This is a genomic window from Sporofaciens sp. St.21A7 (genome assembly GCF_059728535.1).
The window spans coordinates 3,794,107-3,851,777 of sequence record NZ_BAAGFN010000001.1 but is presented as its reverse complement, the minus strand read 5'-3'; the positions used below and the strand labels follow the sequence as shown (position 1 = coordinate 3,851,777).

Here is a 57,671-nt window from a genome sequence, read left to right as displayed (position 1 = left end):
ATAAGGAGATAAGAAATTGCCAATCATATTTCACAAAAAGACAAAGGAATTTCACCTTTACAACGAAAAAATCAGCTACATATTCAAAATTCTGGCAAACGGACACCCAGGACATATCTATTATGGAAGAAGGCTCACAGACCGGGACAGCTTTGGCGGCATGATCGAGTATGCATTGCGGGACATGGCGCCTTGTGCCTTCGAGGGGAACAGCACGTTTTCCCTTGAGCATCTGCAGCAAGAATATCCATCCTTCGGCTCTGGCGACATGCGTTTCCCAGCATTTGAACTGGAGCGGCAGGACGGAAGCCGCGTGGTGGATTTCAAATACCAGAAGCACGAAATCTACGCCGGAAAGAAGAAGCTTCCGGGACTTCCCGCCGTATACGTGGAAAAAGAAACAGAGGCACAAACCCTTGAGGTCACACTGGAAGACGCCCAGTTAGGGGCAAGGATCGTCCTGTCCTACACCATATTCGAGGCGTTTCCGGTCATCGCCAGAAATACCTGCTTCTACTGCGGCAGGGAGGGCATTACACTTCTGAACGCAATGAGCGGTTCCTTAGATTTGCCTGACAAGGATTATGAGATGGTAGAACTGGCAGGAGCATGGTCGCGGGAGCGGCACGTACATATAAGGCCTCTGGCATATGGAATCCAAAGCATTTACAGCCTCCGGGGATGCAGCAGCCATCAGTTCAACCCCTTTCTGGCGCTCAAGAGGAAGAATGCGGATGAACATTCCGGTGAAGTGATTGGGGCAAGTCTCATATACAGCGGAGATTTCCTTGCACAGGTGGAAGTAGATAATTTTGACGTGACACGCCTTATCATGGGAATCCATCCCAATGAATTCCGGTGGGAGCTGCGTCCGGGAGAGTATTTCCAGACTCCGGAGATGATTCTTGCCTACTCGGAAAATGGACTGAACGGCATGAGCCAGACATTCCACAAGCTGTACCGCACAAGGCTTGCCCGTGGAAAATGGCGTGACAAGGCGCGCCCAATCCTGATTAACAACTGGGAGGCGACCTACTTTGACTTCAATGAGGAGAAGATTCTGGCGCTTGCCCAAAAAGCCGCAGAAATCGGCATTGAATTGTTCGTGCTGGACGACGGCTGGTTTGGGAAACGCAATGACGCCACCTCTTCCCTGGGGGACTGGCAGGTGAACAGAGAGAAACTTCCGTCTGGCATGAAAAGCCTTGCAGAGCGGATAAACCAAATGGGCATGGGATTTGGCCTGTGGATTGAGCCGGAGATGGTCAATAAGGACAGCAATCTTTTCCGAGAGCACCCGGACTGGGTGCTGGCAGACAGCCGTAGGAATTACTGCCACAGCAGGAACCAGTATGTGCTGGATTTTTCCAAATCAGAAGTGGTAGACCATATTCACGGGCAGATTCGGAAAGTGTTGGGCGAAGCAAATATTTCCTATGTAAAATGGGACATGAACCGTTCTTTTTCAGAGGTATTTTCTAACGGCAAAGATAGAAGCTGGCAGGGAAAGGCGCGTCATCAGTATATCCTAGGGGTCTATAGCCTGTATGAACGGCTGACTCAGGAATTCCCGGATATTCTGTTTGAGTCCTGCGCAAGCGGCGGGGCGCGGTTCGACCCGGGGATACTCTATTATGCGCCCCAGGGATGGACGTCGGATGATACGGACGCCGTAGAACGAATCAAGATACAGTATGGCACTTCCTATGTCTACCCCCTGAGCAGCATGGGCAGCCATGTAAGCGCATCGCCCAATCATCAGTTGTACCGGCATACGTCCCTTGAGACGAGGGCGAATGTGGCGTATTTCGGGACTTTCGGATACGAGCTGGATCTGACGGAGCTTTCAGAGGAGGAGCTTTTGACGATGAAGGGGCAGATTTCGTTTATGAAAAGATACCGGGAGCTGATTCAGGGAGGAGTGTTCTATCGAATCAAGAATCCCTTTGAGCATAATTCTTCGGCATGGATGGTGGTGTCCAAGGATCAGACGGAAGCGTTGGCGGCGTATTTCCGTGTGTTACAGCCGACGCAGGCGGGATTCGAGCGGATACGGCTTGCAGGCCTGCGGGCAGATTGGGAGTATGCTGTGACGGAAGAAATGGGAGGAGAACTGCCAGAAGGGACGGAACAATGCTTAGGGGAGGACAGACACTTCGGGGATGAGCTGATGTATGGGGGACTGAGCGTTTCTGATGTGTCCTCCGGCCTTAGGGGTGTTGCGAGAGAAAAACAGGGCGATTTTCTGTCAAGGCTCTTCCATTTGAAGAAAATTTGATAAAGGAAAGAGATAAGCGATGAAAAGATTATTAGTTACAGGCGCATCCGGTTTTCTAGGAAGGAGAATTGCAGAATTTTACGGCAGAAACTATGAGGTCGTAACGCCGGGGCATCAGGAGATGGATATTACCGACAAAGAAAAAGTTTCTGCGGTATTCCATGATTTCAAGCCACATTTTGTGATACACAGCGCGGCAGTCTCCGATGTGGGAATGTGTGAGAAAGAGCCGGAAAGGTCTTGGAAGATGAATGTAGAAGGAAGCAGGAATATCGCCCTGGCATCGGCAGAACTCCATGCAAAATGCCTGATGTGCAGTTCTGATCAGATTTACTTCGGAAGCCGGATACCAGGACCCCACCGAGAAGATGAGAGTGTGAATCCGCTCAATGTCTACGGAAGGCAGAAGAAACAGGCCGAGGAGGAATGTCTGGCAGAAAATCCTAAGTGTGTGATGCTTCGGCTGTCATGGATGTATGACACCGTAACAAAAAGCAAATATGAGCATGGAGATTTTTTCCGGACACTGGCTTTGGGGCTTAAAAAGAAGGAGATTCTGCGTTACCCGGTACATGATGTGAGGGGGATTACGGATGTGGATGAAGTCGTCCGTAATCTTGAGTATGCGTGGGAACTAGAAGGCGGAGTCTATAACTTTGGCTCTCCCAATGACAGGAATACATATGAGACGGTAATTGCCATGTTTACAAAGCTTGGATGGGATGCGAAAGTTGTACAGAGAAACGAGGAAGCTTTTGCGCCTGCTCCCAGAGATATCAGTATGAATACAGACAAGATAAATAAAAACGGAATTGTATTTTCATCCACATTGGATGGACTTATAAGAAATGGATGCTTGCTTAAACTGACAAAAGAGAGCAAGTAAAGTCGGGACAATGCAGAGGATGACAGCTATACTGTAACTACAGCGGCAGGATATTGCGTTGAGATGTATGATGCGCCAGGTAAGTACCCGAATGGGACAAATGACGTAAATTATTACACAGAGATATGGATTCCGGTCAGAAAGAAATAATTTCAGAGAGACTTGGAAAATGTAGATAAAAGTCAATCCTTTATTGACAATCCTGCCGAAAAGTGTTATAAATGCACTATGTGAATAACCAACTTGATAGAGGCGCGGTTTTCATGAGTATTCCGTAACGATAGTTTGGGAAGCTGTTACGATAGAAAGGGAATGCCGCCGAAGGAGTGAGGAATCAGGAACCTGGTTCCAAGGGTATCCCAACCCGCATTTCTGGGACGCAGTCAGAAGATGCTGCGGACTGTCACATCAGTGGAGCGCTATCATAGGTATAAGATTGTGAAGATTGACAGATATGAAGAGAGATTATGCCATGAGCGCGCCCGGAGTAAAGCGTTGTTCATGGCATTTTTGTATTTACTATAAGAAGGGAAAGAGAGGAAATCTTTACAATGAGAGAAAAGAAAAGAGTATTTATGGGCATATTCACATTCCTGTGTGTTCTGGTATGTGGTTCCATGGCTGTATTCGCCGCAGACGAAGCGGCAGAGTACATACCTAAGATGTACGCATCCTTCTGGTCGCTGATACCGCCAATCGTTGCCATCGCATTAGCGCTGATTACGAAGGAAGTATACAGCTCCCTATTCGTCGGAATCCTGATAGGAGGAATCTTCTATTCTGGGTTCACATTTGAAACTACGATTACCCATGTGTTCCAGGACGGTATCGTGGGCGTATTGTCCGACAGCTATAACGTCGGAATCCTGGTGTTTCTGGTCGTTCTTGGAATCATGGTCTGCCTGATGAACAAGGCGGGAGGCTCCGCCGCATTCGGGCGGTGGGCCAGCGAACACATCAAGAGCCGGGTAGGCGCACAGCTTGCAACCATCCTGCTTGGCGTATTGATTTTCATCGACGATTATTTTAACTGTTTGACCGTAGGAAGCGTCATGCGTCCCGTAACGGATAAGCACAACGTATCCCGGGCGAAGCTGGCATACCTGATTGACGCCACGGCGGCTCCGGTATGTATTATTGCGCCGATTTCTTCCTGGGCTGCTGCCGTTACCGGCTTCGTAGAAGGAGAAGATGGATTCTCCATCTTTATCCGTGCGATTCCATACAACTATTATGCAATCCTGACGGTGGTGATGATGGTCACGATTGTCATCCTGAATATTGATTACGGCCCGATGAAGCTCCACGAGAAGAATGCGTTGAATGGAGACCTTTACACCACCCCGGACAGGCCATATGCCAATGCGGAGGAAGACGTGGATGAAAGCAAGGGAACCGTTATCGATTTGGTGGTTCCAATCGTCGTATTGATTATTTCCTGTGTCATTGGGATGATTTACACAGGCGGCTTCTTTGAAGGGGCAGGGTTCGTGGAGGCATTTTCTAACAGCGATGCTTCCGTAGGTCTGATGCTGGGAAGTTTCTTTGCCCTGGTAATCACCATTGCATTCTACGCAGCCAGAAAGGTGCTGAAATTCAGTGAGTCTATGGCGTGCGTTCCGGACGGTTTTAAGGCAATGGTTCCTGCAATCCTGATTCTTACGTTTGCATGGACTTTGAAGGCAATGACGGACAGCCTTGGCGCGGCAGAGTATGTTGCGGGCATCATGGGTTCCGCGTCTGAAGGGCTTGTGAACCTGCTCCCGGCAATTATATTCTTAGTAGGATGTTTCCTTGCATTCGCCACAGGGACATCATGGGGAACCTTTGGAATCCTGATTCCGATTGTGGTAAACGTGTTTGCCGGAACCAATGAGACGATGATGATTATCTCCATCTCTGCATGTATGGCAGGCGCGGTCTGCGGCGACCACTGTTCGCCAATCTCCGATACGACCATCATGGCTTCGGCAGGAGCGCAGAGCAACCACGTTAACCATGTGACTACACAGCTGCCCTATGCGGTTACGGTAGCAGCCGTATCCTTTGTGACCTATGCCATAGCCGGGTTCGTCAAGAATGCGTTTATCTGCCTCCCCATCGGAATCTTGCTGATGGTGGGAGCCCTGGTTGTAATCAGGAAAATGAAAGCAGAATAAGCGGGAAAGTTTTTCGGATTCCTCTTGTAGAGTCGGGAAAAATTGGATAGAATGTATGGTACAACCACAAGACTGAAAGGAGAATAAAAATAGCAGATGAGTATCACAGATTTGAAGGCATATGAATTAGTGAAGGAAGAGGAACTGGTTGGAATCCAGGCAAAAGGTTATCTGCTCCGGCACAAGAAGAGCAAGGCAAGGATTCTTTTGATAGAGAAGGACGACAACAACAAGGTATTTTCTATCAGTTTCCGGACACCGCCGGGCAACAGCACGGGAGTCCCGCATATCATGGAGCATTCTGTCCTGTGCGGCTCGAAGAATTTCCCGGCGAAGGATCCCTTCGTGGAACTGGTGAAAGGCTCCCTGAATACCTTCCTGAATGCCGTGACCTATCCGGACAAGACCATTTATCCGGTGGCAAGCTGCAACGACAAGGATTTTCAGAATTTGATGCACGTCTACATGGATGCCGTGTTCTACCCTAACATCTATGAGCATGAGGAAATCTTCCGGCAGGAAGGCTGGAGTTATAAGCTTAACTCCCCGGAAGACAAGCTGGAATACAACGGCGTCGTATACAACGAGATGAAAGGAGCATTTTCCTCCCCGGAGGGTGTACTGGATCGGGTGATTCTGAACACGCTGTTCCCGGACACTTCCTATGCGAATGAATCCGGAGGCGACCCGGAGTTTATTACGGATTTGACCTATGAGCAATTCCTTGATTTTCACAGGAGATACTACCATCCGTCCAACAGTTACATTTATCTGTACGGGGATATGGACATGGAAGAGAAGCTTACCTGGCTGGATGAGGAATATCTGAGCCATTTTGATGCAAAAGAAATCGATTCCCGGATTCGTTATCAGGAGCCTTTTACGGAAATGCGCGAGAAGACCATTCCCTACTCCATAGCAAGCGAAGAATCGGAGGAAGATAACACCTTCCTTTCTTATAATAAAGTAATCGGCACCAGCCTTGACCGCGAGCTGTATCTTGCATTCGAGATTTTAGACTATGCGTTGCTCTCTGCGCCGGGCGCGCCGCTGAAAAAAGCGCTCACAGACGCAGGGATCGGGAAAGACATTATGGGTGATTTTGACAATGGAATCTACCAGCCCATCTTCTCGGTGATTGCAAAAAATGCCAATGAAGATCAGAAACAGGCGTTCGTTGACTTGATTGAGCAGGTGCTTACCGAGCTTGCAGACAAGGGGATAGACAAGAAGGCCTTAGAGGCTGGGCTTAACTACCACGAGTTCCGCTACCGGGAGGCTGATTTCGGCAATTACCCTAAGGGATTAATGTATAACCTACAGATGATGGAAAGCTGGCTCTACGACGAAGAGGAACCGTTCCTCCATGTGGAGGCGCTGGATACCTTTGAATTCCTGAAAAAACAGGTAGGAACCGGATATTATGAAGGGCTGATACGCAAATACATCCTCGATAACCCCCACGGGGCCGTAGTCGTCGTGAAGCCGGAAAAAGGGCGTACCGCAAGGATGGACGCTGAACTTGACCGGAAGCTTCAGGAATATAAGGCGGGGCTTACGGCGAAAGAGGTAGAAGCGCTGGTGGAGAAGACCGAGGCTCTTGCGGCTTACCAGTCTGAGCCGGAGAAAGAAGAGGATTTAGAGCGTATCCCGGTTCTGAGAAGGGAAGACATTTCCCGGGAAATCGAGCCGATTGTAAACGAAGAGATGAATCTGGCAGGTATCCCTGTCATTTTCCACGAAATCGAGACAAATGGAATCGGATATCTGGATGTACTGTTTGACATTTCCGGTATCCGGGAAGAGCTGATTCCCTATGTCGGAATCCTACAGTCCGTACTGGGCATCATTGATACAGAGAATTACGGATACGGGGAGTTATTTAACGAAATCAACATGCATACCGGCGGAATCGGCACATCCTTAGAGATCTATTCTGACGTGACCAATATTCAGGAGAAAGCATTCAGGGCAACCTTTGAGATAAAAGGGAAAGCGCTGTATGAGAAACTCCCGGTGGTATTTTCTATGATGAGCGAGATTCTGACGGCATCTAGGCTTACGGATACAAAACGAATCAAGGAGATTCTTGCCATGTCAAAATCAAGGCTTCTGATGCGGTTTCAGTCCTCCGGCCACACGACGGCGGCGCTGCGGGCCATGTCCTATGCATCGCCTTCTGCGAAACTAAAGGACATGACCAATGGAATTGAGTTCTATCAGACGGTGGCGCACATCGAAGAGCATTTTGAGGAAGAAAAGGACCAGTTGGCAGAGACGTTAAATAGCCTTGCCAAGCAGCTTTTCCGTCCGGAAAATATGATGATTAGCTATACGGCTTCCAAAGAAGGGCTTACGGGAATCGAGGCGCTGATAGAAGGAATGAAAAAGAGCCTGTACCACGGTACGCCTAAAGAAGAAAACTGCGTCATTCACTGTGAGAAGAAGAATGAAGGATTCAAGACGGCGTCTAAGGTGCAGTATGTGGCAAGGACGGGGAACTTTATCGAGGGAGGCGCGCCATATACGGGCGCTTTGCAGATTTTGAAAGTCATCCTGAGCTACGATTACCTGTGGCAGAACATCCGCGTCAAAGGCGGAGCGTATGGCTGCATGAGTAATTTCAACCGGATTGGCGAGGGATACTTCGTATCTTACCGTGACCCGAACCTGAAACGGACGGTGGAAGTCTACGAAGGAGTCGTGGATTATCTCAAGAATTTTACCGTCAGCGAGCGGGACATGACCAAGTATATTATCGGTACAATGAGTAATATCGACCATCCTATGACTCCGGCGACCAAGGGAGACCGTTCTATGAACCTTTATATGAATAAGGTAAGCGCCGAGATGATTCAGGAAGAACGGAACCAGATTTTAGACGCGGGGCAGGAAGACATCCGGGCGCTTGCCAAGGTGGCTGAGGCGGTGCTTGCGGCGGATCAGCTCTGCGTCATCGGAAGCGAAGAGAAGATAGAAGAGAGCCGGGAGATGTTTGGCACGGTGACGGGATTCTGACAGAGGGGAAAAAGCATGAAAAAAGACTATAAATCCGGTTTTGTGACCTTAATCGGACGTCCAAACGTAGGAAAATCTACCCTGATGAACCATCTCATCGGCCAGAAAATAGCCATTACGTCTAATAAGCCCCAGACTACTCGAAACCGCATCCAGACGGTGCTGACGATGGAGGAAGGGCAGATCGTGTTCGTGGACACGCCGGGAATCCACAAGGCGAAGAACAAGCTGGGCGAATACATGGTGAATGTTGCCGAGAAGACGCTGAACGAGGTGGACGTGGTGTTATGGCTGGTGGAGCCCACCACGTTCATCGGGGCGGGAGAGCAGCATATTGCGAAGCAGCTTCAAAAAGTCAGGACCCCGGTGGTGCTGGTCATCAACAAGATTGACAGCGTTAAGAAGGAGGAGGTATTTCCGGCAATCGACGCATATAAGGATATCTATGATTTTGCGGAGATTGTGCCTGTGTCGGCGAGGAACGGGAACAATACGGATGAATTGCTCCGGGTGGTGATGCGCTATCTGCCTTACGGCCCGCAATTCTATGACGAGGACACCGTGACAGACCAGCCGGAGCGCCAGATTGTTGCAGAGCTGATTCGGGAGAAGGCGCTTCATTGCCTGCAGGACGAGATTCCCCATGGAATCGCCGTGGCAATCGACCGTATGAAAGCAAACCGCAGCGTCATGCACATCGACGCCACCATTATCTGCGAGCGGGACTCCCACAAGGGGATAATTATTGGCAAACAAGGAAATATGTTGAAGAAGATTGGCAGCACGGCGCGTTTTGAGATTGAAAAAATGCTGGAAATGCAGGTAAACCTGAAACTTTGGGTAAAAGTTAAGAAGGATTGGCGGGACAGTGAATTCCTGATGAAAAATTTTGGATATCGGGAAGAAGAATAAATTCATATAGATGTGGGACAACCTAACCGTAGAAAACGCAAGGAATAAATACACGGTACAAAAGGACGAGGTGAGAACACATGGAGGAAGAATACTGGAAGCAATTCTTTAAGTCTGGAAAAATCAAGGATTATCTTTATTATAAGGGAATAGCAATCTGCCGGCAAGTAATGGACAGGTATGCCTTCGGGCATACCTTGCCGCAGGAAGACGGGCGGAAGCTATCCAATCAGGAATGAAAGCGAGGCGGCAGGTGAATCAGATTACTGTGACAGGCATGGTGCTTGCGGCGTCACCAATTGGCGAATACGACAGACGAATCGTAATCCTCACGAAAGAACGGGGGAAGATATCGGCGTTTGCCAGGGGGGCGAGAAAGCCTAACAGCGCATTGGTAGGCGTCACAAGCCCGTTTTCTTTCGGAGAATTTACCGTATACGAGGGGCGGACATCTTATACATTGATGTCGGCCTCTATTTCCAATTACTTCCAGGAACTCAGGATGGATGTGGAGGGCGCGTACTATGGGTTTTATTTTCTGGAAATCGCAGGATACTATGCCCGTGAGGCCAATGACGAGACTGCGCTTTTGAAACTGCTCTATCAGACCTTTCGCGCCCTTGTGAACCCTCATATTCCGAACCGCCTCATCCGCCGGATTTACGAGCTTAGGGCGGTGTCGGTCAACGGCGAGGGACCTCAGGTGTTCGAGTGTATTTGCTGCGGGGGCGGCAGCGGTGAGATGTCCTTCAGCGTGAAGCGGGGCGGGCTGGTATGCAGCCGCTGTATGGAAGGCGGGCGTTTCCCGGATGCCAGGCGCTTACATCCGTCCACCCTGTATACGCTTCAATATATCATTTCCTCCCCTATCGAGAAGCTCTATACTTTTGTGGTAAAGGAGGATGTGATGGAAGAATTAGAGGGGACCGTGACGGATTATCTTGCCGAATATCTGGGAAAATCTTTCAAATCACTGGAAATACTGGAAACAATTCTGTAATTACTACTTGAAATGAAGAGAGGTTAAATGTATAATAATTAACAATTATTTATAGAAGGTGAGGAAGAGGATATGGCAGAAAAGACGATGGAGAAGATTGTAGCGTTGGCGAAATCCAGGGGGTTTGTATACCCGGGTTCCGAGATCTACGGCGGGCTTGCCAATACATGGGATTATGGGAATCTGGGAGTGGAATTGAAGAACAACGTAAAAAAGGCATGGTGGCAGAAGTTCGTACAGGAGTCCCCCTATAATGTGGGCGTGGACTGTGCAATCTTGATGAATCCCCAGACATGGGTGGCAAGCGGGCACCTTGGCGGATTCAGCGATCCTCTTATGGATTGTAAGGAATGTCATGAGCGTTTTCGCGCAGATAAGATGATTGAAGATTATGCGCATGAGAATGGAATAGATTTGGGCGACAGTATCGACGGCTGGAGCCATGAAAAGATGGAGGCTTACATCAAGGAGAAGGAGATTCCCTGTCCGACCTGTGGAAAACATAATTTCACAGAGATCCGGGAGTTCAACCTGATGTTCAAGACCTTCCAGGGCGTTACAGAGGACGCCAAGAGTATCGTATATCTGCGCCCGGAGACGGCACAGGGAATCTTCGTGAATTTTAAGAACGTACAGCGTACATCAAGGAAGAAGATTCCGTTCGGTATCTGTCAGATCGGTAAGTCCTTCCGTAACGAGATTACGCCGGGCAACTTTACGTTCCGTACCAGAGAGTTCGAGCAGATGGAGCTGGAATTCTTCTGCGAGCCGGATACAGACCTTGAGTGGTTCGCATACTGGAAACAGTTCTGCCTTGATTGGCTGAAGGCCCTGGGGCTGAAAGAGGAAGAGGTTCGTTACCGTGACCACTCTCCGGAGGAATTGAGCCATTACAGCAAGGCGACCACAGACGTAGAGTTCTTGTTCCCATTCGGGTGGGGCGAGCTGTGGGGCATTGCCGACAGGACAGATTTTGACCTGACTCAGCACCAGAATACCTCCAAGCAGGATATGAGTTATTTTGACGATGAGAAGAAGATCAAATACATTCCTTACGTCATCGAGCCGTCACTGGGAGCAGACCGTATGGTACTTGCTTTCCTGTGCAGCGCATACGATGAGGAGGAGTTAGAAGGCGGGGATATGAGGACAGTCCTTCGTTTCCATCCGGCGCTGGCTCCGGTGAAGATCGGCGTGCTGCCCCTTTCCAAAAAGCTGAACGAGGGCGCCGAGAAGGTATATGCTAAGCTTTCTAAGAAGTACAACTGCGAGTATGACGAGCGCGGCAATATCGGGAAGCGTTACCGTCGGCAGGATGAGATTGGTACGCCGTTCTGCGTGACTTACGATTTCGAGTCCGAGGAAGACGGAGCCGTGACTGTGCGCGAGCGAGATTCCATGGAGCAGGAGAGAGTCAAGATTGATGAGCTTGACGCATATTTTGCAAAGAAATTCGAGTGGTAGGCATAGAGAAACCTGAATGACAGACATGAGAATGGCGGGGGAATGAATCCCCCGCCATCTTTGCAGCCAGATTTTCATGTGAGGAATTCCCGGCTGCGGTGCATATGACACTTTATTTTACTAGGAAAGAGTTATCAGTTTTATTTTGCGTAATTCTCCGGATGTAATCTTCTGTCCCTGTACTCCGCACAGGCGGTAAACAAAACGTCTGTAGAAGAGTTGAGTCCTGTCTCGCAGGAATCCTGAATAACCCCGACAATAAAGCCAACGCCGACAACCTGCATTGCGATATCGTTAGAAATACCGAACAGGCTGCATGCCATAGGAATCAGGAGAAGAGAACCGCCTGCAACTCCGGATGCTCCGGCAGCACTCGCCGCGGATAATACACAGAGGATGAATGCGGTCGGGAAATCTACGGAAACGCCCATGGTATGGGCTGCTGCCAGTGCCATTGTTGAAATCGTAATCGCCGCGCCCGCCATATTAATGGTAGCGCCCAGCGGAATGGATACAGAGTAGGTATTCTCATCTAACCCAAGGTTCTCGCACAGTTCCATGTTGACCGGAATATTCGCCGCAGAGCTTCGTGTGAAGAAAGCAGTGATAAAACTGTCTTTCAGACACCGGAACACCAGCGGGAACGGATTCGAGCGTATGCACAGGAATGCAACCAGCGGGTTTAATACCAGCGCTACGAACGCCATAGTGCCTACCAGCACAAGAATCAGGCGGCCATAGCTTAACAGTACGCTGAGTCCCTGTTCGGAAATGGTGGTGAAAATCAATCCCATAATACCGAAAGGTGCGCAGCTGATAATCCACTTCACAGCAGTCGCAACGGCGTCGGCGATGTTCTCTAACGCCTTCTTCGTACCGTCGTTCGCCTTCTTGAGTGCAATACCGAAGATACATGCCCATGCGAGGATGCCGATATAATTCGCTTTTACAATGGAGTCAACCGGATTGGCTACCACGTTCATCAGCAGGTTGGTCAGGACCTCCGTTACTCCGCTGGGGGGAGCGACATCGCTGGCTGCCGTGCTTTCAGACAATGTCAGCGTAATTGGGAAGAGATAACTTGCCAATACTGCAGACAGAGCAGAAATCAGGTTCCCCAACAGATAAAGGATGACGATGAACTTCATGTTCGTCTTCTGCCCTTCCCCCATGTGGCACAACGCGCTCATAACAAGGAAGAAAACCAAGATAGGGGCAACGCCCTTCAAAGCCCCGACGAACAGGTTGCCCAAGATAGAGATTGCCGTTGCCTGCGGAATTACCAGACCAAGGATAATGCCGACTGCCAGCCCGCATATAATTCGTTTTACAAGGCTGATGCTGTTCCATTTGTTCAATACGTTTTTCATGTTCACTTACCTCTCTTTGCAGATGAGTCAATCTGCAATTCCTCTCTAAAAAATATATTCCCCGATTCATTGATATACTGTCTTGGAGGAAGATGTCAGAGGTAACATCAGGCTCCCTTCCGTTCATATATATCAATAATACAATATTCATTATATAGAAAAATATACATCTTGTAAATACTTATTTGTGAAATAATAACGAAATAATTTTTTGCGACAATAAAAAATATGTCATTATAAACGAAAAAGAGAATAAATATCATTTGGCATTGTATAGAAATAACAATAATATATTATATATGAAGGGACGGAGGGAAATGTACAAAATGATAAAATATTTGGATGATATGATAAGAAAAAGAAACAAAATATACAAAGGAATCCATTGTAAGTCATGTCATGGAGTGTTATAATGACATCAGATAAACAGTCGCCGGGGAGGCGGCAGGAATAGGAGGAATATAGAATTGAGTGAAAAGAATGATGGATTGATGTGGGCGCTTGTGAAGGAGAAGCCTGAAGAAGGACTGTGGATGAAGCGTGTTCCGATTCCGGAAGTAGGACCGAACGATGTGAAGATTAAGATCCGGAAGACTGCAATCTGCGGAACGGACGTACATATCTATCAGTGGAACGACTGGGCGCAGCATACGATTCCAGTAGGACTGACAGCGGGACATGAATACGTGGGCGAGGTCATAGAAGTCGGGGAAGGCGTAAGAGGCTTTCAGATTGGCGACCTGGTATCCGGTGAGGGGCATATTACCTGCGGCAAGTGCCGGAACTGCCTGGAAGGCCATAAGGAGAACTGTAAGGATGCGAAGGGCGTAGGCGTGAACCGCAACGGCGCGTTTGCCGAGTATCTGGTCATCCCATCCTGCAACGTATGGCCGTGTAATCCGGCTATCCCGGAAGAGATGTATGCAATTTTTGACCCCTTCGGCAATGCTACCCATACGGCGCTGTCCTATGACATGCTTGGTGAGGACGTGCTGGTGGCAGGGGCAGGCCCGATTGGATGTATGGCGGCGGCAATCGCCAAATTCTCAGGCGCAAGGCATGTTGTCGTTACAGATTTGAACCCGTACCGGCTTGATTTGGCGAAGAAGCTGGGAGCAACCAGGACCGTGAACCTGACGGAGGAGAAGCTTGCGGATGTCATGAAGGAGATCGGCATGACGGAAGGATTCGACGTAGGACTTGAGATGTCCGGGTCACAGGCAGGCCTTCACGATATGATCCACAACATGAAACATGGCGGCAACATCGCCCTTCTGGGACTCCAGAGGACGGACGCCAAGGTGGATCTGGAGACGGTAATCTTCAACGGACTGAATATCCGCGGTATCTACGGAAGAAAAGTATGGGATACCTGGTACAAGATGTCCACCATGATTCAGGCAGGGCTTGACATTTCCCCGATTATCACGCACCATTTCGACATCAAGGATTACGAGAAGGGCTTCGAGGCGATGATTTCCGGACAGTCAGGCAAGGTAATCCTTGACTGGGCGCATGTGAATGATTAATTTTTTGAAAAGGAAGGAATAATAAGAAGATGGCACGTAAAGACGATATTTTAAGCATTTATACGAAAGAAGTAGAAGGAATCAAAGAGGCAGGCCTGTTCAAGGGCGAGGCTCCGTTTGTTTCTCCCCAGGGTGCAAGAGTGAAGATGGAAGACGGAAGAGAGCTTTTGTGCATGTGCGCGAACAACTATCTGGGGCTGGGGGACAACCCGCGCCTGATTGAAGCGGCGAAGAAGACATATGATGAGAAGGGTTACGGCGTTGCGTCTGTCCGTTTCATCTGCGGAACCCAAGATATCCATAAGAGGCTTGAGAAGAAGATCTCTGATTTCCTTGGAACAGACGATACGATCCTGTATTCCTCCTGCTTCGATGCCAACGGAGGATTATTCGAGACGATTCTGACGGCAGACGACGCGGTAATCAGTGATGAGCTGAACCACGCTTCCATTATCGACGGGGTACGTCTGTGCAAGGCAAAACGTTTCCGCTATAAGAACAACAATATGGAAGACTTAGAGGCGAAGCTTAAAGAGGCAGACGAGGCAGGCGCAAGAATCAAACTGATTGCGACAGACGGCGTATTTTCCATGGATGGAATCATCTGTAACTTAAAGGGCGTGTGTGATCTTGCGGATCAGTACAATGCATTGGTAATGGTAGACGACAGCCACGCAGTGGGATTCGTAGGCAAGACCGGACGCGGGACGCCGGAATACTGCGGCGTACAGGGACGTGTGGACATCATCACAGGGACGCTTGGCAAGGCTCTGGGAGGAGCATCCGGCGGATACACATCCGGACGCAAGGAAATTATTGACCTGCTCCGCCAGAGAAGCCGCCCATACCTGTTCTCTAATTCCCTGGCTCCGGCAATCGCAGGCGCAAGTATTGAGTTATTCGATATGCTGGATGAGAGTACCGAGCTTCGAGACCATCTGGAAGAAGTGACGGCTTATTACCGCAAGGAATTAGATGATAATGGGTTCGACGTCATCCCGGGAACCCATCCATGCGTGCCGGTTATGCTGTATGACGAGAAGACGGCGGCAGAATTCGCCAAGAGGATGATGGAGAAGGGCGTGTATGTTGTGGCGTTCTCCTATCCGGTAGTTCCTAAGGGAAAGGCAAGAATCCGTACGCAGGTATGTGCGAGCCATACGAAGGAAGATATTGATTTTATTGTGAAGTGCTTCAAAGAAGTAAGAGAAGAGATGAAGTAGTTACCCAAAAGAAACTGGGGGCGTAGTAAAATACCATTTTACTGCGTCCTCTCATTGTGAGGCAGACATTCGTCTGATAGAATAGGAAACATGCGCAGTTTCATGGACTGGGCAAAAATAGAAACAAATGGAGGAAGTATAATTATGAGTCAGGAAAACATATGGAGATCTTATTCTCCGGCTGCATTGGAGGAACTGGAGAAGGTAAACAACGAGTACAAGCTGTGTCTGGACGAAGGTAAGACAGAGCGGGAATGCATCGATGCTACTGTGGAGAGGCTTGAGAAGAAAGGATATAAGTCTCTGGAAGCAGTGAAGGAAGCGAAACAGCCGCTTAAAGCAGGCGACAAGGTATATGCCGTGTGTATGAATAAGGCAATCGCAATCTTCCATATTGGGAAGCAGCCTCTCGAGGCAGGAATGAACATACTGGGCGCCCACATCGATTCCCCGCGTATCGACATCAAGCAGAACCCGCTGTATGAGAACGATGAGTTTGCCTATCTGGATACCCATTACTATGGCGGTATCAAGAAATACCAGTGGGTTGCAATCCCTCTTGCACTTCACGGAGTGATTGCGAAGAAGGACGGCTCTGTGGTGAAAGTAAATATCGGAGAGAAGGACGACGACCCGGTATTTGTAATTACCGACCTGCTGGTGCATCTGGCGGCGAAACAGATGGAGAAGAAGGCGAATGAAGTCATCGAGGGAGAGAAACTGGATCTTCTGATTGGCAGCCGTCCCATCGAGAAGGACGAGACGCTGGACAAAGAAGAGAAGGATATCGTGAAAGCCAACGTAATGCGGCTGTTGAAAGAATACTATGATATGGAAGAAGAGGATTTCGCATCTGCAGAGCTGGAGATTGTGCCGGCAGGCAAGGCAAGGGATTGCGGGATTGACCGGAGCATGATTATGGCTTATGGGCAGGACGACAGAGTATGTGGCTTCACGTCCCTTTTTGCGATTCTGGATGTGGAAGAAGTGGAGCGGACGGCGTGCTGCATTCTGGTGGACAAGGAAGAAATCGGCAGCGTAGGCGCTACAGGCATGCACTCCCATTTCTTTGAGAATGCCGTTGCAGAGCTGATTGCATTAGAGGGCTGTGAGTCAGACCTGAAATTAAGGCGCACGCTTGCAAACTCCAGAATGTTATCCTCAGATGTAAGCGCGGCTTATGACCCGATGTTCGCAGAGTGCTTCGAGAAGCGCAGCTCCGCATTCTTCGGTAAGGGGCTGGTATTCAACAAATTTACCGGGAGCAGAGGAAAAGGCGGCTCCAACGATGCGAATGCCGAATATCTGGCAAAGATCAGGAAGATGATGGACGACAGCCAGGTAGGATATCAGTATGCAGAGCTTGGCAAAGTAGACGTAGGCGGCGGCGGAACCATCGCATATATCATGGCGACCTATGGCATGGAAGTGATCGACAGCGGCGTGGCAGTGCTGAGCATGCACGCGCCATGGGAAGTGACCAGCAAGGCAGACGTATACGAGGCATATAAAGGATACAAGGCATTTTTGTTAGCTGAATAGAGATGAAAAGAGCTGTCACGGAAAACGGCGGAGTGCAGGTTAAGGGAAACCCGGATAGAAGTTGTTTTCGTGGCAGCTCTGCTGCATTTACAAGGTAGGTATCAAAGATGCACACTTATCGTTATGGATGGGGCTGTCTGGCAGGTTGGCTGCTGCCATGGCTTTTACGCAGCGCATCCGTAATCCCTTTGACGGAAGAAGAGTATTCTGACGGCGACATTCCGGTAGCCGCCTTGAATTGCTTGGAAAAATACGGCAGAGAGCTATAAGAGAGATAGTAGGCAATCTCCGTGAAATTCATGGTTCCCTCCCGGATAATCTCCCGGGCATGCTGAATCTTCAAGGTATTGAAGAAGTCGATTACGCCGCATCCCTTCGCATCGTGGAACAATGCCTGTAAAGCGGAGCGGCTGATGGAAAATTCATTGCAGATATCCGACAGCTTCATCTGTTCGCAGACATGCGCTTCCATGAATTGGATAATCCGGTCAAGGCGGTCCTGCTTAACGGACTGCTTCTCCGGCGAATCCTTGGGAATGGCAGAATCGGACACGGTATTTTCCGGATGGTTCCGGACACAGGTAATCAAGAACAGCTCCAGGTAGAGGATGATAAGCTGCTGGGACGCAAAAGGCGTCGAATCCTTTAGCTTCACCTGCTCTACGCTCGGCAGATTCATGGGGGTGGAGAAGGTCTGCTTCCCCTCCGATATAATGTGGGAGATTAAGGTGCGTTCTTCCCCGGACAGCGTATAGCTTTTATGTACAAAATGTTTCATTGCCGGAGAACGGCATATGAAGGAAATTGCAATCAGGTTTGGAGAATTCTTGCCAATAGATTTGATGGCATGAAATTCATTTGGCTGATGGAAGATGATATCGCCTGTGTTCAAAGTCATCCATGTATCGTCAGAACGGACGGATACGGTTCCGTTGTCTACATATAAAAATTCCCAGAAATCATGTGCCTCTCCCTGAAAAATAAAATTCTTCATATATTCAAAATAATGAAGCGTGATGATTGATTCAATCTGTATCTCTTTGCGCAGCTTGGTTTTGATGTAAGTCAAAATACCACCTCCTGTCAGTCTTTCACCATAAACCATAGATAACACGCTCTGTGTATGTATAAATAATAGCAGAAATAAGATGATTATACAATATCCATAGACAATAATGTAAGCATAATTGTGCAAGTTATATTATAATGCTATATAAATAGAAGAGAAAACGTGCAGAATGACGAAAAGGAAAGGGACGATATGACAAGTATTGAAGTAAATAATGTAAAAATATCCTTTGAAGAGGAGAGCCTTCGTTTTATACTATATCAGGAAGGCGCTGCGTGGGAATGGATGGAATCCTACAGGCCCCACTTCGAGTACGAAGGCGGAACCTTGGAATTCAAAGATGCGGTTTCCGTCAGCCATGAGAGGGTTGACAATGGTCTGGGAGTAGGAATCCGAAGCAGATATCAGGGATTTATCGTTGGGGGAACACAAGTCCCATATGCATTTGAGACATATGTTTGGATTGAACAGACGACGGGGCATATCTATTTTGAGTGGATTCCGGTCTGCGAAGAAGGGCTGCAGGTAAAGCGTGTGTACTGGCCGGGGGCGATGGCGTTTGAGGAAAAACGTAAGGATTGGTATACGCTGCTCAATTACCAACAGGGCTTATTGATACCCAACACATGGGAGACGGAGCTGGGTCCCATCGTGTTTGACGGATTTTTTGGGACCGCAGGGGCATATATGCCATGGTTCGGCCAGATTAAGGAAGGGGAAGGCTGTCTTGCCCTGTGTACGACGCCCTGGAATGCTGGGTATCAGGCGGAGCATCCCGCAGGAGGGCCGTACACCCACGTGAATGTTTATTTTGAGCCAAGCCTTGGCAGGATGGAATACCGCAGGGTAATGCGCTATACGCTGATGAGCCATTGTGATTATAACGATATGTGTAAAGTATACCGTACATATGTAAACGAACAGGGGAATCTCAGGACTTTGAGGGAGAAGGCGGCGAAGGTTCCGGTAATCGACCGGCTGATTGGCTCCGGGTTCGTACATACAGGGATTAAGACCCAGGTATGCGAGAATTCCGATTTCTTCGATCCGGAACAGCCGGATAAGAACAATCATCTCACCACATTTGCGGCAAGGGAAGCGCAGATGAGGGAGATTCACGAGGCGGGGGCGAAAAAAGTGTACCTGCATCTGGACGGCTGGGCACAGCCGGGATACGATAACCAGCATCCGGACTATACGCCGGCATGCGAGGAGGCAGGCGGATGGGCAGGGATGAAATCCCTTGCAGACACCATGCATGAGCTTGGATACCTGTTCGGAATTCATGACCAGTACCGGGATTTCTATCTGTCATCCCAGAGCTTCGACGAAGACTATGCATGCCGCCTGATGGACGGCACGATTCCGCGGCACCAGCGTTGGGCGGGCGGACCTCAGTCCTACCTGTGCGGTACACAGGCTCCCTATTATGTGAAGAGGAACTTTGAGGTTCTTAGGGAGAATCAGATTGAACTGGACTGTGCGTATCTGGACGTATTTACCTGTAACGAAGGGGACGAGTGTAATACCCCCCGCCACAGGATGAGCCGTAGAGAATGCTATGAGGCGAGGAACCATTGCTTTGACTATTTGATGTCTAGGGGAATCCTGCCAAGTTCCGAGGAAGTGAATGATTGGTGTGTGCCAAGCATGGTGTTCTGCCATTATGCGCCTTATGATTTCATGCTTAGAAAGCCTGGAAGCCCGAAGTTTGGCGTACCTGTGCCGTTGTTTAATCTGGTGTTCCATGACTGTCTGATTGAGCCATGGATGATGGATCAGGTGAGCGAAGACGAGGACTATATGCTGTACGCAGTCCTGAACGGCGGGGCGCCCTACCTTCTGAGAGACGGCGCATATCCGAATTTTGACGGTTCTTTTGAGACGATGGGGTTAGGCTTGAAAGAAGATATCAAGAGGTGCGACGTTGTCTGCGAACTCCATGAGAAGGTAGCGAAATGCGAGATGGTGCGCCATGAATTGGTGGATGGGGAATACACGGTTCAGCGCACGGTATTCGCAGACGGCACGTCTGTAACGGTTGACTTTGGAAAACAGACCTATGAGATTGCTTACGGGACAGACAAATAAAACGATACATGAAAGAGAGGGATGGAAAGATGGGCAAATTAATGAAAGTTGCGATTGCAGGGCTTGGCAGCCGGGGAAAGGATATTTATGCGAAGTCAGCAAAGCTTCATCCGGAGAAGATGGAGATTGTTGCAATCGCGGACATTGATCCTGAGAAGGTGGCTCTCGTTGCAGAAGAGTACCATGTGCCAAAAGAGGCATGTTTTGCAAGTGCGGAAGAGATGCTGAAAGAAGACAGGCTTGCGGACGCCATGATTATTGCAACCCAGGACCGGCAGCATGTGGGGCATGCATTGGCGGCTTTGGAGAAGGGGTATCATTTGCTTCTTGAGAAGCCGGTATCGCCGGAGCTTAATGAGTGCAGAAAATTGGCGGAGGCAGCGGAGCGTTTCGGAAAGAAAGTGGTGGTATGTCATGTGCTCCGTTACACGCCGATTTACCAGAAGGTAAAAGAGCTGTTGGATTCCGGCGTGATTGGGGATGTGGTTTCGATTATGGCGTCCGAGAATGTTGGATGGTATCATCAGGCGCACAGTTTCGTGCGCGGCAACTGGGCGAATTCTGATGAGACAAGCCCGATGATTCTGCAGAAATGCTGCCACGATATGGACCTGTACCTCTGGCTTGCCGGGAAGACTTGCGAATCGCTGACTTCCTATGGGGATACCTATCTGTTTAAGGAAGAAAAGGCGCCAAAAGGGTGCGCCGGGCGTTGCCTTGAGGGCTGTAAAGCAAAAGAAGACTGTCCGTTTGACGCGGAGAAAATCTATCTGGACCACAAGATATTCGGCTACCGTAAGGGAAACCGGAGCTGGCCGTTAGACGTACTGGTGCCATCCGGCCCGACAGAGGAAAAGGTTCTGAAAGCGATTCAGGAAGGCAGGTATGGACAGTGCGTTTACCACTGCAATAACAATGTGGTAGACCATCAGGTCGTGAATTTAAGGATGACAGACGGAACCACCATGAGCTTTACTATGTGCGGGTTCACACCGGAGATTTCCAGATATGCAAGGTTTATGGGAACCAAGGGGGAGATTCGGGTAGATATGGTGGGGGTTGCGAAAGACTGCGAAATCAGCATCCGCAGGTTTGCGTGCGACATGCCGGTGGAGACAATTGACGTGGCGTCCCTTGCCGAAGATTTTTCCGGCCACGGCGGTGGAGATGACCGTATGCTGGTGGAGTTCCTTGATATTATCAGCGGCGAGAAGGAAGAGAGTTCTTATGTGACATCCCTGGGCCGTTCGTTGGAAAGCCACTACTGCGCACTGGCGGCAGAATATTCCAGAACCCATGACGGATGCCCGGTGAAGATTGCGGAATTCGCAAAAGCATAATTACGGTATGTAAGCTTTCTGGAATCATGGAAGCTTCATATATAGATTCAAATTCTGAAAATAAAAAGAAAAGGAGAGTGGAACAATGAAAAAGAATTTGAGAAGATTAGTAGCATTTGGACTTACGGCAGCGATGGGAGCAACGATGCTTACCGGATGTGGCGGCGGAAATGAGGCGGGGGGGGGGTGGAAACTCATCTTCTGACAGCGGCAGCAAAGGCGGAAAAGTAGAGCTTACCATGGCAGTATGGGATTCCGACCAGGAACCTGTAATGCAGAAGATGGCAGAAGCCTACACCAAAGAACATCCGGACGTAACGGTTAAGACTCAGCTTACCACATGGACAGAGTACTGGACGAAACTTGAGGCAAGCGCGATGGGCAATTCTTCTGCAGACATCATCACGATGAATGTCCTTCATGTAGAAGAATATGCTGACGCAGGTATCCTGATGGATCTGACAGACGCAGAGAAAGAGTCAGACCTCAAGGCAAGCGAGAACTTCCCGGCGCCGTTGTTAAACGGTTATACAGTTGAAGGTAAATTGTACGGAATCCCGAAGGATTTCGACACCAACGCTATTTTCTATAACAAAGAGATCTTTGACAATGCAGGCGTAGAATATCCGAAAGACGGAATGACCTTTGAAGAATTCCGTAAGTTATGTGAAGACCTTGACGCAGCAGGACTTCCAGAAGGCGTATATCCGGTTCCGGTAAACCGTAACTCAGGACAGACGACTTATGATGCAACCATCTATGCAAATGACGGATATATCCTGAATGAAGATAACACCGAGGTAGGTTGGGACGATCCTAAGACCATCGGCGGAATCCAGCCATGGCTTGACTTGGTACTAGACGGACTTTCACCGTCACTTGAACAGATGGCGAACACAGATCCGGACAGTATGTTCCAGGGCGGACAGGTAGCAATGTATCTTTCCGGTAACTATATGATTCCTTCTTACAATAAGACATTGGAAGGGAAATATGGTATCGTTTCCAGACCGACCTTTAACGGCAAGAATACAGACATCATCAATGGTCTTGCGTTCTCCGTATCCGCATTCACAGAGCATCCGGAAGAGGCAGTAGATTTCGCATTGTGGCTTGGAAGCAAAGAGGCACAGACCATTCAGGCTGAGGCAGGTGTTGTTATTTCCGCAAGAAATGACTGCCAGGATATCTATGTGGGAACACATCCGGATCTGAACCTGCAGGTATTCCTTGACAACGTAGAGAACGCAGAGCTGCTTCCGCACTGTAAGGCGACATCTGAGCTTGCACAGGTTGAGAAGACCTATTTAGAGCAGGCATGGATGGGCGAAATTACTCTGGAAGAGGCATGTGAGAAGATTAAGCCTGAGGCAGATGCAATCCTTGACAAGATGAATGCAAAATAAGTAAAGTAGGGATAGAGTATGGGCGAGGAAAAGAAAATGGCAAAATCTGTAAAACGGAAAGCCAGTAAAAGGGATAAGAAGGACTGGTTGGCGGCGTATGTCTTTATTGCGCCGGTAACAATCGGACTGGTGATATTCTATATGGTTCCGTTCATCCAGAACTTCTGGTTTAGTTTTAATGATGTAAATAAGTTTAATATGGCTACCTTTATAGGACTGGCGAATTATAAGCAGTTATTTCAGGAGCCGGATTTGCTTCTGGCTTTGAAGAATACGTTGATTTATGCAATCGTTACGGTTCCGATTGGCCTTGGGCTGTCACTGTTGGTTGCATCGCTGCTGAATTCAAAGATTAAGGGAACTTCCTTTTATCGTACAATTTATTTTCTGCCGTCCGTAACGATGTCAGTAGCCGTTGCCCTGGTGTGGAAGCTGATTTTCCACAGTGAGTATGGAATCTTCAACGCTATGATTGAAGCTCTCGGCGGAGAGGGAAAAAGCTGGCTGACTACGCCGTCTACGGCGCTTGGGTGTGTTATGATCGTTGCAATCTGGGGAAGTGTCGGATACAATATGATCATTCTGCTGGCGGGTATGCAGGGGATTTCCAAGTCCTATTATGAAGCGGCGGCGATTGACGGAGCCGGTCCGGGAACCATATTTTTCAAGATTACCATACCGTTGCTCTCGCCGACGATCTTCTTCGTCATCATCACGGGAATGATCGGCGCCTTCCAGGTGTTCGACAGTATCTATATGATGATTGACCCGACGACGAACCCGGCGTTCAATCAGGTTAAGACCATGAACGTATTGTTCTATCAGAATGCGTTTATGTACGGATACAAAGGTTACGCAGCGGCAATCTCTATCTTCATGTTCGCAATCATTATGATTATTACTGTAATCCAGATGATTGGACAGAAGAAATGGGTTAACTACGACTAGGGGAAGGAGGAAATACGATGTCAAAATCAGCGTCAAGAAAGCGTTTGCTAATACATATTATATTGATAGCGGGTATTGCGATTACGGTATTCCCATTCCTTTGGATGGTGTTTACCTCATTTAAGACATTGCCGGAATCCATGAAGATACCGCCGGCAATCCTGCCGGAAGCGTTGAACACGGAGTCTTATCAATATGTGTGGGATGTACTCCCGTTTGGGACTATTTATACCAATACAATTATTGTTACCATCATAACGGTGCTTGTCCAGGTTGCCTTCTGTACGATGGCGGCTTATGGATTTGCAAGGATTGATTTTCCGTTTAAGAATGCAATCTTTTTGATTATCTTATCCATTCTGATGGTGCCGGGACAGATTTTCCTGATTCCACAGTATTTGATTATCCAGAAATTGGGGATGATCAATACACTGCCAGGTTTGTTCCTGCCGAACTTATTCAGTGCGTTTGGAACGTTCCTGCTCAGGCAGTTCTTTATGTCACTGCCTAAGGAGCTTGAAGAGGCGGCGCTTTTGGACGGATGTAACAGATTCCAGATTTTTGGAAAGATCATGCTGCCATTGGTTAAGCCTGGTATCGTAGCGTTGGTTATCTTCACTGCGAAATTCGCATGGAACGACTTCATGTGGCCGTTGATCGTCAATTCAGATCCGGCGAAAATGACATTAGCTCCGGCGTTATCGCTGCTGAAAGGCCAGTATGCGACCAACTATCCTGCGCAGATGGCAGGAGCCGTGTTAGCGGTTATACCGATGATTGTACTGTTCTTCATCTTCCAGAAACAGTTTATCGAAGGTGTTGCACAGTCAGGTATTAAAGGTTAGAATTACGGGGGAGGGGTGCAAGCCTCTCTCCCATTTTTGTGCATAATTTTCTTGCAGTTTGAATGCCGGGGAATAGGAAGGCACAGAATTAGATATTTTATGAGTAGGCAGAAAGGTTAGGGAAAGATTAGAAATGAAAGAAAATGAACTTAGGTTATGCCGCGTTATATCAGCGGAAAAGGATTCGTCCCAGAGGCATATCGTCTATTTCTGTTTTGACGGCGGTATCAAGGGAAAGATAACGTTTTTAGAAGAAAATATTTTCCGTTATGATGTGGATCCCTCGGGTGAATTTGCAGCCTATGCGAAACCTGTGGATGAGAAGCATGCCGCCAGGATTCAGCAGCGTCCAGACGATTCAAAGGCATATACAAGGCCGGAGGCGGCAGTTACAGAGCAAGATGGCAGAACCGTTGTCCGGTGTGGGGATACATCCGTAATCTTCGATAATGGGACGGCAAAGATGCAGGTTCGGGTGAAAGACAGGATTGTACTGGAGGAAGCGGAGGCTCTTTCGGTTCAGGAGGATTCCACAGTGCAGACGTTGTTCCGGCAGAAGGATGAGGATTTTTTCGGAGGAGGAACACAGAACGGACGTTTCCTGCATACAGGAAAGAAAATCCAGATTGTCAACGAGAGCGGGTGGATGGACGGCGGCGTGGCATCCCCCAATCCTTTCTATCTCTCAACTGCAGGATATGGGGCGCTGCGCAACACATTTACCGAGGGAAGTTATGATTTTGGCGCTGAAATGGAGCAGGAGCAGATGAATCCTAAGGCAGATGGCAATCTGGGGGACAGAAACCGGCAGATGATCGTCACGGAACATAAGGAAAATAAGTTCAGCGCATATTACTTCCTGTCCGGTGCGGCAGATAAGCGTCAAACGGTGCAGGAGCTCCTGCAGGGATACTACCATGTGACAGGAAACCCGATGCTGCTTCCGGAGTATGGTTTCTACGAAGGGCATCTGAACTGCTATAACCGGGATGCATGGTCGGAGGAATCTGGCAGCAAGGCATGGGTTGTGAAGGGAAGTAAGCCCTATACCTGGGAGGGAAGGACCAGGTATGAAAGTGGTATGGCAACAGGCTACCGGCTGACGGAAAACCTTCATTCCGAGTCCCTGAACGGAGAAAAACCCCATGTTGCCACCGAAAATTACCCGGAGACGGTAGACACCCCTTACGAATATTCTGCAAGGGCGGTTCTTGAGGAGTATATCCATTATGACATGCCTCTTGGGTACTTCCTTCCCAATGACGGTTACGGCGGCGGTTACGGGCAGAACGGCTATTATGTGCAGGGCGGCGTAGGCGAAGATGGTAAAAGCAGCGAAGAACGGATTGCGGCTGTGGACGCCAATGTGGAAAACTTTGCAAGGTTCACTGAGTTTGCCAACAGCAAGGGCGTAGCGTCCGGGCTGTGGACAGAGAGCAATCTTTCCCCTGACTCTGACAGCGAGACATACTGGCATCTTCTGCGCGACTTCAGGAAAGAGGTGACGATAGGCGGGGCGACCACATTGAAGACCGACGTTGCGTGGGTTGGGCCTGGGTACTCTTTCCAGCTTGACGGCGTGAAGACGGCTTACGATATCGTAACCACGGCGAAGAACTTCCGCCCCAATATCATTTCCTTGGACGGATGGGCTGGCTCCCAGCGTTTCAACAGCGTGTGGAGCGGCGACCAGACCGGCGGGAACTGGGAATATATCCGTTTCCATATCCCCACCTACATCGGAAGTTCTTTAAGCGGCAATCCCAATATCGGCAGCGACATGGACGGAATCTTCGGCGGAAGGGCGCAAGTCGCCGTGCGGGATTACCAGTGGAAGGCGTTTACGCCCCAGATGCTTAATATGGACGGATGGGGAAGCTACATGAAAGCGCCGTATACCTTCGGAGATCCGTACACAGGAATCAACCGTATGTATATGAAAATGAAGTCGCAGCTCATGCCGTATATCTACACCTGTGCCGTTTCCGCATCCAACATTGATACAGGCAACGGCGATACCGGACTTCCCATGGTCAGGGCAATGTTCCTTGAGTATCCCGGGGATGCATATGCAGGAACCAGGGAGATGCAGTACCAGTTTATGCTGGGAGGTAGTCTTCTCGTGGCCCCGGTCTACAAGAACGTTGCTGCGGACGAGATGGGCAATGACGTGAGGAACCGTATCTACCTTCCGGACGAGAGGGAAGTGTGGACGGATTATCTGACAGGACAGAAATACCAGGGCGGGCAAGTGCTGAATAACTTCGACGCCCCCTTATGGAAACTGCCGGTATTTGTGAAGGGCGGGACAATCCTTCCGATGTATGAGGAGAACAATACCCCGGACGCTATCGACAGGACCAGCCGGATCGTGGAGTTCTGGCCTTTCGGAACCAGCGAATACACGGCGTACGAGGACGACGGGAAATATATCCGCAACCAGACGGAGGAAGATGCATCTTACGGTGTAATCGACCATATCTCCTACGGAAGCCATGTGTCCGTGCGGTATACGTCTGTGGTGGAGGGAAACCATGCATGGCTTACGGCAGAGAAGGCAGAAGGGGATTATGAGGGATATGTTCCAAAACGCAGCACAACCTTTATCGTACATCTGTCAAAGAAGCCGGAAGAGATTATCGTGAAGAACGGAGAAGAATCGCTGCATGTGGCGGAAGCTGTCCTTGGAAAGACAGGGCAGACTGCATGGGAGGCATTCAAAAAGATTGTGCCTGAAGAGGGAGAGGCTGTCTTCTTCTATGACGAAGCTCCGCCGCTTTATACCTATGCCCCGGCAGAGGAAACAGAGTTTGCGAACCTGACAAAGGATGTAAAAGCCGCGCCTAAACTCTATATAAAGATATGCGGCGCAGACGCCGCAAAGGAAAGGCAGTCCGTGGAGATTCTAGGGTTTGTCAACGAGTTTATCCGCCCGGTTGATAAGGAGAACATAAGCCTTACAGTTCCGGCGCTTGAAGCGCCTAAGGAGCGGAAAACCTCAACCTCCATCTGGCTTACCTGGACAGAAGTCCCAGAAGCAGATTCCTACGAAATGCTGGTTGACGGCAACCTGAACACCATGGGCAATACCTGTTCCTACCTGCATGATGAACTGGAGTATCATTCAGAGCATACCTACCGCGTGCGTGCAAGGAACGGGGAAGGATATTCCCCATGGAGCGGCGAACTGACAGCAAGCTCACTCCTTGACCCATGGAGAAATGAAATCGGCGCCCTTGGCACGGTCACATGGACCGGAGGCGACGAGGCAGGCGCGCTCAAATATGCGACGGACCACAGTTTCCGCGGTTTATTCTTTGCAGCGGACGATGTGGTGAAAGACAGGATTCCGTTCATCTATGACTTCGGGGCAATCTATGATTTGGACAGGTTTGAGTACTATCCAAGAGACAGCTACGGAAGCGGCACGGTGGAGCAGATGAACATCTATTCCAGCCTTGACAACGTACACTGGAAACTGGAGTGGAACGGCGAGGAACACGAGGAGTGGAGCTATGACGAGAACCTTGAGGTGGAAGAAAATGCGAAGGCCGTAACCCTTGACGGGGTAAGCGCCCGCTTCCTGAAACTTGAAATCGTGAAGTCAAAGAGGAACTTTTTTGCATCCCACGAGCTTCCGGTGTTCAAGAAAGACGGTTCCAGGCCATTTGCGGTGGGAAGCACCAATAAGAATGAGAAGGTAACAGAGGGAGATTATACCAACATGAAGAATTATCTCGGGACCTCTGTCAAGGATGGGGCAAATTTTGTGGATCAGATCCAGAAACGGTGCGGCGATGTGAATATGAACGGGGTCTACGACGTGTACGATTATGCATTTACCATGTTCGCCCTTGACGGCGGGACAAAGCAGACGGGGGCGGTAGCCGGAAGTATTTCCCTAATCCCGGAGGCAGAGTCGGTAAAAGCAGGAGAGACATTTACGCTGGCAGTTACCGCCAAAGATGTGAAGAACCTGAATGCATTCGGAAAAGTTCTCGATTATGACCCGGCGCATATGGAGTTCGTGTCCCTTGTGCCAGAAGCTTACGTCTCACAGATGGAAGACCTGACCGTCCACAAGCGGTACGGAGACGGTACGGCATATGTAAACCTTGCCGTTGCAAACCGCGGCGACCAGAAGCTTTACGAAGGCAGCGGCATCCTGGCAACACTTACCATGAAGGCGCTTACGGATATTACGCCGAAAGACGAGATGGAATTTGAAGGCATCTGGCTGATCGGGCCGGGGTTTGACACGGTATAGGATTACTCATAATATTCCGGGATGGCCTCACGCTCTGGCTCATATTTCCTGAAAATGCGGTCGAAGATGATACAAGCCGTGAATGCAACGACGGAAAAGCCGCAGATTACGGAGAGCATGAGAATCATCGCCAACATTTTTACGTTGAGCGTACATAAGAAAATAATCAGGCTGTACATTGCGGCAAGCAGGACGGTGTAGGGAAGATGCCCGATTGTCATAAAGAGGGCGTTCTTCACCGCCTGCTTAGTCGTGCATTTGAAATGTGACACGATAGGGAAGACATAGATGAAGATACAGGACAAAAGGGCGGTTACGACTCCAAGCGCGACCTTCATTACGGAAAACAGCGCAGAATCACCGGAATTCAGGATGATGTGGTCAAGACCGATGAAGGCTGCGATTGCAGCAAAGCATAGCCAGAGGATTGTGCCTTGTTTAAAACTCTCCCGGAATCCTTTCCAGAATCCGGCCCAGACGTAGGGACTTTCTCCCCGCACCATCTTCAGGCAGACATAGTGCAGAGCGCTGATGGACGCGCCGATGGTGACGAGGGGGATGCAGGATAGCAGAAAGATGATATTCAGGATAATTAAGTCAGCCATGTTGTTCAGAAACTGCATAAAAGGGTTGTCCAGATTAAATAAACGGTTCATAGTGGCTCCTTTCTGGCCGGACGCCCGGTCGGTAAACTCATTCATTATGATATAGTATAAATAAAATTGACTATAAAAGCAAGAGCGCTTTGGATTCGCGGTTCTATATTGCAGGCGCTTTGGATTGTAGAAAGTTTTTTTCAATGGTATAATTAATACTTAGAAAGGCCTTCCCCGTGTGGAAGATGTGTCCGGGGCTTTAGTGTATCGAGACAGTGGGAAAACTTACGAAACAACGAAAGGAGAAGGGAATATGGTTACGGAAGAGGTTATTAAGAGCGGGGAGCTATACAATGCGTCAGACGCAGAGTTATACGAAGTGCAGTGGAGGCTCAATGATCTGATGTACGAATACAACCAGACCAGGCCATCCAACCGCAGAAAGCAGCAGGAGATTTTGAAGGAACTTTTGGGAGATTTGGGTGAAGATTGCGTCATCGAGCCGCCCCTCAGGGCAAACTGGGGGAAGAATACCCATATCGGGGACAACGTGTATGTGAATTTTAACCTGACGCTGGTGGATGATGCGGATATCTATATCGGCAGCCATGTGATGATCGGGCCAAACGTTACCCTTGCAACGGCAGGGCATCCGCTGGAAGCCGAACTCAGGAATAAAGGAATGCAGTTTAACAAGCCAATCCGTATCGGGGACGGCGTATGGCTCGGCGCGGGAGTAATCGTCCTTCCCGGGGTGACAATCGGGGAGAATACGACCATTGGAGCAGGAAGCGTTGTGACAAGAGACATTCCGGCCAATGTAGTAGCTTACGGGAATCCCTGTAGGGTTAGAAAGACGCTGTAACCGCGTACCCGGCGTACCGCATACAGGCATCTGCAGCAGAGACTCGGCTTATTGACGGCAAATGGGCAAGGTTATAAAACTTTCACAATATGATACTTTAAAAACTTACTGAATTGTGGTATATAAGACAGTAGGATATTGATAAGTGTAAAGATAAGTGTGGAGGTATAGATGAGCAGAGAAGACATAAGAGAAGAAAACATAAGGGAAGAAGTTGTCAAGGAAGAGGAAATCGTTAAAGAAACATGGGGGACGATGTCTGTCTGGAAAAAGCTGGAATACTTATGGATGTATTATAAATCATGGCTTTTTGCCGCAGTAATCCTGGTTGGGCTGATTTGCCTCGGCGTAACGATGTACAAGGGGATGCATACGAAGGTGCTGCTCAATGCCGTCGTAATTGGAGGAGACAGCCAGAAAGCACAGTGGCTTGAGGAATCATTTGCCGCGTATGCGGGCATTGGGGAGAAGGATGGGGAAGTACGGGTCCGCGCCAATATCCCGGACGACAAGGGTGGCACAACCAGTAAGACGGCGCTGACGACGCTGATGGGGGCGGATGCGGTGGACGTGCTGGTGTGTTCCGAAAGTGTTTTTGAGGAGTATGCGGATCAGGACGGATTTTTAGATATGGAAACACTTCTGGATGAAAACGGGGCTGGGTATAGCGGGACTCTAAGCGCGTACGGGGTGCTGCTGGATTCCGGCAATATTTTGGAGCAAGAGGCCATGACTTCTTATGATAAAATCTATGTGGCGGTTCCGGTCAACAGCCAGAACCCGGAGACGGCGGCGAAATTTATCGAGTATCTCGGCGGTGGCGCAGACTGTATGGAAGACGATACGGAGGATGGGAACTGAGCAATCCACCTGCCTTCGGCTGGAAGGTAAGAGATTTAGCTGTCAGGGGAATTTGCAAAGAGAAAGCTAAAATATGAAGCGACATGTGAAATTCCGTCTGGAAACTAATTGGAAATACTTGACGAATACTGGTAAAACCAGTAAAATATTATGTGCGACTTAGAAAAATATATTGTTTTTAGGAGGTCATGACAAATGGCAAAATGGGTTTATATGTTCACAGAAGGCAATGCAGACATGAGAAACCTTCTTGGCGGTAAAGGCGCGAACCTTGCTGAGATGACAAGCTTGGGTCTTCCGGTTCCGCAGGGCTTCACGATCACGACAGAGGCATGTACACAGTATTACGAGGACGGCAGGAAGATCAATGACGAGATCATGGAGCAGATCATGGAAGCCGTTACGAAGATGGAAGCCATCACAGAGAAGAAATTCGGTGACAAAGAGAATCCGCTGCTTGTTTCCGTTCGTTCCGGAGCAAGAGCATCTATGCCAGGTATGATGGATACCATCCTGAACCTTGGTCTGAATGAAGACGTTGTGGAGACGCTGGCAGAGAAGTCCGGCAATCCGCGCTGGGCATGGGACTGCTACAGAAGATTCATCCAGATGTATTCCGACGTAGTTATGGAAGTAGGTAAGAAGTATTTTGAAGAACTGATCGATAAGATGAAAGAAGAGAAGGGCGTTAAGCAGGATGTTGAGCTTACGGCTGAGGATTTGAAGGCGCTTGCAGGACAGTTTAAAGCAGAATACAAAGAGAAGATCGGACAGGATTTCCCGACTGACCCGAAGGAGCAGCTGATGGGCGCAATCAAGGCTGTATTCCGTTCATGGGACAACCCGAGAGCGAACGTATACCGTCGTGACAACGACATCCCGTATTCATGGGGAACTGCTGTTAACGTACAGTCCATGGCATTTGGTAACATGGGTGATGACTGCGGTACAGGAGTTGCATTTACCCGTGACCCTGCAACAGGAGAGAACGGCCTGTTCGGCGAGTTCCTGACCAACGCACAGGGCGAGGACGTAGTTGCAGGCGTACGTACGCCGATGCATATTTCCGAGATGGAGCAGAAATTCCCAGAAGCATTTGTAGAGTTCAAAAAAGTTTGTGAGACTCTTGAAAAACACTATAGAGATATGCAGGATATGGAGTTCACGGTAGAGCATGGTAAGCTTTATATGCTGCAGACACGTAACGGAAAGAGAACAGCTCAGGCTGCCTTAAAGATTGCGTGCGACCTTGTAGACGAAGGTATGAGGACAGAAGAAGAGGCTGTTGCAATGATCGATCCTCGTAACCTTGACACACTGCTTCACCCGCAGTTCGACGCTGCTGAGCTGAAGGCTGCAACACCGTTAGGAAAAGGACTTGGAGCGTCTCCGGGAGCTGCCTGCGGTAAGGTTGTATTTACGGCAGAGGATGCGGTTGAGTGGCATGCAAGAGGCGAGAAGGTTGTACTGGTTCGTCTTGAGACATCACCAGAGGATATCACAGGTATGAAGTCTTCACAGGGTATCCTGACTGTGCGCGGCGGTATGACCAGCCATGCAGCCGTTGTTGCCCGTGGAATGGGTACATGCTGTGTATCCGGATGCGGCGATATCGCTATGGATGAGGAGAATAAGAAGTTTACACTGGCAGGAAAGGAATTCCATGAGGGAGATGCAATCTCTATCGATGGTACGACAGGTAACATCTATGACGGAATCATTCCTACCGTTGACGCTAAGATTGCCGGAGAGTTCGGAAGGATTATGGCATGGGCGGACAAGTATAGAAGATTGAGTGTGCGCACCAACGCTGACACACCGGCAGACGCTAAGAAGGCAGTAGAACTTGGCGCAGAAGGTATCGGCCTTTGCCGTACAGAGCATATGTTCTTCGAGGAAGACAGAATTGCTGCATTCCGTGAGATGATCTGCTCTGATACTGTAGAGGAGAGAGAAGCAGCCCTTGAGAAGATTTTACCATATCAGCAGGGAGACTTCGAGGCTCTTTACACAGCACTGGAAGGCAACCCGGTTACGATTCGTTTCTTAGACCCGCCGCTTCATGAGTTCGTTCCTACAGAGGAAGAGGATATCAAGAAGCTGGCTGACGCTCAGGGCAAGACCGTAGAGCAGATTAAGACTCTGATTGATTCTCTCCATGAGTTTAACCCGATGATGGGTCATCGTGGATGCCGTCTTGCAGTTACCTATCCGGAGATTGCGAAGATGCAGACGAAGGCGGTAATCCGTGCGGCAATCAATGTGAAGAAGGCTCATCCGGACTGGGCAATTAAGCCGGAGATCATGATTCCATTGATTGGGGATATCAAAGAGCTGAAGTATGTGAAGAAGTTCGTCGTTGAGACGGCAGACGCAGAGATTGAGGCGGCAGGTATCGAGCTTGAGTATGAGGTTGGTACGATGATTGAGATTCCAAGAGCTGCGCTGACCGCAGACGAGATTGCGAAAGAAGCTGACTTCTTCTGCTTCGGTACGAATGACCTGACACAGATGACATTCGGATTCTCACGTGATGATGCGGGCAAGTTCTTAGAAGGATACTATGACGCTAAGATTTATGAGAATGATCCGTTTGCGAAGCTTGACCAGACAGGTGTTGGTAAGCTGATGGAGACAGCCCTCAAGTTAGGTAAGCCGGCTAATCCTAAGCTTCATATCGGTATCTGCGGCGAGCACGGCGGAGATCCAAGCTCTGTAGAGTTCTGTCATAAGATTGGTCTTGATTATGTGTCCTGTTCACCGTTCCGTGTGCCGATTGCGAGACTTGCGGCGGCTCAGGCGGCGATTGCGAATAAGTAATAGTAGAATATAGCTGTGAAAGAAGGCAGAGTGAAGGGACGTTGTTAGTGCCCCTGTTCACTCTGCCTGTCGTATTCAATAAAGATAATAGGAGATGGAATCCAACAGATATGAAAATAGGTATTTTAGGAGCCGGCAGCATTGCGCATAAGATGGCTGAAACGGTCAGCAGTATGGAGAAGGTAGAGACATATGCCGTAGCATCCAGAAGCCTTGAAAAAGCGGAGGAGTTTGCAAAACAGTATCAGATCCCTAAGGCATACGGAAACTATGAGGCTATGCTGATGGAGCCGTCTGTAGACTTGATCTATGTTGCAACCCCTCATTCGCACCATTACGAGCACGTAAAGATGTGTCTGGAACATGGTAAGCATGTGCTCTGTGAGAAAGCATTCATGGTCAACAGCAGTCAGGCAAAAGAGGTCGCAGAGATAGCAAGAGAGAAGAACTTGCTTCTGGCAGAAGCAATATGGACCCGATATATGCCGTCAAGGTCGCTGATTCGCGAAGCCGTGGACAGCGGGATTATCGGAGAGGTTACTTCTCTGACAGCGAATCTGGGGTATGTGATAAAGGATAAAGAACGTCTCATTAAGTCAGAGCTTGGCGGCGGAGCTCTGCTGGATTTGGGTGTATATCCGATTAATTTTGCCTTAATGGTATTCGGGGATGATTATCAGGATGTCTCAGCACAGGCTGTATTGTCTGACCAGGGCATTGACTTGCAGAACAGTATTACGATGAGATGGAGAGACGGACGGATGGCTGTCCTGCATTCTAACATGCAGGCGCTTACGGATCGCCGAGGTATCATCTACGGTGATAAAGGATATCTTGTTGTGGAGAATATTAACAACTGTGAAGCAATCAGCGCATATGACCGGAACCGGGTGTTGATAAAGCAGTATGAGATACCAGAGCAAATCACTGGTTACGAGTATGAGGTAGAAGCGTGCCGCAAGGCGATAGAGCGCGGAGCAGTAGAATGTGGGGAAATGCCCCTTGCAGACAGCATAGCTGTAATGGAACTGGTGGATCGGATAAAGGAAATTTTGGGGATACATTATGCCTGTGAAGCATAAATTTGTTGCTTTGAAGTAATCCAGCATAGGCTGAGATACTTGGCAATAGATAGAGGGTGCTGTAAAATGCATGAGAAGCAATTTTACAGCACTCTCTTCCTGTATCGGTTTATGACAAAAGATATATCCTAAATACTATCTGCGAAGCTGGAATTTCTGAACCGACCTCTTTAATTCGCCCGCCTGCTTATATAACTCACTTGCAGAGGAGGCAGATTTCTCTGCAGTCACCGTATTGGTGTGTACAACATCAGAAATCTGATCGACGCCTGCCGTAAGCTGTTCCAGGGACATTGCCTGCTGCTGAGCAGAATCTGCAATTTTCTGTATCAATTCGGCCGTATTCTGTGAGCCAGTTACGCCGACAGAGAGAGCCTCCGTCGTATCACCAGATAAGGTCGTTCCATGTTTGACAAGCTCCATGGAATTCTCAATTAATTTCGTAATATCTTTCGCGGCAATCGAGCTCTTGTTTGCAAGGCTCTGCACTTCGTCTGCGACAACCGCAAATCCTTTGCCGAGATCACCGGCACGTGCCGCTTCTACCGATGCGTTCAGCGCCAGGATATTTGTCTGGAAAGAAATATCTTCAATCGTCTTGATGATTCCGCTGATCTGCTGCGATGATTGGGAAATATCTTCCATGGCGGAAGTCAGTTCCTCCATCTTTTTACTGCACGCCTGCAGCTTGCCTGCAAGATCAATTGAGGACTTCCTGGCATCATCCGCATCCTGTGAGGTAGACTTCACCTGACCAGACAATTCCTGAATACTTGCAGACAATTCCTCGATGGCTGAAGCCTGTTCGGTGGCACCGTTGGAGAGAATCTGCGCATCCGACGCTACCTGCTCCGACTCGTCGGAAACAAGGCCGGCAGTCTGGTTAATCTGCAGCAACGCATAGTTCAAGGAATCCAGAATTTGGCTAAGGGCGTTCTGGATTGGGAGGAACTCACCAAGATAATTATTGTCAATGGTCAAATCCATCTTGCCCGCTGCCATCTGCGCCAGCTTAGAATCAATATCGTGTATGTATTTTTTCAGCTCGTTCTTCGTCTCATGGATAGAGTCTACAAGCATTCCAATCTCGGAGGTGTCTGATTCCAAGGCGAAATCCGCCGATAGATTTCCGGTAGAAATCTCGCTCATCTGATCCCGTACTGCAATGATCGGTTTCAGGATACGTTTGCGGGTAACATACATCACAATCAACTGTATACATCCAACCAGAACCATAGAGAGAATGATGAGCAGCCGAATGAACGTGGAACGCTGGTTTAACTTCTGGATATCCTCTTTGGTTCTTGTATCCAGAGTAGCAAGGAATTGTTCTTTTATAGCGTTAATCTGGGTGATGGCCGTGCTGTAATCCTTGCCATACACGTAATCCAACGCCTCCTGAAGCCTTCCCTCCTGTACATTCGCCATGGCGTTTTCTTCCAGGGGAACCAGGTTGTTGGACAAGGCGGACATCTCGTCAATCATGGCCTGTTCCTCGTTTGTGATGCCAATTTCCTGCATGGCGGCAACTCCAAGATCACGATTTTTCAGGTTATTGATTTCATTAAAATAGTTGTCATAATGTACCTGGTCCCCGGTTGCCGCATAGGCACGCACCTCATTAGTCAGGTAAGCGGAGCCATTCATAAACCGGTTGGCATTATAGGTCAGGTCGAAACGAGATTCATTGTCTTTGCTGAGCTTCTGGTTTACATTGGAATAGGCTGCCAGAAGAAGAATCATTAGAATCAAGGCAACAATGGATATCCCGTTCAGTATGGCGATGAGTTTTGATTGCTTCATTGCTTTTTTCATTTGCATTACTCCTTTACATTATAGCTTAACACTCATTATAAGTCCGAACCAGCCATACATTCCCCATTGTATGGGCTGGCTTATCCCAAATGCTGATATAGAGATTATACCATTTACGCGTTCTATTCACAATTATTTATGAAAAAAAACAATAATTTTCTTACTTGTATCTTGGTAGAATATGTGATAAAGTAATACCGTTTTCGGATTGAGATATTTTAGTATAATCTAAGGAGGAATGTAATTTATGGATTACAACAGGATTGTGCAGATGATCCTCGATGTAGGAGAGGAGATGCTGCGTAGCGGGGCGGAGAATTTCCGTTTGGAAGACAGCCTTTACAGAATGTGTAAAAGCTATGGGTTTAAGAGATACGACGTGTATGCCATTCCGAGCAATCTCCAGATAACGGTAGAGACGCCAGAGGGAGAGATTATTACGCAGATCCGCCATATTGAGTCAACGGACATTGATTTTGACCGTCTGGATTATCTGAATAACCTGTCCAGATATGTCTGTGCGAATAAGCCGGATGAGAAGGTGTTTCAGGAGAAGTTCCAGGAGGTTTTGGAACGTGAGCAGCAGCATCCTGCGGTGAAGTATTTTGCGGGTGTGATGGGCGGCGCGGGATTTGCGGTGTTTTTTGGTTGCAATCTAACGGATGCGATTGTTGCCGTGATCGTTTCTCTGATGATTGTAGTTGTAGGAGACTGGCTTGGAAAGCGGGAGAGTAATCTTCTGGTCTATAATATGATACTGGCATTTCTGTCGGAAATGATCATCCTGGAAGCGATTCGCCTTGGAATCGGCAGCCATCCAGACCGAGTCATGATCGGTATTGTAATGCTGCTGATTAGTGGACTTGGCGTAACGAACGGTATCCGGGATGTGCTGCAGAGAGATTTCATATCCGGTGCGCTCCATATCATGAATTCGATGCTGGGTGCGGCAGGAATTGCGTTCGGGATTGCCCTTGCAATCATGATTCTTGACGGCGCTGCGTCGGAGGGATTTATTCTGAACCATAATATACCGATTCAACTTATCTCCTGTACGGTTGCATGCATCGGGTTTGCATTATGGTTCAAGATTAGAGGCCGGCAAGTATTATATTCTGGAATCGGTGCATTTTTTACATGGGGGATTTATATCGTGGTCTATGACTTGCGGCCAAGCAACTTCCTGGCAACGCTGGTTGCGGCGGTATTTGTTGCGTTCTATGCGTTTTTCATGTCCAGAATCAACAAGGCGCCGTCTACGATTTTTCTCACGGCGTCTGTATTCCCACTGATTCCAGGACCAAACCTGTACTATATGATGTATGGTTGTGTGAGCAAGGATATCAATCTTGCGTTTGGGGAAATGATGGTTCTGTTTGCAACTTGTCTCGCAATCGCATTTGGGTTTATTATCGTGGACGTGGCGTCAAGAAGTATTATGTATATCATGAAAACAGAGTATCATGTGGGGAAGGGCTCAAGATAAATGCATGAGATGCCGTACACAATGTGATAATAAAAAATAAGGGGCTGCCGGAAAATGTGGTTTTCAGATAATATATCGCTATCTTCTGTGAAGAAGATGGCATATATTATAGAAAACACAACGTTTCCCGACAACCCCTGCTTTATGCTGTCTGGCAAATATCAACGAAGTTTAAACCGTTGTACAGACTGCGTGAGTTCCCCCGCCTGCCTGTTAAGCTCATTGGCAGAGGCGGCAGATTTTTCCGCAGTATTCGTATTCGTCTGGATAACCACAGAGATCTGTTCCACACCAGCCGTAAGCTGCTCCAATGACAGGGCCTGCTGCTGTGCGGAGTCAGCAATCTTCTGAATCAGATCGGCGGTACTCTGTGCTCCGGTCACACCAACCGATAGCGCCTGAGTTGTCTCGTCAGACAGGGAAGTCCCATACTTGACAAGTTCGATGGAACGTTCGATCAGTTCCGTAATATCCTGGGCCGCATCCGCGCTCTTGTTTGCCAAGCTCTGCACCTCGTCGGCCACCACGGCAAAGCCCTTGCCGGACTCACCTGCCCGCGCCGCCTCGATGGAGGCGTTCAGAGCAAGAATATTGGTCTGGAAAGAAATATCCTCAATCGTCTTGATGATCCCGCTAATCTGCTGTGAAGATTCGGAAATATTCTCCATAGCCGAAGTCAGTTTATCCATCTGTTTGCTACATGCATTTAACTGTGCGGCAGAATCCACAGAAATCTTCCGTGCCTCATCCGCATCCTGAGAGGTAGAATTCACCTGTCCGGACAATGACAGGATACTTGCAGACAACTCTTCAATGGCAGACGCCTGATCAATGGCGCCGTCAGACAGTACCCGTGAATCCGAAGCCACCTGCTCTGACTCGTCAGAAACAAGCCTTGCAGTCTGGTTGATCTGAGAAAGCGCATGGTTCAGGGAATCTAAGATCTGACGAAGCGCATTCTGGATCGGCAGGAATTCCCCGATATAGTCTGTGTCAATGGAAAGATTCATGCTTCCTTGTGCCATCTGTGCTAATTTAGAATCGATATCATATATGTATCGCTTCAGTACGCTCTTCGTCTCATGGATAGAGTCCACCAGCATACCAATCTCCGAGGTATCCGGCTCCAGTGGGAATTCTGCGGAGAGATTCCCGCGGGAAATCTCGCCCATCTGGTCCCGTACCGTAATGATTGGCTTCAAGATGCGCTTGCGGGTAACGGACATGACGACCAGTTGGATGGCGATGACCAATACCAGCGCTGCGAACAGTAAAATCCGGATAATCATAGAACGTGTGTTTAATTCCTGAATCCGTTTCAGCGTCCTCGTCTCCAGCGCTGAGAGAAACTCTTCCTTCAATTCATTGACTTCAAGGATGGTTGCGTTGTATTCAGCTCCATATACGTAATCCAGGGCTTCCTGAAGATCGCCTTCCTGCACATTCTTCATGGCATTCTCTTCCAGGGGAACCAGGTCATTAGATAGAGAGGACATCTGGTCGATCATGGCCTGTTCCTCGTCTGTGATGCCGATTTCCTGCATGGCGGCGACGCCTGCCTCCCGGTTTTTCAGATTGCTGACTTCGTTCTGATAGTTATCATAGTGTGTCTTGTCACCCGTGGCTGCATAAGCACGCACTTCTTCCGTCAGATAGGAGGAACCGTCCATAAAGCGGTTGGCGTTATGGGTCAGGTCATACCGCGCCTTGTTGTCTTGGGAGAGTTGGTTGTTTGCATTGGCGTAAATCAACAGAAGTACCGCCATCAAAACCAGAGCAAAGATAGATATGCCGTTCAGGATGGTAATGAGCTTTGATTGTTTCATTGCTTTTTTCATTTGCTTTCTCCTTTTATATATGAATAAAATCCGCTTATCGCATATATCTAGTTTACAAAAAAACAACGAGAATTTCAATAGTTCATTAAGAGTTTATCTTGACAGTCAAAGGAGTGTGTATTAAATTATTTACAGTTTAAACTGCAAAGGAGTAAAATTATGAGATTACCGGATAATTTTAAAAAGCGTGCTGCAATGACGACCGTAGGCGTTGTGTTATGTGCAATCGCCGTTGGATTCTTCAAATGTTCCTTATTTGGAGTAGACCCGTTCCAATGCTTTGCCCAAGGAGTTTGGGGGCATTTTTTTAACTCAAACATGTCATATGGCATCTTTTATACTGTGCTGTGCGGGATTATGTTTGTCATAGATATCTTTATTGCCAGAAGCTATATGGGTGTGGCGACTCTGGTCAATATGTTCCTGACAGGATATATTGTAGATTTTGCTACTGCAATGCTTCTTCGCTTTGTGCCGGAACCCAATCTGGCTGTCCGGGCAGTATTTCTTGCCATCGGGGTTCTGGTGATGTGCTTTGCCTCATCTCTATACATGACGTCTAACCTAGGAGTTTCGGTCTACGATGCAATTCCGATTGTGATTGCAGGGAAATGGGGGGTTCAGTTCCGGTTTGTGCGGATTGCAAGTGACTTGATATGCGTCACCATAGGGACGGTGTCCGGGCTGCTGCCTGGCGTCGGCACGTTAATTACCGCATTTTTCATGGGACCCTTGATTGAATTCTTTAATCATAGCTTTTCCGAGCCATTTCTTAATAAGTAATAATCCGTAATGAAACGGAGGCTGCAGGCCTTTGCAGCTTCCGTTTTTCGTGTCTGTAAAAAGTTTCCTCCCACCCATGGCAAGACCTGGCTGCAAGCCCCTGACGGTGCGGTCGGACTACATCCGGTAAAAGATAATAAAAAAATATAATATGGGTTGACAAACTATATTATACAATATATAATATAGAAAACAAAACAATATTACATAATTACATATTATTATATTCCAAGCAAAGGAGTGAGAACATGGTATTTAACACCGGAGCAGCCCTCCTTGATGCTATCGTACTGGCGGTCGTATCCCGGGAGAAAGAAGGAACCTACGGATACAAGATTACTCAGGACGTCAGGACGACCATCGAAGTATCAGAATCCACGTTATATCCCGTGCTGCGAAGGCTCCAGAAGGATGAATGCCTGGAGGTATACGACAGGCAGATCGACGGAAGGAACCGGCGTTATTATAAAATAACGGTAAGGGGTACTGCACAACTGGATCTGTACCGCGTAGAGTGGAAGAACTATTCGGTCAAGATTAATGAATTGTTTGAGGGAGGGGTATCTGTATGAACCGCATAGAATTTATGACTGAGTTAGCAGCATTATTGCAGGATGTTCCAGTAGAGGAACGAAGAGATGCAATGAAGTATTACAACGATTATTTCGACGATGCCGGGGAAGAGAATGAGCAGCAGGTAGTCGAAGAGCTGGGAAGTCCCGCGAAGGTAGCGGCAACCATCAAGGCAGACCTTGGAGGTTCTCCGAAGGAATACGGTGAATTTACCGAGACGGGCTACACGGATACCAGATTCGAGCACAAAGACACGCCCGCCGGGAGAGAAGCCAAGGAGAAGGAATACCAGTATGGCAGCGGCGATTATCAGAAAGGGTACGGTAATTATCAGGGTTACAATTACGGAGACGACGCCCAGACGCCCCCAAGGACGAATAATGTATTGAAAGTATTTTTGATAATCTTGCTTGTGATTGTAGGCCTGCCGATTATCCTTCCGGTTTCTATAGCAATCATAGCAGTCATTTTTGCAGCAGGAGTCACGCTGTTGGCAGTGTTCGCCTCATTGGTGATTGCATCTGTGGTGGTTGCATTTGCCGGAGTCTGTGTATTCATCGCAGGATTGGTGAGTCTGGTGCCGGAGCTTGCGGTGGGATTTGCACTGATTGGCACAGGGATCATCCTGACGGTTTGCGGTGTTGTCGCAACGGTAGCCAGCGTGAGGCTTTGCCTCATTGTTCTTCCGGGAATCATCCGGGGAATTGTGTGGGTGATTGGACGGCCGTTTCAGAGAAAGGCGGTGGTATAGATGCGGAGAGGATGGAAGATATTCTGGATTGTGTGCGGCGCGGCATTAGCGATTGGATTTATATTCTGTGCAATTGCGTGGATGATGGGAGTGACGACGAATATGGTATATAACCGGTTTCCCAATGGGATTGGATGGGTAGGCGGCGGAGAAGGTTCTGCGGCGGAGAATATCCATGAGACATTCTCCGGCGTAACAGAGATTGATATGGAACTGGCTGCCGGAAAAGTAGAATTTGTGGAAGGAGAAGGAAACGAGATTCGTGTGGATACGGAGAATGTAAGCAAGGGGCTTGGATTCCGATGTTATATGGACGGCAATGAGCTAAAACTTACCAGTAAAAAAAGATTTACCGGCGTTAATAATATAGGAAGAGGGACAATTACGGTACGTATACCCAAGGAGATGACGTTTGATGACGTTTCCCTGAAAATGGGAGCCGGAACCTTGGAGGTGAGGGAGATCTATGCCAAAGAGCTGTCCGTAGAGATTGGAGCCGGGGAAGTGAATATTGACAAGTTCCAGGCGGACGAGGCAGAGTTTGAGTGCGGAGCGGGAAGCATCACGGCACAGGGGGACTTCAGGAGTTCGGCGGACATCCACTGCGGCGTAGGCAGTATTGTATATACCGCATCCGGAAGTGAAGAAGAATACAACTATGATATTGAGTGCGGGGTCGGGGAAGTTATCTGCGGAGACAACAGTTATTCAGGGCTTGGCAAAGACAGGCATATTGATAATGATGCGGATAAAGACATATCCATCGAAGGCGGCGTAGGCTCCGTGATTATAGATTTCGCCAAAAACCGGCGATAGTCCACCGCCCGCAGGGCAAGCATTACGGTGTGCCTTTGGAAATAAAAATAGGAATCAGGAGGAAAAAAGATGGAATTCAAAAAATTGTACCGTTCAAGAGAGAACCGCATGATCTGCGGAGTATGCGGAGGCGTAGCAGAATATTTTAATGTAGACCCAACCTTGATTAGGCTGGTGCTTGCAATCTTTGCGTTCACGGGAACCGGAATTTTTGCATACATTCTTGCTGCAATTATTATCCCGGATGCGCCGGGAAGATATTAGTTTTGAGAGAATACGCCGGGGCGTCTGAAAATTCTATTTTCCAGACGCCCCGGTTTTGCTGCATATTCAGACGGAAAGTTATCTGCGTTTGCTTTTTTCAATCTCTTTTTTAAAAATCCGTTTCAAAATAAACTGTGCCAGCCGGCACTGCCCGATACCGCTGCGCCCCACAGGAAGGTACTCTTTCCCAAGACCTAACCACAGCCGGGTGTCCAGAAGGCTTCTGTTCTTCACAATGAACTCTTCCTGAAGCGGAGAACCAAGGGCCGCAAGAATGCAGTCTGCCTCTACACCGTTGATGTCGTTCACCAGCATGTCATCCGCCCGGTTCTGCGCGGATACCTTGGCAAGCCCTACGACTTGAAGTCCGCTGTAGTTCCGCTGCAGATAGTCGTAAAACGTCTGCCCTTCCTCCTCGGATTCCACCAGAAGATAAATCCGCTTATGATTCTTATGCAGATATCGCATAAACATCCGCAAAAACACACGTCCCTCCGTCTCCTGAAGGAACTTCCTGTCCGTAATATCCGCAGCCTCCAGAATCGTCTTATCCCCTGCAAGAACCATGTCAAACCTACAGATATCCTCCTTGAGCTGCTCCATGCTGTCCATCTGCATCAACCCGTTGACCGTCGCCATCTCCACAACGTTCACCGGGTCTGTTTCCATATATTCCATGGTCTTCTTCATCGCTTCTTTTGCTGAACAATGATCTATATTGATATCCAAAACGCTAATCTTACTGTCCATATTCTCACCTGTCAATGATTATTACCAGTTTTTCGATTATAGCAAATGGATCTTCTCTTTTCAACCTTTATCGTTAATTGTTCATACTTATTAATATATTTAATATTTTTGTTACTTTTTCGTCAATCGTTGTTCAGCTCCTTTTTCTTCTTCGTCATAAGCCCGCCGATTCTGCCGGTTTCCTTAGAAGAGAGAGACTTCCAGCCGTCTTTCATCACTCTGTCAAGAAGCCCTAATTCCTCAGCAATTTCATATTTTAGTTTTTCTTCCTGTGTCAGTTCTTCTAATTTGATGGGTTTGCTTTTCTTTGCTGTCATGGATATACCCCCTTTCCTGTCGTTAAATTAAGTAGTTTCTTCATCAGTATTGACAGGGGCATGGGAGAATATACAATCGATTCAGACATCTTTTCGTCACTATGTACATGGCTGCAAATCAAAAGAATTTCTTAAAAATCGAGGAAATCAACAAAAATGTGTGATTTCCTCTTTATTTTTTTGTCTATATATATTAATATAGAGTCTAGCAATATGCATTTTAACCAGATACGGCCTTTTTTTGTTGTGAATTATGCATATTGAAATGAGGGGAGGATATAGAATATGATATCTAATCAAATACTTCAGAATACGATTGAAGGCTTGAAAGGGATTACACGGATTGATTTCTGCGTCATGGACACGGACGGCAAATCTCTCGCAACGACATTTGCGGAACAGCGCAATTATGAAGAAGAGGTGGTCGCGTTTGTTGACTCCCCGGCAGACAGCCAGGTCGTGCAGGGGAATCAATTCTTTAAAATTTTCGATGAACATCAGTTAGAGTATATACTCCTTGCCAACGGGGGCAGCGACGACGTATATATGGTAGGGAAGATTGTGACCTTCCAGATACAAAACCTGTTGATTGCCTACAAAGAGCGGTTTGACAAGGACAATTTTGTCAAGAACCTGCTGCTTGACAATCTGCTTTTGGTGGATATTTATAACCGCGCCAAAAAATTACATATTGACACTGAGGTCAGACGTGTTATCTTTATTATTGAAACAAAACATGAGAAGGACAGCAATGCCCTTGACAATGTTCGCAATCTTCTGGGCAACCGGGCGAAGGATTTTGTGACTGCGGTGGATGAGAAGAACATCATCGTTGTGAAGGAATTAGACCCAGGCGACGGACATGCAGAGTTAGAAAAGACCGCGCAGAGTTTGTATAACCTTCTTCTGGAAGACGGGGAGGAAGGCGTCCTGATTGCATACGGAACGATTGTGAACGATATCAAGGAAGTGTCGAAGTCTTACAAGGAAGCCAAGCTTGCGCTGGACGTAGGCAAGATTTTCTTCGGAGACAGAAGCGTGATTGCGTACAGTACCTTGGGGATAGGGCGTTTGATCTATCAACTGCCAATCCCACTGTGCAAGATGTTCATACGTGAGATTTTTGAGGGGAAATCGCCGGATGATTTCGATGAGGAGACGTTGACGACAATCAACAAGTTCTTTGAGAATAATCTGAACGTATCGGAGACATCCAGACAATTATATATCCATCGGAACACGCTGGTTTACCGGCTCGATAAGCTGCAAAAGAGTACGGGGCTAGATTTGCGTGTGTTTGAAGACGCCATTACATTTAAGATTGCGCTTATGGTGGTCAGATATATGAAATATATGGAATCGATGGAGTATTAATCATCAGGAGGACAGTATGATTGAATTAAGAGAAGTAACGAAAGAGTACTCAAAAGGGGTGGCCGCCCTTAACGGCGTAAATCTGAAGGTGGAACAGGGGGAATTCGTGTTCATCGTGGGGGACAGCGGTTCCGGAAAATCTACGCTGATCCGTCTTATTATGAAGGAGCTTGCGCCCACGTCCGGTACGATTATTGTCAATGGGCAGAACTTAAACCGGATGAAGCGGAGAAAGATTCCGATGTACCGGAGAGGGATCGGGGTTGTGTTCCAGGACTTCCGTCTGTTGAAGGACCGGAACATCTATGATAATATAGCATTTGCACAGCGGGTCACGGAGACGCCTACCAGGATTATCAAGAAGAAAGTACCGGCAGCGTTGTCCCTTGTAGGGCTTGCACAGAAATATAAGTCGTTTCCGAAGGAACTGTCAGGAGGCGAGCAGCAGAGGGTGGCAATTGCCCGGGCAATCGTGAATGAGCCGGCGCTTCTGCTTGCGGACGAGCCGACCGGTAATCTGGACCCGACGAATTCATGGGAGATCATGAAACTTCTGGAAGAGGCGAACGACAGAGGGACTACGGTATTGGTCGTTACGCATAACCAGGAGATTGTGAACGCAATGAAGAAGCGAGTTGTTACGATGAAAAAGGGAGTCATTGTAAGCGACGAGAAAAAAGGTGGGTATAAAAATGAGAATTAGTACATTCGGATATTCTATGAAACAAGGGGTTAAGAACATTGGGAGAAACAAGATGTTTTCCATGGCGTCCATAGCGACCATGTCGGCATGTATCTTCCTGTTCGGATTGTTCTTTTCCATTGTGGTGAATTTTAACTACATTGTGAAGAAGGCGGAGGAAGGCGTGGCGATTACCGTATTCTTCCATGAGGAGACGACGCAGGCGGCAAAAGAAAGGATTGGGGAGCAGCTAAGAGGCGCGGAAGGCGTCCTTGAGGTGAATTACGTCAGTGCGGAGAAGGCATGGGAGACGTTCAAGGACGATTATTTCAAAGAGTCGGTAGACCTTGCGGACGGATTCAAATCGGATAATCCTCTTGGCAATTCTGATAACTATGAAGTGTATATGGCGGACGTGTCCAAGCAGAAGGATGTGGTGGAATTCGCCAAGAGCCTCGAAGGAGTGCGTAAGGTGAACAAGTCGGATATCGTGGCTAAGACCCTGACCAGCGTGAATAAGCTGGTGGGATATGTTTCCGTCACGATTATTGCGATCCTGCTTGCCGTATCTGTATTCCTGATTAGCAATACGGTCACAATGGGTATCACGGTAAGGCGTGAAGAGATTGCGATTATGAAATACATCGGTGCAAAAGACGGATTCGTCAGGGCGCCTTTCGTGATTGAAGGTCTGCTGATAGGTGTTGTGGGGGCCGTAATTCCTCTTGTATTGCTGTATTTCATGTATGATAAGGCTGTTACATATATCATGACCAGATTCAGCCTATTGAATAATATTGTGGACTTCCTTCCTGTGTTTGACGTTTACAAGACGCTGCTCCCAGTGGGGATTGCGCTTGGAGTGGGAATCGGTTTCGTAGGAAGTTTCTTTACGATCCGAAAGCATTTGAAGGTATAAGGGGATGTATAAAATAATAGGAGGGGACATATGATACTTAGAAAGAAGATTGCGAGTCTTCTGCTGGTATCCGTACTCTGCCTTGGAATGGCTGCCAACGCGGATGCATCGGAGATCAGTGAGACGGAGAAGAAAGCCGAGGAACTGGAGAATCAAAAGAAGGCTGCGGAAGGGGAGAAAGCATCTCTTGAGAATCAGTTGAATGGAATTCTCACGGAGATGGACGAGACGAAGGCAAAGATTGAGGCGAAGGAAATCGAGGTCCGCGAGAAGGAAGAAGAACTGGTTCAGGCGAAGATTGACGAGAACGACCAGTACGAAAGCATGAAGAAGCGGATTAAGTACATGTATGAGAACGGGAACTCACAATTTATTGAGATTCTGTGCGAGTCCAAGAGCATTGGGGAGTTTCTGAATAATGCGGAGTACATTACGACGATTTCACAGTATGACAGGAATATGCTGACAGAGTTTCAGCAGATCGTGGAGGCGGTAGCCGAGCAGGAGGAGATGCTGAAAACAGAATATGCAGAACTGGAAACCTTGCAGGACAGCCTGATTGCGAAGCAGGAGGAGCTGAATCAACTGGTGGAGGGCAAGGAGGAAGAACTGAAACAAATCAGCGCAGACTTAGGAGCCACGCAGGAGCGGCTTGCGCAGTTGAAAGAAGCAGCGGCAGCGGCGGCGCGTAAGCAGGAAGAGCTGGCAAGGCTTGCCAAGGCACAGGCGGAGGCGCAGGCGAATGCAGGTTCAGGAGGCGGTGCGGGAGCTGCCGTGGTGTCAGGGAATGGGATGTTTACCCATCCATGCCCAGGATATTCCCGTATTTCCAGTGAGTTCGGATGGCGGGAAGCCCCGATTGCGGGCGCAGGCAATAACCACAAGGGAATGGATCTGGCGGCGCCTACAGGGACGCCAATCTATGCGGCGGCAGCCGGAACGGTCACGACGGCAAGATACAGCAGCAGTGCGGGAAATTGGGTCGTGATCAATCACGGGAACGGATTGCAGACTTATTATATGCATGCCAGTGCATTGTATGTGTCGGAGGGCCAGTCAGTGAGCAAGGGACAGAACATTGCGGCAGTTGGTTCCACGGGTCAGTCTACGGGACCGCATCTGCATTTTCAGGTTATGCAGAATGGGACTCCGGTGAATCCGCGTAACTATTTATAGGAATTGTTTTCGGACTCTTTTCAAATAGTTCATGCAGGGCAGTATTATAAAAAGGTTGAGGTCAAGATGAAGAATAGGAAGAGTTTTATGCAGGGGGCGCTTTGCGGCGCCCTTGCTATATTGTTGGTGGCGGGGCTTATGTCCTGCGGATTGAAGGCTTATAGCCGGGAGAATAGCTCCGGCAGCGATACGTCAGGGAAGCTTGGGACACTTAGGAAGCTGATTAACCAGACGTATCTTGGGGAGGTAGAGGACGACGCCCTGAGGGAAGGGATTTACAAGGGGTTTATCAGTGGTCTTGACGATCCCTATTCCGTATATTACGACGCCGAAGAGACGAGGGCGCTGATTGAGACTACGGAAGGCGAGTACGACGGAATTGGCGCAGTGCTGAGCCAGGATATTAATACAGGTGTCGTGACCCTGATTCGGATATATGAAGGGTCGCCCGCCATGGAGGCAGGACTTAGAGATAACGATATCTTGTACAAGGTTGAGGATATGGAAGTGACAGGGAAAGATCTGTCAGAGGTGGTATCCCATATCAAGGGAGAGAAAGGAACGGAAGTCAATCTGACCGTGTACCGGGGAGACGACCATGAGGAAGTCAGTGTGACGGCAGTACGGAATACGATTCAGGCGCAGACGGTGGCATATCGGATGATGGAAGACGGCATCGGGTATATTGCTGTATCTGAGTTTGATCTTGTGACATACAAACAGTATAAGCAGGCTTTGGAGGATTTGGAAGGTCAGGGAATGAAAGGGCTGGTAGTAGACCTTAGGAATAACCCTGGCGGTAATCTGAGTACTGTGTGTGAGATGTTAGACTTGATGCTCCCGGAAGGCTTGATTGTCTATACAGAGGATAAAGATGGTAATAGAGATGAGGAACGTTCGGACGAGGCGCATCAGTTCAATCTTCCGCTGGCTGTTCTGATGAATGGAAACAGCGCCAGCGCATCGGAAATCTACGCAGGCGCCATTCAGGACTATGGAACGGGCGTTATTGTCGGGACTCAGTCTTACGGCAAGGGGGTTGTGCAGCAGATTTTTGACTTGAAGGACGGGACCAGCGTGAAGCTGACGATTGCCGAATATTTTACACCGAAAGGGAGAAATATCCACGGAACGGGGATTACCCCGGATGTGGAGGTAGAATACGAAGTGAATGAAGAAGACCCAGAGGAGGATAACCAGCTTGATAAGGCTGTGGAAGTGCTGCGGGGAAAGATGTAGGGAATGTTTTTGGGCATTCCCTTTTTTCTTTCTGTGTGATAGAATAGGATACAAAAGTGATTAGAAACGGAAAAAGAAAGGACAGGGAATATGACGATTTTAATTCAGAATGGGCATGTAGTCGATCCGCTGACACAGAAGGACGGATGTTACGACGTTTTCATTAAGGATGGCAGGATAGAGAAGGTTGCAGAACAGATAGATGAGAATGCCGACCGTATCATCAATGCCAAAGGCTGCTATGTGATGCCGGGGCTGATTGACCTGCATGTGCATTTCCGGGATCCGGGCCTTGAGTACAAAGAGACCCTTGCCACCGGCGGCAGGGCGGCGGTAAAGGGCGGCGTGACGACCGTGTGCGCCATGCCCAATACGAAGCCTGTCATGGACGACGGGGAGAAGGTGGCAAGGGTACATGAGCGGGCGAAAGGGGAATCGCTTGCCCATGTGATTCAACTTGGGGCAGTCACAAAAGGGCAGAAGGGGGAAGAGTTGGCAGACATCAGCGGGATGGCAAAGGCAGGCTGCCATGCCATTAGCGAAGACGGCAAATCTGTGATGAATGCTTCTCTGTACCGGCAGGGCATGAAGGAGGCAAAAGACTGCGGGATTGCCGTGTTTGCCCATTGTGAGGACCAGACGTTGGTGGAACAAGGCGTGATGAATGCAGATGAGAATGCAAAACGTCTTGGACTGAAAGGGATTACGAATTCTGTGGAAGATGTGATTACGGCAAGAGATATCCTGCTTGCGAAGGAAACCAAAGTACGGCTTCATCTCTGCCACTGTTCCACGGCAGACAGCGTGAAGATGGTACGCCTGGCGAAGGAAGAGGAGCTTCCTGTGACTGCGGAAGTATGTCCGCATCATTTTATCCTGAGTTCGGACGATATCAAAGAGGATGACGGGAATTACAAGATGAACCCGCCCCTTCGCAGCAAGGCGGACGTAGAGGCCCTGCGTCAGGGATTGAAGGATGGGGTGATGGATGTGATTGCAACAGACCATGCGCCCCATGCAAGGGAAGAAAAGGACAAGTCTATGGCAGAAGCGGCTTTCGGGATTGTAGGGCTTGAGACGTCTGCGGCGCTTACCTTTACGTATTTGGTAAAGACCGGGATTTTAAGCGTTATGGATATGGCGGCGAAGATGAGCTATCATCCGGCAAAGATTCTGGGGCTTGCGGACAGGGGCAGCGTGTCGGAGGGAAAGGCGGCGGATATAACGGTCTTTGACCCGGCAAGGACGTATCGGATTGATAAGAATACGTTTGTCTCTAAGGGGAAGAATACGCCTTTCGACGGGTTTGAAGTGACGGGAGAGGTCGTGTGTACGATTGTGGACGGGAAGATTGTGTATGATATTTTGCAGGATTAGATAAATACAATATTACAGTTTGGATATGATAACAGGAGGTTAAGGACATGATCAATAAATTAGTGGAAAATATCAGGAAAACGAAGGCCCCCATTGTGGTAGGCCTGGACCCTATGCTGGACTATGTGCCAAAACATGTGCAGAAAAAGGCTTTTCAGGAATATGGGGAGACATTGGAGGGAGCGGCGGAAGCAATCTGGCAGTTCAATAAAGCCATTGTGGACCAGACTTATGATTTGATTCCGGCGGTGAAGCCGCAGATTGCCATGTACGAACAGTTTGGGCTCCCAGGGCTTGCGGCGTTTGCGAAGACGGTGGATTACTGTAAAGAAAAAGGGCTGGTGGTTATCGGAGATATTAAGAGGGGAGACATCGGCTCCACTTCGGCCGCCTATGCAGTGGGGCATCTGGGACGGGTTCAGGTAGGGAGCAAATCCTGCCGGCCTTTTGACGAGGATTTCGTGACGGTGAACCCGTATCTGGGGTCGGACGGTGTCAATCCGTTCTTGAAGGTTTGCAAGGAAGAGAAAAAGGGAATCTTTGTGCTGGTGAAGACGTCAAATCCGTCCAGCGGAGAGTTCCAGGATCAATTGGTTGACGGAAAGCCGCTGTATGAGCTGGTGGGTGAGAAAGTTGCCGCCTGGGGTGAAGAACTGATGGGAGACGAATACAGTTACGTAGGCGCAGTCGTGGGCGCTACCTATCCGGAGATGGGGAAGATTCTCAGAAAGGTTATGCCAAAGGCTTACATCCTTGTACCGGGTTACGGAGCGCAAGGCGGAAAAGGAAAAGATCTGGCGCATTTCTTCAATGAAGACGGGTTGGGGGCAATCGTGAATTCCTCCCGCGGGATTATTGCGGCGTATAAGCAGGAAAAGTATGAGAGGTATGGCGAGGAGGCATTTGCGGAGGCGTCAAGGGCGGCAGTGAAGGAAATGATTACAGATATCCAGGGTGCGCTTTAGAATGTTTCGGCTCTAATATAATGGAAAGTGGGAGAAAGAGATGGAAGAGAGGAAGAAAGAGATTGCAAGAGTCGTGTCGCAGGAATCCCTTGCAGATGGAATCTACAGCATGTGGATACAGACAGAGGCTTCAGAAAGTGCAAAGCCTGGGCAGTTTTTGTCCTTGTATACCAATGATGCAAGCAGGCTGCTTCCAAGACCGATCAGCATATGTGAGATAGACCGTGAGAAGGGAAGACTGCGCGTCGTATACCGTGTAACAGGTCAGAACACGGGGACAGAGCAGTTTTCCAGAATGAGTGCAGGCGATAGGATTCCGGTAGTCGGGCCCCTTGGGAATGGATTTCCCGTGAAAGAAGCGATAGGAAAACGCGTATTTCTGATGGGCGGGGGGATAGGAGTGCCGCCGATTTTGGAGCTGGCAAAGCAGATGGAGTGCGGGAAGAAACAGATTGTGGCCGGATACCGGGATGCCCATATATTTTTAAAAGAAGAGTTTGAGCAAAACGGAGAGCTGTACATTTCCACGGAAGACGGGAGTGTGGGAACGAAGGGGAATGTACTGGATGCTATTCGGGAAAATGGCCTGGATGCGGACATTATTTTTGCCTGTGGGCCCACTCCGATGCTGCGTGCAATCAAGGAGTTTGCCAAAGAAAAAAAGATAGCGTGCTATATTTCCTTGGAGGAAAGGATGGCGTGTGGGATAGGGGCATGTCTTGGATGCGTCTGCCGCACCAAGGAACGTGACCCTCATACGAACGTGCATAACGCCCGGATTTGTAAGGATGGTCCGGTATTCCTTTCGACGGAGGTGGAGATCTGATGAATTTGAAAGTAAATATTGCAGGAGTGGAGTGGAAGAATCCGGTGACGGTGGCTTCCGGGACGTTTGGCTCCGGTGCGGAATATGCGGATTTTGTGGATTTGAACAGGCTCGGCGCCGTTACCACAAAAGGGGTTTCCAATGTGCCCTGGGAGGGAAATCCGACTCCCCGGGTGGCGGAAACCACAGGCGGCATGATGAATGCAATCGGGCTGCAGAATCCGGGGATTGACTTGTTCTGTGAGCGGGATATTCCATTTCTGCGAAAATACGATACAAAGATTATCGTGAATGTATGCGGAAAATCTGAGGAAGACTACTGTGAGGTTGTGGAGCGTCTTGGAAATGAAGATGTGGATATGCTGGAAATCAATATCTCCTGTCCCAATGTGAAGGAGGGCGGGATTGCCTTTGGACAGAACCCCAAGGCGGCGGAAGATATTACCAAAGCAGTCAAAAAGTATGCGAAACAGCCGGTAATCATGAAGTTAAGCCCCAATGTGACGGATATTTCCGAGATGGCGAAGGCAGTTGAGGCAGGGGGCGCAGACGTGGTGTCTCTGATCAATACATTGACGGGAATGAAGATTGATATCCGCAGGAGGACATTTGCGTTGGCGAACCAGACAGGGGGCGTTTCCGGACCTGCGATTCATCCGATTGCCGTGCGTATGGTCTATCAGGCGGCGAAGGCAGTGAAGATTCCTGTAATTGGCATGGGAGGAATCGCGGGCGTGGAAGATGCCATTGAGATGTTGCTTGCAGGGGCCAGCGCCGTGTCTGTGGGAACGGCGAATTTCCACAATCCGGCTGTGACGGTGGAGATTATCGAAGGGATTGAGACATACCTAAGAGAGAACCGTATGGAAGATGTGAAGGAATTGGTGGGGGCAGTGCGGTAAGCATTGCCCCGCGGCGAGTAGGGAAAGATGGCACTTCCCTACTCGATTTTCATAAACTCAAACAACTCCATCTGCCTGCCATTTCCTTCCTGTTTCGACGGCCTGGCTTTTTCTCGATGAACCAGTTCTTGGGGCAGATTTTTTAAAAATTCAGAGTCTTCCTTTGAGGAAGTAAGGAGCAAGGTTTCCCGCGCTCTGGTAGCTCCCACAAAAAGCAGCCGGCGTTCTTCCTCGATATCGGTGATATAACGTCCATTTTCAAATGGAACCAGTCCTTTGCTGACTCCGAAAATCAAGACAGCCGGGAATTCCAGACCCTTTGAGCCATGAAGGGTCATCAGCGTAACGGCTCCCGACTTATATTGTTTATCTCCGCAGCGCTTCAGGTCGCTTTCTACACCGAACTCCAGCGCATTCATAAAATCAGCCATTACCGGATAGAAGACTGCAGTCTGAGTCAGCTTTTGCATTGATTTGTTCTTTTCCAGGTGCAGATCTGCCATCCATTCCTCCAGGATTTTCACAGGTTTCTTCTTTTTCATCCAAGGCATATATTTCTCAGCCATATTTTCATAAATGCTGTCTGTCAGCGCCCCTTCCTCAAGGTTCCATAAAAGTTTCAGAGCCGTCTGTCCGGCGAGCCTGTTTTCTGGGTACAGCAGGCTTTGGAAGAAACTTATGGTTCCACGCACGTAAGGCTCCGTGAGGTAATCGTCCCGCCCTGACACTACATAAGGAATTCCCTCCTTTTTCAGGCAGGTTTCCAATAAATCAGCCTGACGGTGGGTTCTATACAGAACAGCAATATCGTCAAAGCTTCGGATCTGCCCCTCATTTTCCGGAAATATCTCATGGGCTTCCAACATTCCGATTCCTCCCGCAAGACGGTTGATTTCTTTGGCTATGAAGATTGCCTCGGACGCGGCGCTGTCTGCTTCCACAAGCCGGACAGGGGTTCCGTCTTGTCGGTTTGGATTGAAATGCCGCCTGCCTCCCGGATTTTGGGAAATAATTTCTGATGCAAAGGAAAGAATCTGCGGCGTAGAGCGGTAGTTCTCCTCAAGGGTAATCTGGCGGGCGTCAGGAAAGTCTTTGGCGAGACGTTTAAAACAGCCTGCATCTGAGCCGCGGAAACCATAGATGGACTGGTCCGAGTCTCCGATGGCGAACAGCTCTTTTCCGCCTGCATTCCACGTCTTTACAAGCTGGTACTCAAGAGGACTGATGTCCTGGAACTCGTCTACTAAGAGATAGGAAAAACGGTCGTCTGGTACGGCGCTTTGGCGGGCAATGCGCAGGGCTTCTATCAATATATCGTCAAAATCCAGAAGATTCCATTCTCTGAGAAAATTCTGGTATTCCTCAAACGCATCTTTAAGCTGTGGCTCATTTTCTTCTATGGGGAAGGCAGGCCCCGTCTGTAAGGATTCCTTTTCTGCCCAGGAATCAAGGCGGTAAAGTCTTGTTTTGTATTCTGAGACTGCAGTCAGAAAACGGGAGACGGACATGTCCAGTTGGAAGGTTTTAATAAGCTGCCTTGCCAGATCTCTCATTTCCGTTTCGCCGGCCAGGGATGCCTCATTACCATTTTCCATAAGGATCTTCCAGGCTATGGAGTGGAAGGTTCCAACGGTAAGCTTTCTTGCTGCCGTACTTTTCCCGGATTGCTTCCGGATACGCGCCCGCATTTCCTCTGCAGCCTGATTGGTAAATGTAACCGCTGTGATACAGGATGACTTGACACGCCTTGTCTCCAGGAGATGCAGAATGTGAGAGGTTAGGGTGCGTGTCTTGCCGGTTCCGGGTCCCGCAGTCACCAGGGTAACACGGTCGATGGCTTCTATTGCAAGGCGCTGGTTCGCGTTAGTCATATCTTGATCTAAAATGTTGTTGTCCTGGACACTTTTGTTTAAGCGTTCAGGTTCCAGAATATGCCCCGGATTCTGCCAGCCTGTTTCAAGTGTGGAGGTATTCTCCATAACATCCATCTGCCCGTCAAAAAGACTTAGCTGTCCGTGAAGACGGTCAAGCTCTTGGGGAGTGAATAGACGGATGGTTCCGTATTGCCCGTCGAATCCGGGAATTCTTGTCACCTTACCCTCCCGTAGACGTCCGATTCCTTCAGAAATCAATATGCCTGATACGCTGCGGATTTCTTCCAGAGGAATGTCCCGCAGGATATGGAATTCTGGTCCCAGTTTTTTCAGCATATTCTGATATTCCCGTTGGACTTTGACGCTTGCAGACGAATATCCTGCGGATGCTCCGATGATTTCGGGCAAGGGAACCAGGCTTTCGTAGTGTGCTGCATTTTCTTTCACATGCCCTTCGCCTCGGTCTGCCATCTGTTCAATACGGTGGGATACTCCGATGGTTAGTTTACGTCCGCAGACCGGGCATACGCCTCCATATTTTTCGGCGTCAGTGGGGGAGAGGCAGATGCCGCATTTCCGATGACCGTCATAATGATATTTTCCTTCTTCCGGAAAAAATTCAATCGTTCCCACCAGCCCTTTTCCAGTTTGGATTGCCGCAGCCAACTCTTCGTAGGACAGGAAAATATCCAGAAGATTTGCCTCTCGTCCAAGCTTTGCCGGAGAATGTGCGTCCGAATTGGAGATAAGCTGGTAACGGTCAAGGGCAGAAACCCGCCAGTTCATGGGCGGATCGGAGGAAAGCCCTGTTTCCATCGCATGGATATGGCTGGCAAGGTCGCCGTAACATTCCTCCACGGAATCAAAACCAGAAAAAGCGCCAAACAGAGAAAAATGGGGTGTCCAGATATGGGCAGGGACATATACGGCAGATGGACACAGCTCCAGAAGAATCTCCAGCAAGTCATGACAGTCAAGCCCCAATATCGGTCTGCCATCCGAATGAATGTTACCGATTGCTTCCAGTTTGTGAGAAATGGTTTCGGCGTCGTCAAGCCCGGGCAGCAAGATTAAGCTATGGACTTTGCGCACCTTTCCATATTTTTTGTAAATGGAACTGATTTCCCCGGTTATCACAAAATGAGGCTGTATGGTATCGGCAAGAAACGGGTCCTCTATCCGATATTCGTCCTTTAACACATACAGTCCGTTGCCTGTAGGCGCAAGTTTTTCTTCCAGTTCCTTCCGCCATGCAGGATGTGTGAAATCACCGCTTCCTACAATGCCGATGCCTTTCCGTCTTGCCCAGAGATCCAGGGATTCCGGAGTACAGTCCTTGCTGGTTGCCCGGGAATAGCGGGAATGAATATGTA

The 57,671-nt window shown here is 48.6% G+C and carries 44 protein-coding genes and 1 riboswitch (1 of these 45 running past the window's edge); of the genes, 36 read left to right on the top strand and 8 right to left on the bottom strand.

Going from position 1 to position 57,671, the window contains the following annotated elements; all coding sequences use genetic code 11:
- The first annotated feature begins 16 nt into the window (after positions 1-16).
- The 8 genes from AC6I3O_RS19100 (at position 17) to AC6I3O_RS19065 (ending at position 11,717) form a co-directional block, all read left to right on the top strand.
- Complete coding sequence (locus tag AC6I3O_RS19100; protein ID WP_497852222.1) at positions 17-2,278, top strand: alpha-galactosidase; 2,262 nt, start codon at positions 17-19, stop codon at positions 2,276-2,278.
- A 19-nt stretch (positions 2,279-2,297) separates the two neighbouring features.
- Positions 2,298-3,164, top strand: a complete 867-nt coding sequence (locus AC6I3O_RS19095; protein WP_497852221.1) for an SDR family oxidoreductase — start codon at positions 2,298-2,300, stop codon at positions 3,162-3,164.
- Positions 3,165-3,403: 239 nt separating this feature from the next.
- A riboswitch (Lysine riboswitch) is annotated at positions 3,404-3,594 on the top strand.
- A gap of 145 nt (positions 3,595-3,739) precedes the next feature.
- On the top strand, positions 3,740-5,323 hold the full coding sequence (locus tag AC6I3O_RS19090) for a Na+/H+ antiporter NhaC family protein (RefSeq protein WP_497853523.1): 1,584 nt from the start codon (positions 3,740-3,742) through the stop codon (positions 5,321-5,323).
- 96 nt (positions 5,324-5,419) lie between these two features.
- Entirely contained in the window at positions 5,420-8,341 is a 2,922-nt protein-coding gene (locus tag AC6I3O_RS19085; RefSeq protein ID WP_497852220.1) for an insulinase family protein, read from the top strand.
- Positions 8,342-8,356: 15 nt separating this feature from the next.
- Positions 8,357-9,253, top strand: a complete 897-nt coding sequence (gene era, locus AC6I3O_RS19080) for a GTPase Era (protein ID WP_497852218.1) — start codon at positions 8,357-8,359, stop codon at positions 9,251-9,253.
- A gap of 80 nt (positions 9,254-9,333) precedes the next feature.
- Positions 9,334-9,492: a hypothetical protein gene (locus tag AC6I3O_RS19075; protein WP_497852216.1), complete on the top strand. Its 159-nt coding sequence runs from the start codon at positions 9,334-9,336 to the stop codon at positions 9,490-9,492.
- Positions 9,489-10,253 (top strand): DNA repair protein RecO, encoded by a 765-nt coding sequence (recO, locus tag AC6I3O_RS19070; protein WP_497852215.1) that lies wholly within the window; start codon positions 9,489-9,491, stop codon positions 10,251-10,253. The genes AC6I3O_RS19075 and recO overlap by 4 nt, the downstream gene beginning before the upstream one ends.
- Positions 10,254-10,325: 72 nt before the next feature.
- Positions 10,326-11,717 (top strand): glycine--tRNA ligase, encoded by a 1,392-nt coding sequence (locus AC6I3O_RS19065; RefSeq protein ID WP_497852214.1) that lies wholly within the window; start codon positions 10,326-10,328, stop codon positions 11,715-11,717.
- A gap of 140 nt (positions 11,718-11,857) precedes the next feature.
- On the opposite strand, the gene sstT is transcribed toward AC6I3O_RS19065, so the two are convergent.
- A complete protein-coding gene (gene sstT / locus AC6I3O_RS19060; protein WP_497852213.1) occupies positions 11,858-13,087 on the bottom strand; it encodes a serine/threonine transporter SstT in 1,230 nt (409 codons plus the stop codon).
- Between the two features lie 491 nt (positions 13,088-13,578).
- On the opposite strand from sstT, the gene tdh reads away from it, so the two are divergent.
- The 3 genes from tdh (at position 13,579) to AC6I3O_RS19045 (ending at position 17,381) form a co-directional block, all read left to right on the top strand.
- Complete coding sequence (tdh, locus tag AC6I3O_RS19055; RefSeq protein ID WP_497853521.1) at positions 13,579-14,616, top strand: L-threonine 3-dehydrogenase; 1,038 nt, start codon at positions 13,579-13,581, stop codon at positions 14,614-14,616.
- A 29-nt stretch (positions 14,617-14,645) separates the two neighbouring features.
- Complete coding sequence (locus tag AC6I3O_RS19050) at positions 14,646-15,839, top strand: glycine C-acetyltransferase (RefSeq protein WP_497852212.1); 1,194 nt, start codon at positions 14,646-14,648, stop codon at positions 15,837-15,839.
- A 144-nt stretch (positions 15,840-15,983) separates the two neighbouring features.
- Complete coding sequence (locus AC6I3O_RS19045; RefSeq protein WP_497852211.1) at positions 15,984-17,381, top strand: aminopeptidase; 1,398 nt, start codon at positions 15,984-15,986, stop codon at positions 17,379-17,381.
- A 121-nt stretch (positions 17,382-17,502) separates the two neighbouring features.
- Here the strand turns inward: AC6I3O_RS19045 and AC6I3O_RS19040 are convergent, their stop codons facing one another.
- On the bottom strand, positions 17,503-18,450 hold the full coding sequence (locus tag AC6I3O_RS19040; RefSeq protein WP_497852210.1) for an AraC family transcriptional regulator: 948 nt from the start codon (positions 18,448-18,450) through the stop codon (positions 17,503-17,505).
- 192 nt (positions 18,451-18,642) lie between these two features.
- Between AC6I3O_RS19040 and AC6I3O_RS19035 the strand changes: the two genes are divergently transcribed.
- The 6 genes from AC6I3O_RS19035 (at position 18,643) to AC6I3O_RS19010 (ending at position 29,347) form a co-directional block, all read left to right on the top strand.
- Entirely contained in the window at positions 18,643-20,541 is a 1,899-nt protein-coding gene (locus AC6I3O_RS19035; protein WP_497852209.1) for a DUF5696 domain-containing protein, read from the top strand.
- Between the two features lie 29 nt (positions 20,542-20,570).
- Positions 20,571-21,881 (top strand): Gfo/Idh/MocA family protein, encoded by a 1,311-nt coding sequence (locus AC6I3O_RS19030; protein WP_497852208.1) that lies wholly within the window; start codon positions 20,571-20,573, stop codon positions 21,879-21,881.
- 170 nt (positions 21,882-22,051) lie between these two features.
- A complete protein-coding gene (locus tag AC6I3O_RS19025) occupies positions 22,052-23,287 on the top strand; it encodes an ABC transporter substrate-binding protein (protein WP_497852207.1) in 1,236 nt (411 codons plus the stop codon).
- A gap of 18 nt (positions 23,288-23,305) precedes the next feature.
- The gene (locus AC6I3O_RS19020; protein WP_497852206.1) at positions 23,306-24,235 is read left to right on the top strand and encodes a carbohydrate ABC transporter permease; all 930 of its coding nucleotides are present in this window, start codon (positions 23,306-23,308) and stop codon (positions 24,233-24,235) included.
- A 17-nt stretch (positions 24,236-24,252) separates the two neighbouring features.
- Positions 24,253-25,080, top strand: coding sequence for a carbohydrate ABC transporter permease (locus AC6I3O_RS19015; protein ID WP_497852205.1), 828 nt, complete (start codon positions 24,253-24,255; stop codon positions 25,078-25,080).
- 133 nt (positions 25,081-25,213) lie between these two features.
- Positions 25,214-29,347 (top strand): TIM-barrel domain-containing protein, encoded by a 4,134-nt coding sequence (locus AC6I3O_RS19010; RefSeq protein ID WP_497852204.1) that lies wholly within the window; start codon positions 25,214-25,216, stop codon positions 29,345-29,347.
- A gap of 2 nt (positions 29,348-29,349) precedes the next feature.
- On the opposite strand, the gene AC6I3O_RS19005 is transcribed toward AC6I3O_RS19010, so the two are convergent.
- Positions 29,350-30,003: a YesL family protein gene (locus AC6I3O_RS19005; RefSeq protein ID WP_497852203.1), complete on the bottom strand. Its 654-nt coding sequence runs from the start codon at positions 30,001-30,003 to the stop codon at positions 29,350-29,352.
- A 253-nt stretch (positions 30,004-30,256) separates the two neighbouring features.
- On the opposite strand from AC6I3O_RS19005, the gene AC6I3O_RS19000 reads away from it, so the two are divergent.
- The 4 genes from AC6I3O_RS19000 to AC6I3O_RS18985 all read left to right on the top strand — a co-directional run bounded on the left by AC6I3O_RS19000 (position 30,257) and on the right by AC6I3O_RS18985 (position 35,571).
- Positions 30,257-30,808 (top strand): sugar O-acetyltransferase, encoded by a 552-nt coding sequence (locus tag AC6I3O_RS19000; RefSeq protein ID WP_497852202.1) that lies wholly within the window; start codon positions 30,257-30,259, stop codon positions 30,806-30,808.
- A gap of 171 nt (positions 30,809-30,979) precedes the next feature.
- Positions 30,980-31,669, top strand: coding sequence for a hypothetical protein (locus AC6I3O_RS18995; protein ID WP_497852201.1), 690 nt, complete (start codon positions 30,980-30,982; stop codon positions 31,667-31,669).
- Positions 31,670-31,864: 195 nt separating this feature from the next.
- Complete coding sequence (ppdK, locus tag AC6I3O_RS18990; RefSeq protein ID WP_497852200.1) at positions 31,865-34,489, top strand: pyruvate, phosphate dikinase; 2,625 nt, start codon at positions 31,865-31,867, stop codon at positions 34,487-34,489.
- 110 nt (positions 34,490-34,599) lie between these two features.
- Complete coding sequence (locus tag AC6I3O_RS18985; RefSeq protein ID WP_497852199.1) at positions 34,600-35,571, top strand: Gfo/Idh/MocA family protein; 972 nt, start codon at positions 34,600-34,602, stop codon at positions 35,569-35,571.
- A gap of 135 nt (positions 35,572-35,706) precedes the next feature.
- Here the strand turns inward: AC6I3O_RS18985 and AC6I3O_RS18980 are convergent, their stop codons facing one another.
- A complete protein-coding gene (locus AC6I3O_RS18980) occupies positions 35,707-37,386 on the bottom strand; it encodes a methyl-accepting chemotaxis protein (protein ID WP_497852198.1) in 1,680 nt (559 codons plus the stop codon).
- A gap of 247 nt (positions 37,387-37,633) precedes the next feature.
- Here AC6I3O_RS18980 and AC6I3O_RS18975 point away from each other — a divergent pair, with 247 nt between their 5' ends.
- Positions 37,634-38,872, top strand: coding sequence for a threonine/serine exporter family protein (locus AC6I3O_RS18975; RefSeq protein ID WP_497852197.1), 1,239 nt, complete (start codon positions 37,634-37,636; stop codon positions 38,870-38,872).
- Between the two features lie 161 nt (positions 38,873-39,033).
- On the opposite strand, the gene AC6I3O_RS18970 is transcribed toward AC6I3O_RS18975, so the two are convergent.
- Positions 39,034-40,710: a methyl-accepting chemotaxis protein gene (locus AC6I3O_RS18970; protein WP_497852196.1), complete on the bottom strand. Its 1,677-nt coding sequence runs from the start codon at positions 40,708-40,710 to the stop codon at positions 39,034-39,036.
- A 159-nt stretch (positions 40,711-40,869) separates the two neighbouring features.
- Between AC6I3O_RS18970 and AC6I3O_RS18965 the strand changes: the two genes are divergently transcribed.
- The 5 genes from AC6I3O_RS18965 (at position 40,870) to AC6I3O_RS18945 (ending at position 43,897) form a co-directional block, all read left to right on the top strand.
- Positions 40,870-41,493, top strand: a complete 624-nt coding sequence (locus tag AC6I3O_RS18965) for a YczE/YyaS/YitT family protein (RefSeq protein WP_497852195.1) — start codon at positions 40,870-40,872, stop codon at positions 41,491-41,493.
- 248 nt (positions 41,494-41,741) lie between these two features.
- On the top strand, positions 41,742-42,065 hold the full coding sequence (locus tag AC6I3O_RS18960) for a PadR family transcriptional regulator (protein ID WP_497852194.1): 324 nt from the start codon (positions 41,742-41,744) through the stop codon (positions 42,063-42,065).
- Entirely contained in the window at positions 42,062-42,817 is a 756-nt protein-coding gene (locus tag AC6I3O_RS18955) for a DUF1700 domain-containing protein (RefSeq protein WP_497852193.1), read from the top strand. The genes AC6I3O_RS18960 and AC6I3O_RS18955 overlap by 4 nt, the downstream gene beginning before the upstream one ends.
- The gene (locus tag AC6I3O_RS18950; RefSeq protein ID WP_497852192.1) at positions 42,818-43,633 is read left to right on the top strand and encodes a DUF4097 family beta strand repeat-containing protein; all 816 of its coding nucleotides are present in this window, start codon (positions 42,818-42,820) and stop codon (positions 43,631-43,633) included.
- A gap of 69 nt (positions 43,634-43,702) precedes the next feature.
- Positions 43,703-43,897 carry a PspC domain-containing protein gene (locus tag AC6I3O_RS18945; RefSeq protein ID WP_497852191.1) on the top strand — a complete coding sequence of 65 codons (195 nt, stop codon included), beginning with the start codon at positions 43,703-43,705 and terminating at the stop codon, positions 43,895-43,897.
- Between the two features lie 78 nt (positions 43,898-43,975).
- Here AC6I3O_RS18945 and AC6I3O_RS18940 read toward each other — a convergent pair whose 3' ends face one another.
- Both AC6I3O_RS18940 and AC6I3O_RS18935 read right to left on the bottom strand, forming a co-directional pair.
- A complete protein-coding gene (locus tag AC6I3O_RS18940) occupies positions 43,976-44,647 on the bottom strand; it encodes a WecB/TagA/CpsF family glycosyltransferase (protein ID WP_497852190.1) in 672 nt (223 codons plus the stop codon).
- A 122-nt stretch (positions 44,648-44,769) separates the two neighbouring features.
- Positions 44,770-44,964, bottom strand: a complete 195-nt coding sequence (locus tag AC6I3O_RS18935) for an alpha/beta-type small acid-soluble spore protein (RefSeq protein ID WP_497852189.1) — start codon at positions 44,962-44,964, stop codon at positions 44,770-44,772.
- A 285-nt stretch (positions 44,965-45,249) separates the two neighbouring features.
- Here AC6I3O_RS18935 and AC6I3O_RS18930 point away from each other — a divergent pair, with 285 nt between their 5' ends.
- From AC6I3O_RS18930 to AC6I3O_RS18890, 9 genes are all read left to right on the top strand, one after another.
- Positions 45,250-46,338 (top strand): PucR family transcriptional regulator, encoded by a 1,089-nt coding sequence (locus AC6I3O_RS18930; RefSeq protein ID WP_497852188.1) that lies wholly within the window; start codon positions 45,250-45,252, stop codon positions 46,336-46,338.
- A 16-nt stretch (positions 46,339-46,354) separates the two neighbouring features.
- Positions 46,355-47,041: a cell division ATP-binding protein FtsE gene (ftsE, locus tag AC6I3O_RS18925; protein WP_497852187.1), complete on the top strand. Its 687-nt coding sequence runs from the start codon at positions 46,355-46,357 to the stop codon at positions 47,039-47,041.
- Positions 47,031-47,939 (top strand): permease-like cell division protein FtsX, encoded by a 909-nt coding sequence (ftsX, locus tag AC6I3O_RS18920; RefSeq protein ID WP_497852186.1) that lies wholly within the window; start codon positions 47,031-47,033, stop codon positions 47,937-47,939. The genes ftsE and ftsX overlap by 11 nt, the downstream gene beginning before the upstream one ends.
- A gap of 30 nt (positions 47,940-47,969) precedes the next feature.
- Positions 47,970-49,115, top strand: a complete 1,146-nt coding sequence (locus tag AC6I3O_RS18915; RefSeq protein ID WP_497852185.1) for a murein hydrolase activator EnvC family protein — start codon at positions 47,970-47,972, stop codon at positions 49,113-49,115.
- 66 nt (positions 49,116-49,181) lie between these two features.
- Positions 49,182-50,354 (top strand): S41 family peptidase, encoded by a 1,173-nt coding sequence (locus AC6I3O_RS18910; protein WP_497852184.1) that lies wholly within the window; start codon positions 49,182-49,184, stop codon positions 50,352-50,354.
- 90 nt (positions 50,355-50,444) lie between these two features.
- Positions 50,445-51,731: a dihydroorotase gene (locus tag AC6I3O_RS18905; RefSeq protein WP_497852183.1), complete on the top strand. Its 1,287-nt coding sequence runs from the start codon at positions 50,445-50,447 to the stop codon at positions 51,729-51,731.
- A gap of 47 nt (positions 51,732-51,778) precedes the next feature.
- Positions 51,779-52,696, top strand: coding sequence for an orotidine-5'-phosphate decarboxylase (gene pyrF / locus AC6I3O_RS18900; RefSeq protein WP_497852182.1), 918 nt, complete (start codon positions 51,779-51,781; stop codon positions 52,694-52,696).
- A 40-nt stretch (positions 52,697-52,736) separates the two neighbouring features.
- Positions 52,737-53,522, top strand: a complete 786-nt coding sequence (locus tag AC6I3O_RS18895; RefSeq protein WP_497852181.1) for a dihydroorotate dehydrogenase electron transfer subunit — start codon at positions 52,737-52,739, stop codon at positions 53,520-53,522.
- Positions 53,522-54,424 carry a dihydroorotate dehydrogenase gene (locus AC6I3O_RS18890; RefSeq protein ID WP_497852180.1) on the top strand — a complete coding sequence of 301 codons (903 nt, stop codon included), beginning with the start codon at positions 53,522-53,524 and terminating at the stop codon, positions 54,422-54,424. Before AC6I3O_RS18895 ends, AC6I3O_RS18890 begins: the two co-directional genes overlap by 1 nt.
- 38 nt (positions 54,425-54,462) lie before the next feature.
- Here the strand turns inward: AC6I3O_RS18890 and AC6I3O_RS18885 are convergent, their stop codons facing one another.
- Positions 54,463-57,671 carry the 3' portion of a UvrD-helicase domain-containing protein gene (locus AC6I3O_RS18885; RefSeq protein WP_497852179.1) on the bottom strand. It continues 16 nt past the right edge of the window, so only the last 3,209 of its 3,225 coding nucleotides appear in the window; its start codon lies off the right edge, out of view — the gene reads right to left on this strand; its stop codon occupies positions 54,463-54,465.

Bases quoted from the DNA above. Each gene is read 5' to 3' on its own strand.
- ftsE (WP_497852187.1), top strand. From the start codon at position 46,355: ATGATTGAATTAAGAGAAGTAACGAAAGAGTACTCAAAAGGGGTGGCC.
- AC6I3O_RS18975 (WP_497852197.1), top strand. From the start codon at position 37,634: ATGGATTACAACAGGATTGTGCAGATGATCCTCGATGTAGGAGAGGAG.
- AC6I3O_RS19005 (WP_497852203.1), bottom strand. From the start codon at position 30,003: ATGAACCGTTTATTTAATCTGGACAACCCTTTTATGCAGTTTCTGAAC.
- AC6I3O_RS19000 (WP_497852202.1), top strand. From the start codon at position 30,257: ATGGTTACGGAAGAGGTTATTAAGAGCGGGGAGCTATACAATGCGTCA.
- AC6I3O_RS19065 (WP_497852214.1), top strand. From the start codon at position 10,326: ATGGCAGAAAAGACGATGGAGAAGATTGTAGCGTTGGCGAAATCCAGG.
- AC6I3O_RS18980 (WP_497852198.1), bottom strand. From the start codon at position 37,386: ATGAAAAAAGCAATGAAGCAATCAAAACTCATCGCCATACTGAACGGG.
- AC6I3O_RS18955 (WP_497852193.1), top strand. From the start codon at position 42,062: ATGAACCGCATAGAATTTATGACTGAGTTAGCAGCATTATTGCAGGAT.
- sstT (WP_497852213.1), bottom strand. From the start codon at position 13,087: ATGAAAAACGTATTGAACAAATGGAACAGCATCAGCCTTGTAAAACGA.
- AC6I3O_RS19025 (WP_497852207.1), top strand. From the start codon at position 22,052: ATGAGGCGGGGGGGGGGTGGAAACTCATCTTCTGACAGCGGCAGCAAA.
- AC6I3O_RS19090 (WP_497853523.1), top strand. From the start codon at position 3,740: ATGGGCATATTCACATTCCTGTGTGTTCTGGTATGTGGTTCCATGGCT.
- pyrF (WP_497852182.1), top strand. From the start codon at position 51,779: ATGATCAATAAATTAGTGGAAAATATCAGGAAAACGAAGGCCCCCATT.
- AC6I3O_RS18995 (WP_497852201.1), top strand. From the start codon at position 30,980: ATGAGCAGAGAAGACATAAGAGAAGAAAACATAAGGGAAGAAGTTGTC.
- AC6I3O_RS19095 (WP_497852221.1), top strand. From the start codon at position 2,298: ATGAAAAGATTATTAGTTACAGGCGCATCCGGTTTTCTAGGAAGGAGA.
- AC6I3O_RS19050 (WP_497852212.1), top strand. From the start codon at position 14,646: ATGGCACGTAAAGACGATATTTTAAGCATTTATACGAAAGAAGTAGAA.
- ftsX (WP_497852186.1), top strand. From the start codon at position 47,031: ATGAGAATTAGTACATTCGGATATTCTATGAAACAAGGGGTTAAGAAC.
- recO (WP_497852215.1), top strand. From the start codon at position 9,489: ATGAAAGCGAGGCGGCAGGTGAATCAGATTACTGTGACAGGCATGGTG.
- AC6I3O_RS18940 (WP_497852190.1), bottom strand. From the start codon at position 44,647: ATGGACAGTAAGATTAGCGTTTTGGATATCAATATAGATCATTGTTCA.
- AC6I3O_RS18985 (WP_497852199.1), top strand. From the start codon at position 34,600: ATGAAAATAGGTATTTTAGGAGCCGGCAGCATTGCGCATAAGATGGCT.
- AC6I3O_RS18950 (WP_497852192.1), top strand. From the start codon at position 42,818: ATGCGGAGAGGATGGAAGATATTCTGGATTGTGTGCGGCGCGGCATTA.
- ppdK (WP_497852200.1), top strand. From the start codon at position 31,865: ATGGCAAAATGGGTTTATATGTTCACAGAAGGCAATGCAGACATGAGA.
- AC6I3O_RS18970 (WP_497852196.1), bottom strand. From the start codon at position 40,710: ATGAAAAAAGCAATGAAACAATCAAAGCTCATTACCATCCTGAACGGC.
- AC6I3O_RS18965 (WP_497852195.1), top strand. From the start codon at position 40,870: ATGAGATTACCGGATAATTTTAAAAAGCGTGCTGCAATGACGACCGTA.
- AC6I3O_RS19045 (WP_497852211.1), top strand. From the start codon at position 15,984: ATGAGTCAGGAAAACATATGGAGATCTTATTCTCCGGCTGCATTGGAG.
- AC6I3O_RS18910 (WP_497852184.1), top strand. From the start codon at position 49,182: ATGAAGAATAGGAAGAGTTTTATGCAGGGGGCGCTTTGCGGCGCCCTT.
- AC6I3O_RS18945 (WP_497852191.1), top strand. From the start codon at position 43,703: ATGGAATTCAAAAAATTGTACCGTTCAAGAGAGAACCGCATGATCTGC.
- AC6I3O_RS18905 (WP_497852183.1), top strand. From the start codon at position 50,445: ATGACGATTTTAATTCAGAATGGGCATGTAGTCGATCCGCTGACACAG.
- tdh (WP_497853521.1), top strand. From the start codon at position 13,579: ATGTGGGCGCTTGTGAAGGAGAAGCCTGAAGAAGGACTGTGGATGAAG.
- AC6I3O_RS18890 (WP_497852180.1), top strand. From the start codon at position 53,522: ATGAATTTGAAAGTAAATATTGCAGGAGTGGAGTGGAAGAATCCGGTG.
- AC6I3O_RS18930 (WP_497852188.1), top strand. From the start codon at position 45,250: ATGATATCTAATCAAATACTTCAGAATACGATTGAAGGCTTGAAAGGG.
- AC6I3O_RS18895 (WP_497852181.1), top strand. From the start codon at position 52,737: ATGGAAGAGAGGAAGAAAGAGATTGCAAGAGTCGTGTCGCAGGAATCC.
- AC6I3O_RS18915 (WP_497852185.1), top strand. From the start codon at position 47,970: ATGATACTTAGAAAGAAGATTGCGAGTCTTCTGCTGGTATCCGTACTC.
- AC6I3O_RS19075 (WP_497852216.1), top strand. From the start codon at position 9,334: ATGGAGGAAGAATACTGGAAGCAATTCTTTAAGTCTGGAAAAATCAAG.
- era (WP_497852218.1), top strand. From the start codon at position 8,357: ATGAAAAAAGACTATAAATCCGGTTTTGTGACCTTAATCGGACGTCCA.
- AC6I3O_RS19030 (WP_497852208.1), top strand. From the start codon at position 20,571: ATGGGCAAATTAATGAAAGTTGCGATTGCAGGGCTTGGCAGCCGGGGA.
- AC6I3O_RS19020 (WP_497852206.1), top strand. From the start codon at position 23,306: ATGGGCGAGGAAAAGAAAATGGCAAAATCTGTAAAACGGAAAGCCAGT.
- AC6I3O_RS19010 (WP_497852204.1), top strand. From the start codon at position 25,214: ATGAAAGAAAATGAACTTAGGTTATGCCGCGTTATATCAGCGGAAAAG.
- AC6I3O_RS18960 (WP_497852194.1), top strand. From the start codon at position 41,742: ATGGTATTTAACACCGGAGCAGCCCTCCTTGATGCTATCGTACTGGCG.
- AC6I3O_RS19085 (WP_497852220.1), top strand. From the start codon at position 5,420: ATGAGTATCACAGATTTGAAGGCATATGAATTAGTGAAGGAAGAGGAA.
- AC6I3O_RS18935 (WP_497852189.1), bottom strand. From the start codon at position 44,964: ATGACAGCAAAGAAAAGCAAACCCATCAAATTAGAAGAACTGACACAG.
- AC6I3O_RS19035 (WP_497852209.1), top strand. From the start codon at position 18,643: ATGACAAGTATTGAAGTAAATAATGTAAAAATATCCTTTGAAGAGGAG.
- AC6I3O_RS19015 (WP_497852205.1), top strand. From the start codon at position 24,253: ATGTCAAAATCAGCGTCAAGAAAGCGTTTGCTAATACATATTATATTG.